The sequence below is a fragment of the Clostridium sp. YIM B02551 genome (assembly GCF_022324735.1).
Lineage (GTDB): Bacteria > Bacillota > Clostridia > Clostridiales > Clostridiaceae > Clostridium_T > Clostridium_T paridis.
Genome location: NZ_JAKGTF010000020.1, coordinates 1 through 48432, shown reverse-complemented (window position 1 = coordinate 48432; position 48432 = coordinate 1). Strand labels below are relative to the sequence as shown.

The following is a 48432-nucleotide window of genomic DNA, read 5'->3' as shown; positions in this document are numbered from 1 at the left end:
AATCAATTAATGAAATGAGGGTATTCTTTGTAGGCTCTTTTTTTAAAATGTCCTTGACATAGGGTCCATTTTAGAGTTAACTAGACTTCTTTTATTGGATAAACATCAAATTTTTTTAATTTAAAAATTAAAGTATAAAAATAATCGCCAAATGAGGAAGTACAACCGTAATCAATTAATACCATTTTATTACCAATAATGCCCCATGAATCAGTATGGTATAGATCTTCTTCAAAGAGAAAAAACTTGGTTTTCAATTCGTATAGTGGAGTGTTTATCCAATTAAGCCCATCTAACTTGGAAACATCTATTGAATTTTGCCGACGAAATTTTGTAAGTGGAATAGCTCTTTTCATTATAAGATATCTAGGAGAGTAATATAAAATAGGACATAATATGGTTTTAGTTAAAGAAGATGCTTTTGAGAATACATAATACTCAACAGCATTTTGGTAAAATCCATCTTCTCCTTTAGATACCTTAAGAACGGTATCTTCATCTATGGCAAAGACTTTACGTGCAATACCTTCTCCTAAAAACTCAAAATTATCTTTTATATCTTTTCTTGACATGTTTTCTAAATCATTAATTAGCTTTTCCAATTTTTTAACCTCGTAAAAGTCAATCTAGTCTATATTACTCATAATTTTTAATATTTGACACACTATAAGGATATATTTATATCAATAAAAATGGTGGTGAATTTTATGAGCTATATTAATTTAAATGAAGTAAATAAAATTTCAGAGGAGGAACTAAAAGAAATATTTAAAGAACATTATAATAAAGGGCTTTATAGAGTTATGAAATCGATAGGTATAGATAAGATATTTCATAAAGCAAAAGGAACTCTAGTTTATGATGAAAATGGTAAGGGATATTTGGACTTCATAGCAGGCTTCGGATCATTAAATATAGGACATAATGATGAAAGAATTCTAAATACTATAATTGAACATTCTAATACTCCGAATTTTATTGAACAAAGTGTAAATATCTACGACGGAATTCTAGCAAATAATATCAATTATCTTACTAAAGGAGAATTAGGAAATTGTCATTTCACAAACTCAGGAACAGAGGCTGTTGAAGAAGCTATAAAATTATCAATGATGAAAAATAAGAAAGGTAAGATAATTTATTTCAAGAATGCCTACCATGGTAAAACTTTAGGTTCGATAGCAGCCATGGGAAATAAACTAAAGAAAAATTATAATTATGTAAAGGGAACTTTTTTAGAAGCTCCATTTGGAGATATTAAGAAAGTTAAGAGTTTAGTAGATTCATATGATGTAACATCAATATTAATAGAGCCAATACAAGCTGAAGCAGGAATCATATTGCCACCAGAAGGATTTTTAGAAGAACTAAGAGAGCTTTGCAACAAGGAAGATATATTGTTAATCTTTGATGAAATTCAAACCGGAATAGGAAGATGTGGAAGTATGTTTATGTATGAACAAGTGGGAGTAGTACCAGATGTACTATTGCTTGCAAAATCATTAAGTGGAGGATACATACCAATTGGATGCATTGCTATGAAAAAGAAAATATGGGATTCAGTTTATGGTAGTGCAAAAAATTCAACTCTTCTAGAAACTACTTTTGGAGGAAATAGTATGGCGTGTATAAGTGCCCTCAAAACATTGGAGATTATAAGAGATGATAAGTTAAGTGAGAATGCAAAAGAAATAGGTGCGTATACTATCTTAAAATTAAGAGAACTTATGATGGAATATCATCAAATATCAGCAGTAAGAGGGCAAGGTTTATTAATAGGGGTTGAATTTGAGTTTTTAAAGAAGCTTAAAAGTAAAACAACTATGGAATTTTTTGTGGGAAAAATAATTGGAAGATTACTTAAGGAGCATGCTATATTAATTTCTATTGCAAGCAATAATCCAGCTGTCTTAAAAGTGGAGCCACCTTTAACAATTACTAAAGATGAAATAGATTATTTCATAAATGCCTTGAGAGAAACATTAAGTGATGATAAGTTATTTAGTACAATTCATGCAATTTTGGAGTAATTAAGATAGAGTTTTTTCTTAATTCTATGGTATGTCCTTATGTTGTTAATATATTAACAATATAAGGACATATTCGAGATGTTAGTATTATAATTAAATGGAAGATTTGAAGAGTTCAAAATTCAAAAAGTAAAAATTGTAATTGAGAGAATATTTGAAGATATAATGTATTGGAACGTTTAGTTTAAAATATATAAACTAAACGTTTTTCCATTATTTACAATTTACATCCTTGTCAAGTTTGTAGAAAAAATATCGAGAATATGAGTATTGCTGTATAAGGGAGGAAAATATATGCTGAAAAATATCAAAGTAATTAACAGTATTATCTTAATGGTTATTTTATCTACAGTCGTATCATTAGCTATAGCAATAGTTGGATACAGTAATATGAAAACAATCAATAGGAATTCCACACAAATGTATGAGGGAGCATTAGTGAGGATAGTAAAAACAGAGGAAATTAGACAAGCATTTGCTAAAATTAGGCTAAATGTTAATAGAATATCTATTGCAGATTTTAACAATGATGATGTTGCTGCAGTTGATACTGATTATGATGCCATTAACAAAATGGTAGTGGAATATGAAAAGTTTTCTTTAAGTACCATAGAGAAAAACAACTTAGAAGAATTTAAAAAAGATTATACTCAATATTATGCTCAGGTTAAAGAGCTTGAAAAAGGGAATAAGCTTTATGGAATTGATTTAGAGAAGTTCAATCAATTAGGAAATGAGATACAACTTTTCCTTGATAACTTAGTTAAATATAGTTCTAATATGGCAAATACCTTAAATACTGATAATTCTAATTTATATGCAAGAAGTACAGTAATTTTCTTTGCAACCTTTGTAATTGGCTTTATTTTGATGATAGGTGTTTCTTATCAAATAATTAAGGTAATTAGAAAGTCTATGAAGGAAATAATACAGGAATTAGATAAGGTTGCACAAGGTGATTTTAGTATAAAAATTGATTCTGATATGAATAATGAATTTGGCATGATGAAGGCATCACTTAGTAAGACAATTTTAAATACTTCGCAAATGCTTGAAACTGTAAAGAACTCAACTAATGTTGTAAATATACAAGCTGGTAATTTGCTAGAGGCATCTGATGAAATGGCATCTTCAGCAGAAGAAATAAATGCAGCGGTTCAAGAGGTAGCTACGGCTGCTAATGACCAATCTAGTGATTTAATGAAAGTTAAAGATTCTTTAGACAATTTCGCAGACTCATTAAATGAAATGATTTCATCAATTAATGAAGTTAATACCAATATCCTTAATATAAGTACAATGTCTGAAGAAAGTAATTCAAAGTTAAAATTTCTATCTGATTCAATTGGTACAGTAAATACTTCCTTTGATACAGTAAGAAATAAAGTAGTTGAGCTAGATGATCGAATTGGACAAGTAAGTGAAATTACAAACATGATTAATTCTATTGCGGAGCAAACTGATTTATTAGCATTAAATGCTGCAATTGAATCTGCGCGTGCAGGAGAGGTGGGAAAAGGCTTCTCAGTAGTTGCTGAAGAAATAAGAAAACTAGCGGAACAATCTAAAGAATCAGCAAAAAGCATAAGTGGGTTAATTTCTAGCATTAATAGTGAAGCGCAGGTAGCAGTTAAATCTACTGATTTAGGTAAAGACAACTTAGTAAAACAATCAGCGCTTATAGAAGAATCAATAAAATCCTTTGCTTTAATTTTTAAAGCAATTAATACCATATTGCCTAGAGTTGAAAACATTAAAAGTTCTATTGATAGTATTAATATTGAAAAAGATAATATTATCTCAAAGACATTAAATGTTTCAGGAATATCAGAAGAAAATGCAGCTTCAGCAGAGGAAATAGCAGCTTCTGTAGAGCAAATACATGCATCCTTTAGTGAAGTAGCATCTTCAGCTCAGACTTTATCAGAGTTAACAAACTCTATGATGAATGAAGTAAGTAGATTTAAATTGTAATTTAATCAAAGTTTGCAATTTAATTAAGGTATTTAATTGTTTGAATTATTTGAGTAGTAAAAATTATGATTAAAACGGAGGATGATTATGAAGAAATTTAAAATTTTAAATATTGTGATTGTAATAGTATTTGCGGTTACACTTTTTACTGGTTGTGGAACTAAAAATACAACAAAAACTAAAAACCCAATTACTTTAAATATAATTGATATATCTGGAAGTATGCAGTTAGTTGGTGATGCTATTGATCAATTTAAAGCAGCTAACCCAGGTTTAATAGGAGAAGTTGTTGTAAAAAAATCAACAGCATTAGAGGCACCATCTTTATTAAAGGCTCAGCTTTTAGCTGAAGATATGCAGACAGATTTAATTTTTACTGGTATTGATGGACTTGCATCATGTATTGATAGAGATGTTATAGAACAGCTTATGCCGAAATATGGTAACAATTTTCCTAATTTAGAAAGCAATTATCAAAGTGGAGCAAAAGCTGCATATGACTTAGTAAAAGGATATGGAATACCATATGTTTATTCTCCTAGTGGACCTATGTTCACTTATAATCCGGATGCTGTTTCCAATGTGCCAAAAACACCAGAAGAGTTAATCGCGTATGCAAAAGCAAATCCAGGAAAATTTACATATGCAAGACCGGCTAGTTCAGGGCCAGGAAGAAATTTTCTTCAAGGCCTACCATATATATTAGGAGACTCAAATCCTAAGGATCCAAAGACTTGGGATAAAACTTGGGCATTTTTAAGTGAGCTAAATAAATACATAGATTATTATCCATCTAAAACGGGTACTACTTTTGCAGAATTAAAAAGTGGAAAAAGATCAATTGTATCAAGTCAGCTTGGCTGGGATATGAATCAAAGAATTACTGATGGAATTCCGAAAAGTTATCAAGGCTTTATGTTAAATAATACGACTTTAGTTGGAGATACTCAATATATGGTTCTTCCAAAAGGATTAAGTGATGAACAAAAGGAAGTTACATTAAAGCTTATGCAATGGTTAATGACACCAAAGATGCAAGCTATAACATATGATAGTGGATATTTTTATCCAGGTCCTTCTATAAAAGATGTTCCACTTTCTATGGCTCCTCAAGCAAGTCAAGATAAAATAAAACCAGCTATTAGAGAATCATATGAAGATTACATAAAAACCCTTCCAAGTACGACTCAATTAGATACTACTAAATTTAATGAAGCGCTTGCAATGTGGGATAAGTTGTTTGGAACAAAAGTAAAAAGATAAAATTAAGAACGCTTTATTTACCATGTACTGTAAATGAAGCGTTCTTTTAAGATAGAATAAATTTTACTTTATGGTTTAAACTATATATGAAAATAAACCTTGAGGAGGAGATTGTAATGAATCAAAATAGAAGCATAGGCTGTATAGTTACTGAATGCAAATTTCACAGTGAAGAGGAGCAATTTTGTTCATTAGACAAGATTCAAATTGTAAAACACAATAATAAAGCAAATAATATTCAACAAACAGATTGTGGAAGTTTTAAAGTAAAATAATATATTGAAAAAGTGCAGCTTATTAGGAGTAAGCTGCACTTTCTATTTTATTAAGATAGAGATTTTAAATCATTTATAAAGTCCTTAACAGCCTGCTCTTTTGTGGCCCAAGATGTTACAAGTCTAATTGAAGAAAAGTTATCATCTACTTTAGACCATACTATAAAAGAATAGTTTTCTTTAAGCTTTTCAATAACTGAGTTAGGGAATATAGGAAATATTTGATTTGATGGTGAAGCAATCAAATACTTATAGCCAATAGAATCTATTCCTTCTTTTAATAAATCAGCCATTTTATTAGCATGGCTTGCTAATTCAAAGTATAAATCATCTTTAAATAACTCGAGGAATTGTATTCCTAAGACTTTGCCTTTAGCAAGCATTGCCCCTTTCTGTTTAATATGAAACCTAAAATCCTCCTTTAAAGAGTCATTACATATAACTAATGCTTCTCCTAAAAGTGCTCCATTTTTTGTGCCGCCAATGTAAAAAGCATCTGTTAATCTAGCTAAATCAAATAAACTTAAATCATTATCTGTTGAACATAAAGCTGAGCCAAGTCTAGCGCCATCTAAAAACAAAATTAGTTTCTTCTCTTTACAAAAATTACTCAAGTCTTCAAGTTCTGTTTTAGAATATATGGTACCTATTTCTGTTGAATTTGATATATAAACAAGTTTAGGTTTTACCATATGTTCGTCCGTATGTTCATCTAAGGCTAATTGAATGTCGCAAGGCCTTAGCTTCCCATCAGGTACAATTACAGAAATTGCCTTATGACCAGTAGCTTCAATTGCACCAGTTTCATGTACAAGGATGTGGCCAGTATTTGCTGCTATTGCTGCTTCATGAGGTTTTAGAAATGCAGAAATAGCGGTTAAGTTAGTTTGAGTACCACCTACAAAAAAGTGGATATCTATATTATCATTTTGAATCTTACTCTTTAAAATTTCTATGGCTTTTAGCGAATATTTATCCTCACCATAACCATCTGTTTGTTCAAGATTAGATTCTAAAAGAGTATTTAATAGTCTTGGATGAGCTCCTTCGCTATAATCATTTTTAAAACTATACATTTATTTGCCCCCTTATTATGTGATTAAGAAAATTTCTTATAACAACTATAAATAACATTTTAGACTATTTTTTAGTAAATTCAAGTAATTTTCAGTTAAACATAATGTAGAGTACCAATTTTACAAATGAAGATTTAGATAGAAGTACAGGTATATACACTTCAACTTATATGTTAAACAAAGATAATAATGATTTTTCAGAATATGTTAAGCTTTCTAGAACTAAGGATACAGATTTAAAGGTTTTTAAAGATCAAGCAATAAAGATAAATTTAAGATAGAAGATAAAAAATAGTAGCATTATAAAAATAGAATGCTACTATTTTTACGTTTATTACTCAAGTCTATAGACAACACTAATCAGGTAATTTATAGTAATATTTATAAAGAACTACAAAATTTTAGAAGTAATTAGGCAGAAAGTTGAATAGAAAGGGTGTAAGTTAATGTCTCATATTTCGAATAAAAATGCCTATAAAAGGCTAGAGGAAAGGCTTAATAGATTTCCTCAGGGGGCACCACCATCTCAAACACTATATAAAATACTTAGTATGCTTTTTACAGAAAAAGAAGCAGAATTAGTTGCAATGCTACCTATTAAACCTTTTACAGTTAAAACAGCAAGTTACATTTGGAAAATGAATGAAGTTCAGACTGAAAATATTCTTCAAAAATTAGCTTCAAAAGCTATTATTTTAGATATTGATTACGATGGAAAAAAAGAGTATTGTCTTCCTCCTCCAATGTTAGGTTTTTTTGAATTTTCACTTATGAGAACTAGAGGTGATATTGATCAGAAGACTTTATCAGAGCTTTACTATCAGTATTTAAATGTAGAAGAGGATTTTATTAAAGATTTATTCCTTGGAACAGAAACAAAGTTTGGTAAAGCATTTGTACAGGAAGGAGTTCTCTCCAGGGAAAATGAACTTGAAATAATGGATTACGATAGAGCAAGTAATGTGATAAAAAATGCAAGATTCATTACAGTAAGTATGTGCTTTTGTAGGCATAAAATGCAGCACTTAGGAAAAGAGTGTGATGCTCCAATGGAAACTTGTATAACCCTTGGAAATCCAGCTTATTCATTGAGTAAAAATGGTTATGGAAGAGCTATAGATGCTGCAGAAGGACTTGACATATTAAATATGGCATACGAGCATAATTTAGTCCAATGTGGTGAAAATGTGAGAGAGGGCTCCTTATTTATGTGTAATTGTTGTGGTTGCTGCTGTGAGGGTATGTTAGCTGTTAAAAAGTTCGGTTATGCAAATCCAATTCAAACAACAGCCTTTTTGCCTAAAGTTGATGACGAAAGTTGTGTAGGTTGTGGAAAGTGTTCAAAGGTTTGCCCTATTGAAGCGATAAAGGTAGATTCTATATCTAAGAAGGCAAAAGTGGATGAAAATATATGCCTTGGCTGCGGAGTTTGTGTAAGAAACTGTCCTAAAAAGAGTATTAGTTTAAAAAGTAGAGAAAAAAAGATAATAACACCAGTAAATACAACTCATAGAATAGTATTACAAGCTATTGAAAAAGGTCAGCTTCAAGAGCTTCTTTTTGATAATAAAGCATTAGCAAGTCATAGAGCGATGGCAGCAGTTTTTTCTTCTATCTTAAAACTTCCACCAATTAATAGAGCTATGGCGAGTAAACAATTAAAATCAGTATATTTAGATAAATTATTAAGCAATCAAAAATAGGAGAATAGTTATGGATAAATGTGTTATTCATTATTTTTCAGGAACTGGTAACACGCATAATATGATTATGTTATTAGCTGATGAGTTAGGTAGAAACGGATATGAAGTTCATATAATTAATATTGAAAAAGAAAATGATAGGAAATTAGATAATTATAAATTGCATATATTTTGTTATCCTATATATGGATTCGGAACTCCTGAAATAATGCTTAGATACATTTCAAAAGTAAGAACACCTAGTAATAGCAATGCAGCAATTGTATGTACATCGGCGGGATTCGAAGGACAATCTTTATGCCATGTAAAAAGAGTTTTAGCTAAAAAAGGTTTCAAAGTAATATTAACTGATATGGTTACTTATGATTATAATTGGACTCAAATATTCAATCCTAAAACAAAAGAAAAGCAAAAAGAGATATTTAGAGAAGCTGAAATAGAGTCACGGAAAATTGCAAAAAAGCTTATAAATAATGTAACAGGATTTAAGAACAGAAATATCATTATATTAGCTATCTCATGGATTATATTTATTATATTTAATAAGCTTGGACGTAAATTTTTAGGTAAAACATATATTGCTGATGATTCGTGCATTAACTGCTCAAAATGTAAAAATATTTGTCCAGCAGAAGTTATTGAAATATATAAAGGTAAACCAAAATGGAATTGGAAATGTGAGAGTTGTCAAAGATGTATTAATATGTGTCCTAAGAAATCAATTCAATTATCAATTATAAAATTAACTATATATGCTTTTTTTCAATTAATTCCACTTTTTATAATTTTTAATATGGATAAAAAATACGATTTACCATGGATATTAAATATATTTCTTTTCTGTGCCATGTTTGGAATAAATAGCATTCTAGCAAATTTGCTAATAAATATTATGGAAAGGTTCAGCATGACTAGAAAAATCCTTCAGATAAGTTATACAAAAAGTTATAGAAGAAATGTTGCGAAAGATTTTTATATAAGATAATATAAATAAATTGACTGATTAAAAAAGTGCACTAGACATTATGTCTAGTGCACTTTTTTATTTAATATTACTTATAAACCTAATTGTTAAAATTTCAGAAAATCCATAAGGAACTTATTATAAAATTTTATGCTCTGTTTTATAAAGTATGTTTCAAGAATTTTATATATTGGTAATGAAAGTTAAAGTTACCTCTAAAGTTTATAAAAGAATATGACGAAATATTATCTATAGATAATAATTATCAATTAAGAATAATTTCAATTGAAGGAGGATAGGAAAAAGTAAATGTATAAATATTAGAAATAATTAAAAAGGAGAGCACAGGATGATAGTTAAAAAGAAAATAGATAGTATATATAAAAAAATTGCAATATTTACAGTTGCATTGGCAGTAACATTTAGTAATCTTGGTATAATTGCGTTTGCAGATGTTACTACCAACTTTAATGGTGAATTAACGAATGAAAATACGTTTAATAGACCAATGTTTACAAGTGATCAAAATGGTACATATACTGCACAGTTAACTGCAGCTGATGTGGTTGGAGTAATGCCAGATAACTTTGCATATTTCACACGTAATATAATTCCCTCAGTTACTGGGAATTATACAATAGCAGTCGATGGTAATAATACACACCTTACTGATCTTCAAAATGATACTTTTATGATAATTTATAAGGATTCATTTAATCCTAGCAGTCCTACTCAAAATGTTCTTTATGCTAATGATGACATAAATAACAGTTATGCATCTCAAGTTATAAATGTACCTTTAGAAGCTGGAAGAACATATGTAATGGTTGTATCAAGCTATTCTCCTAGTGTAACTGGCCCTGTAGCATTTACAGTAACAGGAGCGGGAAGTGTAACTGTAGAAGCAAATCAATATTCAAGTGATGTCCCAGCTGTTACCACATATTCACTAAATTATTCAGCGGGAAATCACGGAAGTATATCAGGTGCAATTACACAGACTGTTAATTCTGGAGATAATGGACAAACGGTTACTGCAGTTCCTGACCCAGGATATCATTTTGTAAAATGGAGTGATGATAATACAAGTGCTACCAGAACAGATTTGAATGTATCTGGAAACATAAATGTAATAGCACAATTTGCAATTAATGTGTATACGGTAACCTTTAAAAACTTTGATGGAAGCAATCTAACAACTTCAAATATTTCTTATGGAAACCCAATTACAGTGCCTACAGCACCAACAAGGACAGGCTACACCTTTGGAGGTTGGTATAAGGATAATGAATTTATAAATCCTTGGAACTTTGAAACAGATATGGTAAAAGCAGATACTACATTATATTCTAAGTGGATTATAAATTCATATACTGTAACCTTTAAGAATTATGATGGAACAACGATAGATACTCAATCAGTAAATTATGGGGGAAGTGCAGATGCTCCAAGTTCCCCGACGAGACAAGGATATAATTTTGCAGGCTGGGATATTAATTTCACTAATGTAACACAAAATTTAATAGTAACAGCAACATATACAGCAATACCTCCAACACCAACCTATACAGTTGAGTATAAAAATTATGATGGAAGCACCATAAACACTGATGTTGTTGAAGGTGGATCTGGACTTACTGAACCTACAGTTCCAACAAGAACAGGATATACCTTTGGAGGTTGGTATAAGGATAATGAATTTATAACGCCTTGGAATTTTGAAAGTGATAAGATAGCAGGAAACACTGTATTATATTCAAAATGGTCTATAAATAAATATACAGTAACCTTTAAGGACCATGATGAAACTATAATTAGTACACAGACAGTAAATTATGGAGGAAGTGCAGTAGCTCCATTATCACCATCAAGAGAAGGATACACTTTCACAGGATGGGACATGAGCTTCTCAAATGTTACAGGAAACTTAATAGTAACAGCAACCTATACAGTTATTCCTCCAAAACCAATTTATATAGTAAGCTATAAGAATTATGATGGAAGTGTACTAAATACTGAAAGTGTTGTAAGTGGAAACAAGATCACAGAACCTACAGCACCAACAACAGTAGGATATACTTTTGGTGGCTGGTATAAGGATTCTTCATTTGAAAGCAGTTGGAAATTTGACACTGATACAGTAACAGGTGATACAACATTATATTCTAAATGGACAATTAATTCATACACAGTAACCTTTAAGAACTATGATGGAACAACAATTAAAACTCAATCAGTTAACTATGGAAGCAGTGCAGTTGCACCTACATCGCCAAATAGAGCTGGATATACTTTCACAGGTTGGGATAAGACCTTCAATAATATAATTGAAAATATTATAGTAACCGCAACTTATAAATTAGATGAAGGCAAAGTAATTCCACTAGAGCCAAAGACTACAGATGGAAGTAGTACTGAGGCAACTACACCAATAACATTCGTAGAAAATGAAAAAAATACTATCACTTTAGATACCCAAAATTCTAAGATATCAGTTCCAGCAGATGCTATAGATTTAACTGGATTAAATCCAGATTATCTTAAAGTGTTAGAAAAGGTAGTATCTAATACGGAGCAAGCGAACTTAATTAAAGTTATGCCAACAGGATTAAGTATTGTAGGAAAAATATTAGATTTTAGAATTCAATTATTTGATTCGAATAATCTCTTATTAAGAGATATTCATAACTTTAAAGATAATAAAACAGTTAGAATAAGTATTAAAGTTTCTAAAGATATGCTGCAAGGGTTAGATACAAATAATATGTCAATGTATTATTATGATGAAACTAATCAAAAGTGGGTTGAATTAGGCGGAAACTATGATGAATCTACAGGCTTGTTTAGTTTTGATACACCTCACTTTACTAAGTTTGCTATAATGGCATCCAAGGTAAATTCAACTTCTGGTACAATACCTAAAACTGGATCAGTAGTTGATACTAATTTATTGATAGGAATAGGTATATTGCTATTAGCGCTTGGAAGTAGAGTATTTATTACTGGAAGGAAAAAAATAAAGAAAAGTTAAATAGAAAGAAGAGGCAATGCCTCTTCTTTTTGTTAGAAAGCCCAGTTTCCATTTTTGAATATTTGAATTTTTTCTCCTGCATTTGTTATACCAACGATATCTAAGTCTTTAGTTCCAACCATAAAATCTACGTGAGCTAAAGAATCATTTGCACCTTTTTTTATTAGGTCTTCTTTTGATAATCCATCAGAATCTTTAAGACAGAATGGATATGCTTTACCTATAGCAAGATGGCAAGAAGCATTTTCATCATATAGTGTATTAAAGAATATTACACCAGAATTTGATATCGGAGAATCATATGGTACTAGAGCAACTTCCCCTAAGTAATGAGAGCCTTCATCTGTTTCTATTAAGTGCTTTAATGTTTCATATCCTTCCTTAGCTTCAAAATCAACAATTCTACCATCCTTAAAGGTTAGTGAGAAGTTATTAATTAAGTTTCCACTATAGTTTAATGGCATTGAGGAAACGACTTTACCATTTATTCCAGTCTTTAATGGAAGAGTAAAGACTTCTTCTGTAGGCATGTTTGCAACAAAGCTTCTTCCATCAGACATTTTATCTGCACCACCACACCATAAATGATCTTTAGGAAGTTCAATTTTTAAATCCGTTCCTAAAGAATTAGTATAGTGAAGTAGCTTAAAATTCTTTTCATTGAGATAATTCATCTTTTCATCTAGATTAGCTAAATGTTCGTCCCAAGCTTTATCAGGGTCCTCTTTATCTATGCGTACAATTTTAAAAATTTGTTCCCATAGTTTAGAAACAGCTTCTTCTTCAGATACATTTGAAAAAACTTTTTTAGCCCATGCTGTAGTTGGAATAGAGACAATGCTCCAAGGGCACTTGTTGCTCATAAGTAAGTCAGAATATTCCCTTAATGCAATTTGTCTTGCTTTTAAAGAAGCTGAAATTTTATTTGCATCTATTCCTTTTAAGTTTTCAGGATCAGAAGCAGAAATACTTAGGAATGCAGCACCTTTTTTTGCATAGGATAGATAAGAATCAACTATCCAATTTGGTATATCCTCTAGTGTTTCTATTGAGGCATAAGTATAGTTTATTCTTGCGAATTTTTCATCATTCCAATGAATTATTACTTGCTTTGCACCTAATTTATACGCTTCTTCAGCTATTTGTCTTGCAAAGAAAGCACATTCAATTGGAGAATTGATTACTAAGTACTGATCTTTCTTAATATTTACTCCGGTCTTTACAGCTAACAAAGCATATTTCTTTAATAAATTTTCCATGTTTATACTCCTTAAATGTAAAATATATTTTTCTATATGGTTATATTATAATCTATATGTGTTAAAATTAATAATACTAAGGTGAAGTTTTCCAAGAAAAATAGTATAATTATAATGAAAAAGTGTTTATATAATATGGAGGAAGTTATGGAAAGAGTATTACTTATAGATTCTAATTCAATCATGAATAGAGCTTTTTATGCACTACCACCACTAACTAATAGTGAAGGGCTACATACTAATGCAATTTATGGATTTGCAAATATGATTTTTAAGATAGAAGATGAAATTCAGCCTGATTACATAATAGCGACTTTTGATAGAAAAGCGCCTACATTTAGACATGAAGAATACACAGAATATAAAGCAGGTAGAAAAAGAATGCCAGATGAATTAGCAGAACAATTCCCAGTTGTGAAGGACATGTTGGCTCTTCTTGGCATACCTGTTTTTGAATTAGATGGTTTTGAAGCAGATGACCTGCTTGGAACTATTTCAAAACTAGGAGAAGAAAGTGATAAGGAAGTTTACATTTTGACAGGAGATAGAGATGCACTGCAACTAGCTTCTGATTCAACAAAGATAATTATCACTAAAAAGGGTGTCTCAGAAAAAGAAATATATGACTATAAAAAAATGCTGGAGGATTTTGGAGTAACTCCAACTCAATTTATTGATGTAAAAGGATTAATGGGAGATAAATCAGATAACATTCCAGGGGTTCCAGGTATAGGTGAAAAGACTGCTTATAAATTGATTCAAACCTATGGAACTTTAGAAAATGTTTTAGATAATATAGAAGAAATTAGTGGTAAGAAGATTAAAGAAAACCTAGAAAATCATAGAGAAGATGCAGTGTTTAGCAAGAGACTTGCCACAATTATGAGAAATGTTCCAGTTGAATTCACTTGGGAAGATAAAAAACATAAAGAGCATATTAATAATGTTGAAGTAAGAAATTTATTCCTAAAACTTGGAATGAAATCTTTATTGGGAAGATTTGAACTTGCTGAAGAAAAAGAGGAAGCTGAAAAATTTCCAGTTAAAATTATAGATAGTTTAAAAGGCTTTAAGGAACTTGTTTCAAGTATCAATAAAGAAGTATATATAGTATCTCAACTTGTAAATGAAGAATTATATTCAAAAATTAATATAGAGAAATTATTCATAAGTGCAGAACTTGGAGATTATGAAGTAAAAGCATTAGATATTGAAAAAGAAAATAGAGATGATTATATTAAACTACTTAAGGAAATATTTGAGAATGATAATGTAATTAAATACTCATATGGAATAAAGAATACACTAACGGTCTTAAGAAAGTTTAATATACAACCTAAAGCAATAGAATTTGACGTGGAATTAGCAGCATATATAATAGATTCCTCAAAAGGAAAGTATCCATTAGAAGTTTTAATTGGGGAATATTTAGGTAAGGAACTAAAAGGCTCACAAGAAGAAATAAAAGCTGATGGAGTTCATTATCTTAAAGAACTTTCTAATATATTTAAAAATAGGTTAAAGGCTGATGATATGGAGGAACTTTACTATAAGGTAGAGCTTCCATTAGCGGATGTTCTATCAGCTATGGAATGTGAGGGCTTTAAAGTAAATAAAAATATGTTAGAAGAGCTTTCAGTCACATTTAAAAAGGAAATAGAAGAGACAGGAGCTAAGATATATGAATTAGCTGGTGAAGAATTTAATATAAATTCTCCTAAGCAGTTAGGTAAGATATTATTTGAAAAGTTAGATTTACCACCGGTTAAAAAGACTAAAACAGGCTACTCAACTAATGCTGAGGTATTAGAGAAGCTTGTAGATAAACATCCTATAATTAAGGAAATCACTTATTTTAGACAAATATCTAAAATATATTCAACATATATCGAGGGGTTGAAGAATGTTATAGATTCAGATGGACATATACATTCAAGTTTTAACCAAACAGTTACAACAACTGGTAGATTAAGTTCTACAGAGCCAAATCTTCAGAATATACCTATAAAGTATGAAATGGGTAGAGCAATAAGAAAAGTATTCATACCAAATAATGAAGATGATTTAATTCTATCTGCAGACTATTCTCAAATTGAGTTAAGAGTATTAGCTCATATGTCTGGGGATGAAAATATGATAAATGCCTTTAAAGAGGATATAGATATCCATACAAAGACTGCATCAGAAGTTTTTAAAGTACCATTAGAGGAAGTAACTTCTTTAATGAGAGGTAGAGCAAAGGCAGTTAATTTTGGAATAGTATATGGTATTTCTGATTTTTCGCTTGCACAAGATTTAGGTATTACAAAAAAAGAAGCAGGCGAATATATGAGTATATACTTTGATAGATACCCTAAAATAAAAGGATATTTAAATGGAGTGATAGAAAAAGCAAACGAAGATGGGTATGTTCATACAATATTAAATCGTAGAAGATTTATACCTGAAATAAAAGCTTCAAATAAGATATTAAAGGCTTTAGGGGAAAGATTAGCTATGAATGCACCGATTCAAGGAAGTGCTGCAGATATTATAAAAATAGCTATGATAAAAGTTTATGATAAACTTAGAGAAAAGAATTTAAAGAGTACATTAATATTACAAGTTCATGATGAACTTATATTAAACGTTAAGCCTAATGAGCTAGAGGAAGTTAAAAAACTAGTAAAAACAGAAATGGAAAATGTTTTAGAGTTAAGTGTTCCTTTAGAAGTTGACTTAAATGTTGGTCACAATTGGTATGACGCAAAATAGGAGTGAGTAAAATGTTAAAGGTCGGACTAACTGGAGGAATTGCATCAGGAAAAAGTACAGTTTCAGGATTCTTAAGAGAATCAGGATTTAAGATAATAGATGCAGATACAATAGCTAAGGATGTACTTAAAAAATATCCCGAAATATTAAAAAGAGTAAGAATAGAATTTGGGGAAGGTTTTTTTGATTGGAGAGGAGAATTTAGAAGAAAAGAATTTGGTAATCATATTTTTAGATTTCCAAGACTAAGAATAAAGTATGAAGAGATAATTCTACCATATATATTAAAAGAAATTGATTTAGCATTTCTTGAAAAAGAAAAAAAAGGTGAGAAAGTAGTTATTTTGGATGCTCCAACATTAATAGAAAATAAACTTCATGAGTCAATGGACCTAGTAATTCTAGTATGGGTAGACCATAATACTCAAATTGCAAGGCTTAAGGAAAGAGATAAGCTAAATCAAAGTGAGGCTCTTCAAAGAATAAATTCACAGATGAATTTAGACAAGAAAAAGGATTTTTCAAACATAATTGTTGATAATTCAAAAGATATAGCATCAACTGCAGTACAGGTAAAAGATTTAGTTGAAATATTAAATAGTTATAAATAATTCTATGGGAGACAATAATGAAATTAAAGAAAATATTTATAGTAGTTTTGACTCTAATAGCTATTGTATTGATTTCAAGAGAAATTATATATAATACTTTATATCCACTTAAATATAAGGATTATATTTTGAAATATTCAAAAGAAAATGGCTTGGATCCATATTTAGTGATGTCTGTAATTAATACTGAAAGTAAGTTTAACAAAGACGTTGCTTCTAAGAAACAGGCCATTGGTTTAATGCAATTGACTGAACCAACAGCTGAATGGATTGCAAAGTCAATGAATGATATTAACTTTAAAAGTGAAGATTTATTTGATCCAGAAAAAAATATAAAAATGGGTTGTTGGTATTTAAAAAACTTACAAGAGGAGTTTGGTACAACTGAATTAGTTTTGGCAGCATATAATGCAGGAAGAGGTAATGTAAGTAAATGGCTAAATAACTCCGATATATCAAAGGATGGGAAGAATCTTCATAACATTCCCTATGGTGAAACAGATAAATATATTAAAAAGGTTAAGGTGAATTATAATATATATAAACTTTTATATAAAACATAGGTTATAATCAATTAAAAGTAATATAAGTAAGTATGACAGAAGGGAAGTTATAATGACTTCCCTTTTTATATTGGTTAAAAGGATAAACTTTTTGTAACATGGAAAACTATATATTAATTCTTCAATAGCATTTGGAGGTTTATATGAAAAAGTATTTTTTAACGGTTACACTAATCATAGTTTTTATAGTCATAGGAATAAAAATAGCGCCAGTAATTAGAGATAAAACGTCTCTGTTCAAAAATGAGGTAGCTTATGTTGCAAAAGCAGATAATAAAAGCTTTTATATCTATAAATATGGAAGATGGGAAAAGGAATTTATTAAAGGGGTGAATCTTGGACTTGGAAAGCCAGGACACTTCCCAGGCGAACTAGCATTAACAAAAGAAGAGTACCTTCATTGGTTTAAGGAAATAAGTAAAATGAATTCAAATACTATAAGAGTTTATACAACTCTTAAACCTGAATTTTATGAGGCTTTATATGAATATAACAAGAAAAATTTTAAGCCTATATATGTTATGCAGGGAGTTTGGGTTAATGAAGAAGATATGGCCTCAATTGGAGATGCCTTTGATAAAAAAATATTGGATGCGGTTAAAGAAGACACTAAAAACTTAATTGATATAATTCATGGAAATGCTGAACTTAAAGAACAAAGAGGTTTTGCCAGCGGAAAGTACACACACGATGTCTCAAATTATATCTCTGCTTGGATACTTGGTATAGAGTGGGATCCAGAGTTCGTGATTAGTACAAATGAAAAGAATGCTGCAAAGAAATCTTATGATGGTAATTATATTTATACAAACAGCGCTTCACCTTTTGAAAATTGGCTTGCAGAAATTCAGGATTATGCAATTAAATATGAAACAGATAAATATAAAATGCAAAGACCTACAAGCTTTACCAATTGGGTAACTACAGATTTGTTAAGCCATCCCAATGAACCCTTACCCAAAGAGGACTTGGTTCCAGTAAATCCAATGCATATTTTAAGTAAAGAAAATTTTAAGCCGGGGCTTTTTGCATCGTATCACATTTATCCCTATTACCCTGACTCAATGAATTATCAAAAGGAATATATACAAAATAAAAGTGGAGAGGTTAATACCTACAAGGCTTATTTGGAGGATTTAATAAAGGAACATAACATTCCGGTATTAGTAGCTGAGTTCGGAATTCCAGCATCAAGAGGCAAGGCACATGAGAATATTCATACAGGCTTTAATCAAGGAGAGATTGACGAAAAATCTCAAGGAGAAATGGAAGTATCAATGCTGCAAGATATTTATAATACTGGTTATGCAGGTGGACTCATTTTTACATGGCAAGATGAATGGTTTAAGAGAACCTGGAATACCATGGATTTAGATATACCTGATAGGAGACCCTTTTGGTCAAATCCTCAAACAAATGAACAGGAGTTTGGCGTATTGGCTTTTGATCCAGGAGAAAAGCAAAGCATTTGTTATGTTGATGGAAATATTAAAGAGTGGATTAATAGTAATAATATTTCTAAAACTAATAGTGCAGAACTTTATGTAAAGTCTGATGAAAAATATATATATTTTTGGATAAAGAAAAAAGATTTACAGTTATTTAAGAATAAAATTATTATTTCAATAGATACCATAAAAAATAGTGGAAATAGTTATTATAAAGATTTTAATTTAAACTTAAATATGGGATCAGAATTCTTGATTGTTATAAATGGAAAAGATAATTCGAGAGTACTTGTAGACAGCTATTATGACTCATTTTATTATATATATTCAAAGCTTGGAATGATTGATATAAATCCAAACTTTGATACTAAAAACAGTGGAACATTTAATCCCATATATCTGTGTTTAAATAGACAACTTAAGTTACCACAGGATAAGACAGTTATTCCATTTACCAAATATGAAACAGGTAAATTATTTTACGGAAATGGAAACCCTAAAAATAAGGATTTTAATTCCTTAAGTGATTTTTACTCTAACGGAGATAATGTAGAAATAAGAATCCCTTGGCAATTATTTAATGTGATGGACCCATCTGAGAAGATGATTATGAATGACTTACATATAGAAGGTATAAAGCCTATAGAAGCACAGAATTTTCAATTGGGTTTAAGTATATTTAATGCAGATGGAACAATAGAGAGTGGAAATATAGGAACGTTTAATTGGGATAAGTGGGAAATGCCAAAATATCATGAAAGATTAAAACCATCTTACTATATTTTAAAAGATGCATTTAAAAGAATTGGAGCGAGTTAAATGTTAGTAAATGTTAGTGAAACTAAAGGAAGTATACTATTTTTTACTCATAATGAAAAAAAACTTCCTAACTGGGTTGTAGAATGCAATACCTATGGATTTGGGGTTCTCATAGAAAATATACAAGACTTTATGGAGGAAAAAGAAGAAGTTTTTTTAGATTTATTAGAAGAAAGTATTAGCTTAATAATTATTGAAGATGATCTTGAAAGAATATCCTTTGAATTATATAAAAAACTAAGGAAAGAAGATAAATTTAAAAAGATACCAATATTATTTCTTGGGGAATTTTATAATGAAGTTAAATTAGAAGCAATGGAAATAGGAGCAATAGATTATCTCAAGGAAACAATAAATTCAAAAGAACTAGTCTTAAAACTAAAGAACATTATAAGTATTTATAATGAATATGTTAATTCCTTAATATATGATTCTTTAACAGGCACGTATACAGCTACTTATGGAGAGAAATTGCTAAAAAAAGAGATAGGTATATCTAAGAAAGATAAGTCAAAGTTATCAATTTTGATAGTAGATATAGATGATTTATCCGCTATTAATAAGAACATTGGAAAATTAGCAGGAAATGAAGTTATTAAAAAAATAACAAATATACTAAAAGATAAATTAGCGCTAAGAGATTTTATATTCAGAATATCTGGAGGAAAGTTTTTAATGGTATTTCCGAATAAAACCTCATTATATGTGCTTAAGCTTGGAGAGGAAATTGCAAATGAGGTTAGTAAGTTATCTAATGAATTTAAAGGAGAAATAAGTATAACTGGCAATGTTAGAGAATTTCAAGAAGAGGAAGATATTTTAAAGATAGCACTAATTGAATTATTGAAATTTAAGAGAAAGGAAAGAGGAAAAGTATATTTAAGTGATAAGAATATTGAGATAAATTCAAAGAGTATTCTTATCATAAACGAAGACAAAGAATTTTTAAAGATAATTAAAAAAAGATATAAAAATAAAGATTTTAAGGTATACACAGCTAATGATGTGGAAACTTTACATAAAATTTTATCAGCATATTTAATAGATATTGTCATAACAGAATTTATACTCCCTGGAATGACAGGCGTTGAAATAATAAGAGAAGTTAAAAAAGCAAATGAAGATACTAAAATCATAGTATTTACATTGCAAAAAAGTGAAACATTAATTGAGAGAGCATTTAACGAAGGAGCAGATGATTTTTTAAGCAGACCTGCCTCACCAATTGAATTAGATGCAAGGATTAATAAGTTGTTACAGAAGAGGTAATATGGAAAGATTAGTTTATTATTCAATTGTATTTTTTATAGGATTTATACTTATTTTATACATTTACCTAGTTTATCAAAAAATTTTGGAAAAATATATTCATAAAAAGTCGAAAAGCTATTATAAGGATATAGTGGATTTCTTTGATGAATTTATGATTAATTTAGAGAAAAGAGAGGGTACTATTGAAGAAATTCAAAAACTAAGTAAGTTAGTAAAAAATAAGATTAAACGCAGAATTATAATTGATAGAATTGCTTTTTATAGCAATATTTACACTGGAATAATATCAAAAAGAATGAGTGAAGTATGCTATAATATAGGACTTCTAGAATATGAATTTAAAAATTTAAAAAGTAGAGATTATTTTAAAGTGGCTCATTCATGTAAAAATCTTGGAATTTTTAAAAATGAAGCTGCCACAGAACATCTATTAAAAGTCCTTAGAATAAGATCCATTGATATAAGATATAACGTATTAATGGCATTAACAAAAATAGGCGATAAAGAAGCTTTAATAGAGGCATTTAATATTTTAGGAAATAAATTTAATTTAAGTGAGAGAGCTTTAACTGAAATAATAGATAGCTTTGAAGGTGATAAGCTAGGATTATTTAATAAAATGCTGGATTTCCCTAATGTATTTGTATCTACTGTATTTATAAAAACCACAGGAGGATATATGGTACCTACATTAAATGAGAATATAGCAAGATTTATTAATAATGAAAATAAGGAAAAAAGAATAGCAGCAATAAAAGCAATTGGTAAAACTGGTGATACGAGATTTATGGATCAAATATTAAATAAGTTAAAAGATAGAAATTGGGAGGTTAGGTCTGCAGCTGCAAAAGCTCTTGGAGCTATGCGAGACGAAAGAGCACTGGATGCTTTAATTAATGCACTTTCTGATAGTGAATGGTGGGTTAGATATAATTCTGCTAATTCAATTATAAGTATAAAAGCGGGGATTAATAAACTTAGAGATATATTTATGAGTGATGATGAATTTGCAAAAGATAGTATTGTTTCAGCACTTGAAGGAAGCGGTTTGACTCAAGATATATTTGTATTCCAATATTCAAGGGAGCCAAATAAGAAAGAACTATACGATTTATTTTCAGATTATTTATCAATGAAAGAAAGTTAGGTGGAATATGAGCTGGAGTATTATTGGAAGAATTATTTACAATTTTAATAATTTTATTTTATATTATGTTTTATTAATTAATTCTATATATTTCATTCAATTAATACTATCTGCCTTTAGTTTATCGGATTATATTAAAAAGATAATATATTCTGACTATAAAAAATACAGTTCATCGGAAAATATGCTTCCTATCTCCGTGTTAGTTCCTGCATATAACGAAGAACAAACCATTGTGGACAATATTAAGTCCTTGTTATCCCTAAACTATTCTAATTTTGAAATTATAGTAATAAATGATGGTTCAAAAGATGAAACCTTAAAAAAAGTAATTGAGGCATTTGATTTAGTTATGCTAAAACAACCAATACGATATAGAGTTAAAACTCAAAACATAAAAGGAATTTACAAAAATATAGATATTCCCAACTTAGTTTTGGTTGATAAAGAAAATGGAGGGAAAGCTGATGCACTTAATGCAGGGATAAACGTATCAAAGTATCCTATTTTCGCTGCAATAGATGCTGACTCTATAATTGAAAGTGACTCTTTGATAAGAGTTACAATGCCATTTATCGAAAATAAAGCAACTATTGCAGTTGGAGGAATTGTTAGAATTGCAAATGGAAGTTCTATAAGAGATGGAATTATAAAGAAAATAGATCTTCCTAAAAATAGAATAGCAATGTTTCAGATTATTGAATATTTAAGGGCATTTCTAACTGGAAGAATGGGATGGGATGCCATGGGATCTCTGCTTATAATATCTGGAGCATTTGGTGCATTTAGCAAGGCAGAAGTTATAGAAGTAGGGGGGTATAGTGTAGGAACTATAGGAGAAGATATGGAACTTGTAATGAAATTACATGAATATATGCTTGCCAACAAGAGGGAATATAAGGTAAAATTTATACCAGATCCTGTATGTTGGACACAAGCACCAGAAAGGATAAAAGATTTGAAAAGTCAGAGGGTAAGGTGGCAAATAGGACTTATGGACAGCTTGTTTAGGCACAAGAGAGTTTTATTAAATCCTAAATATGGCTCAATAGGGCTTATTGCAGCTCCATATTTTTGGATTTTTGAAATGACAGGTCCATTAATTGAGGTCATTGGTTATTTCTTAATTCCTCTTTCCTTTATTTTTGGATTTTTAGACTTAAGGTTTTTTATTCTTTTTCTTACTTCATCAATACTTTATGGAATCATTTTGTCAATAGGAGCAATTTTGCTTGAAGAATACACATTTAATAAATATCCAAGTTTAAGGCAATTGCTTCGTTTAAGTTTTTTTGGAGTTTTAGAGAATTTTGGATATAGGCAGCTTACAGTATTATTTAGATTAGAAGGAATTTTAAAATTTAGAAAGAAAAGAAATAGTTGGGGGAAGATTAAGAGAAAAGCTTTTTCTTAATTAGTGAGGGTATATGAAGAAACATAAAATTATAAAAATTATATTAATTATCATGATAATTATATTTTCTGTGACTTTTGTTATTGTTAAGCCATATATTTTTAAGTTGAATTTAAATATATCTTGGAAAACAGAAGAAAAGTCAAAAGAAGAAGTTTTAAGTTATAACTTTTTAAAAGATAAAATGTATAAGGAAGGATACGGAGTATATACCAATTATATTGATGAGCCTGATCAAGGAGATATAACCAAAGGGCATACAGTTTTATCTGAATCACAAGGGTTATGGATGATTTATTTAGTTAACTCAGGAGAAAAAGATCAATTTGATAATAATTATGACATAGTTAAAAATAAAATGAGATTGAAAAATGGTTTGCTTGCATGGAGATACAATAATAGTGAAACGAATAAAAGTTCGTCTACTATTGATGATTTAAGGATAGTAAAAAGCTTGCTTTATGCATATGATAGATGGGGGGACTTTAAATATAAGTATCTTGCAATTAGTATAGCACAAGATACATTGAAGAAGGTGTCAAAGAATGGATATATATATGATTCTAATGATGGTACATCATCAAGTAATTTAGTTGTTTTGTGCTATTTAGATCTTAAAACTATGGAATTATTGGAGAAATCCAATTCTAAATGGAAGAAGATTTATGAGAAGTCTTTAGATATTTTGAAGGATGGACAACCTGTTAGAGGAGTACCTTTATTTAAGAAAAGTTACTTGCCTAAAGAAAATAAGTATTCAGATGAAAAGGAAGTAGAGCTAGTATACTCACTAATTTCATTAAAAAACCTGCAATCAGCTGGTGTTGATATTTCAAAAGAGCTTGATTGGCTATGGAAAGAATTCAGTAAAGAAAATAAATTATATATAAAATATGATTTTAACGGGAATAGAACAAGTGATTATGAGTCCACTTCATTATATTCAATTTGTGGGGAAATATTTGAAAATGCAAATAGACAAACTGAGGCTAATGCAATAAAGAAAAGAATGTTAGAATTCCAAGTTAAAAATAAAGATAGCGAAATCTACGGTTCTTTTGGAAATGAACAAACTAAAGCAGTATATTCCTATGACAATTTAAATGCACTAATTTTTTTAGCTAAAAAGAATGCAGATTTATAGTATCACAATTGACAAAAGCTTATAAAAAAATTATTATATATAAGTAACAGTGTATAAGCAGGTGTGCTGGAACTGGCAGACAGGCACGTTTGAGGGGCGTGTGTTCTACGAACGTACGGGTTCAAGTCCCGTCACCTGCACCATAAAATATCAGTAATCAAACACATGATGTGCTAATAAGAGCACTTCATGTGTTTAATTTTTTTATAAAAATTTGAGGTGAGTCATGGCTCTATTTCCACAAATAAAGAGGTGTAGTTAATTAATATTTACAGACAATAGTAATGATTAATTGTATGACTATGTATTAAGGAGGAACTAAAATGGCTCGAAGAAGTAATAAAATATTAGTACCTGAAGCAAAGGAAGGGATACATAAGGTTAAAGTAGAAGCAGCAAAAGAGGTGGGAGTGGATTTAAATAAAGAATATAGTGGAGATATAACAACTAAGGAAGCTGGAAAAATAGGAGGACCATTAGGTGGGCAGATGGTTAAAAAAATGATTGAAGATTTTGAGAAAAAACTATAAAAATATATTTTAAGTAGGGACAATATTTTTTAATACTGCCCCTATTAGGTATAAAGAAAATTCAATCTAAAATTTGAGATATTCCCATTGCAATCATTAATATACCAGCTAGAACAGTAGCAATTCTTTTATCAATTTTAAATTTACTTAATATCTTTATTGCATAATTACCAGAGAAAAATATAAGAAAACTTACTAAGAAGAAAGCTAAACCTACTGCAAGAGGATGATAACCAGCTAAACCAACTCCTACCGAACCACCAATGTCGTCAAGTGCTAAAGCAAGTCCAATAGAAATAGATTCTTTATAGCTTAATGTTTTTACTTGCTCAGTAATATCTTTCTTTTTTAGGAATGGTTCAAGCATAATTTTGATACCAGTTCCTGAGATTAGAAGCATGCTAAGGAATGAGGCTACATTATCGCTTAAGAAATTAGAGATCAAGCTACCAGAAAGAGAGGAAGTAAACGCAACAGTAAATGCCATTAATGATATAAGAAAATTTTTCTTGAGCTGAACCTTAATCCCTCCAATGCTATAGGCAATTCTTATTCCAATATTATCAAAACTATTAATAAGGGCTATTAATAGTAAATAAAGAGTAGTTTGCAGCATAGTCTTCACCACCTTATATTTAAGTACCGACTTATTATATATAGTTATAAAATTTAATGGTGGTAAGTTATTCTTGAATATATGATATGTAAAATATACAGAATTGTGTTATATTTTAGAAAAAAGAATTTTATTTGGTCTGTTTTTGAAGTATTATAAAAGAAATAAATATTTAGAAAGGAGAGGAATAGAATGGAGACAGATAAAAAAACTACAATAACTGTTGAAACTACAATTAATGAACAAGTAGAAAAAGTATGGAAGTATTGGACAGAGCCAGAACATATAAAAAAATGGAATAGTGCTACGGAAGATTGGCATACTCCTTTTGCGGAAAATGATTTGAGAGCAGGGGGAAAATTCCTTTCTAGAATGGAAGCAAAAGACGGAAGTTTTGGATTTGATTTTGGTGGAGTATATGATGAAGTAAAATTAAACGAATTAATATCTTATACAATGGGAGATGGTAGAAAAGTAAGGATATCATTTGCTAACAAATCAAATAAGACCATAGTTATGGAAAACTTTGAAGCTGAAGACACTAATTCAATTGAACTCCAACAAAGAGGATGGCAGTCTATCTTAGATAACTTTAAAAAGTATGTAGAAGAAAATAATAACACTCAGTAAAAATCATAAAGGAAAGCTCTGATTGTAGAATACAACAAAAGGAGCTTTCCTTTAATTTATTTTTCATAATCTTCATTTTGTTTCATTACATTATATATAAGTTTTTATTTCTCTAGATTGAGTAATATTTTTGATTTCTTTACTATAATTTTTATCATTGAGCTGAGTATTATTAAGTATATCATTAGCCACATTTAAATTAATATTATTCATATTAATAAATTCTTTTATAACCTTGGTACTAGAATTAAGCTCATTCTTAAGTAAATTTTCAGTGCTATCTTGTACCATTGAAATAGCCTCCTTAATAAAAATCATTTCTTTATTAGTATATCATAATTTATAAAAATAATTCTGGTAAGGTTTTCTTCTAACGAAAAACCTTCTTATTTAAGAATAAGAAGGTCTTCAATGAATTTTATTTTAATTTATTTATATAAGCCAAATCCAGTTATAATTAATTTATCCCAATCAGTTCCTTCATCATGGCACCAATTATATTCGATACTAAGTTCTTTTAACCAAGCATTGAGACCGCTACTTTTCTTACTTACATTTGGTGATTGTCTACCAAACTTTTCTTTTATCATCTCTAGCAATTGAGCCTGTTCTTCTTTTCCTAAATCTTTTTCCATCATTGATTCTATAACTTCGCGACATTCGAAATAACACTTATGATCTTCAGCATATATTTCATTAGCTAATAATTGTCTTTTATTGTTTAAGGTTTCAACTACCTGATGTATTTCTTCTACATTTGATAAGTACTTCTTAGCTGTGTTCATGGCAGCAATATCACTATCTATTCTATTTATTGCTCTTTCTAATTTTTCATTTTTCATTTTATAATCTCACTTTACTTTTTTTATTTGTCATTACTTTGCGACAATAAATAATTATATCATTAAAGTATCCATCATACAAAAGTTTAAGAGATAAATTTTAAGTAATGAACATAATATTATTAAAAGCCATACTTAGTAAGATAGTACGGCTTTATTATTTATTTAAGATTAGTCCATTTTTTATAAGCACATAATCTTTTGAGTATTAATTCTTTCTCTTCTTCATTATAAGAAGGATTTACAGCAGTAATAATTTTAAGTAGCTCATATCTATCTAATTTAAAAGGGTTTAATGTTGATTCTTCTATACTGGATTCATATTTACAGTCTATAGGTTTATCAAATAATAAATTGAACCAATAATTATCCTTTGCAAAGGCTAATTTATAGTAACAGTCCTCATATTTACTTAAAACTTCTTTATTTACATTATGCTTAGTGGTTAAATCTATAACATTTAAAGTATTATTTTTGGCATTTAGAAATTTGTTATTATAGATAGTTATATCATTAAGTTTTTCTTCAAATTCTATTTTATACATATGCCAGAATGATTTTTTAGTTATTGTATAATTTAATGATTCATTTATACTATTACAATTATTATTTTTAAGATAAAAGTAAGCCATTGAACTAACTAATTCCTTTAATTTAATAAGTTTATCATTATCAATATCTAGTGCAACTAGATTTGAACTTAAGCTATCAATAAGATTTTTTAGGAATAATTTATTGTTTAATTCATTATGATTTTCATCAAAAAACTTAATTAGTTTATAATAATTTAAGCCCTCTAAGGGACCCGTTTTAATATAAGTCAAAACTGATTTTACTGTATTTATTTTTTCTTTTCCAAGTTCATATATTATCTCCAGTGTATTCATAAAGCACATATCGAACATAAGAATTTCAAGCTGAACACCAATATCTTGGTATATCAGATTAATTGCTTTGCAAAGATCATATATTCCCATCATATAAGGCCTATCTTGACTTAAGTCAGGCATAGCAGCTATAAATCCACCGCCATGATCAGATAAGACTAGTGCATAGTGATTTGAAGGATAATTCTCTATACCCCATTTTATAAATTCATATAAGTTATTGGGATCTGCCATACAGATATTTCCTAAGTCTGCTAATAATTTTGAATTAGGATTTTGAATGTAATACCTTTTTACTCCAGTCCAGTATTCATTAATATTATCTACTAAGGCTTCAGGTTTAAGAATACTTAATAACTCCGAGCTTTCTCTAGAAATTTGCATTACTACGTTAACATTTTTTGTAGAGCCTATTTTTTCTGCTGATATTTTTGATTTTAACATTATAGAAGATAAGTCGTTATTTCCATTTGCATATATAAGAATTGTCCAATCTTTTGTTTCTATCTTGTTCATCATAAACACCACTTTTGGGTTTTTATTTCATTATATGAATATTAAATTAATAAGTAACTAAAAGAGCTAAATTAGGGTAAAATATAAGTGAAATAATTTATGTACAAATATAAGAAAAAGGAGAATTTTTATGAATAGATCTAAAAGATCCTTTATTGCATTATGTATAAGTACTATACTAACTTTTACATTAATTTCAATGTTTGGTTGTTCAAATTCAAATAAAACTGCTAATAATAATCAAAATAATAACACAAGTCAAAATTCAACAAATGATGAAAAAGAGGATGAAGGAAATACAGCAAATAATAATACTAATAATTCAGAGCAACAAGGGAATAATACTCAAAATTCATTACTTGAAAGTATAAAAAACTTAGCTAAACAAGGAAAAATAATAAACAGTGATTTTAAGGCTAAGACTACAAATCTTCAAGATGTAGAAAAAGCTTGGGGAAAAGCAGATAAATCAGAGTGGGTTTCTGCAGCAAAAGGTATGTATACCACATATTCAAAGCGTAATGTTGTCTTTGGCTCTAATAAAGGAGATCAAGTATTTGAAGTTAGATCCTATGATAAAAAATTAAATGGAGTTACACTTCAAATGGTAAAAAAATATTTTGGAAATCCTGCCTATAATGTCAAATCAAATGGAGAAGAGATATTAGGTTATGTAGCGAGTACGGATTTTAAAATTTTATTTGTGTTTTCAGGTACCTCAGGCAGCAATGATACTAAATTAGATCATTACTCAGTTTTATATCCTAAGGGTACAGTTAATAATATGGCAGATGATCCTGGTAGAGAGTGGTAAAAGAAAAGTTTAAGAGAAGCTTTTATAAGCTTCTCTTATTTTTATTTTAAGGTTTTTGTGATAACATATTTGATGTTAGAAAAAGCAATGTGGAGGTAATTAAATGAATATACAGATATTCGGAGTAAAGAAATGTTTTGATACACAAAAGGCAGAAAGATATTTTAAAGAGAGAAAAATAAAATACCAGTTTATAGATTTAAATCAAAAGGCTATAAGTAAAAGAGAGTTAGAAACAATTAAGGCAGCGGTAGGACTTGATAAGCTTATAAATGAAAAGGCAAAGGAATATAAAACTTTAAATTTAGATAAGATTAGAGGCGAAGGAGTAAGAGAAGAGCTACTATTAAATAATCCTAAATTATATAAAACTCCAATAGTTAGAAATGGTAAAAATGCAACAGTAGGATTCGAATCTAGCATATGGAAAGAGTGGGAATAGCTCAATAAAAAAGGGAAAATATAAACTCCAGAATTAAATTGATAATATTAGTGATGTGATATATAATATTAATAAGTAATCATTATCTATTGATAATTGGAGGATAAACATATGAAATGGTATAAAAATATGAGAATAAAACAAAAATTAGTTCTTTCTTTCTCGATATTAACTTTTTTTATTGTGGTAGTTGGTGGATTTGGTGTTTATGGACTTAAAAGTATTAACTCAAATGTAGATACTCTTTATAATGATAATTTTATTACACTAAAGAATATTGAAAAAATCAACTCCAATATATTAATTTCAAGATTAGATATAATTAATTTAGTGGAAAGCAGAGATTCTAATAATGTTGATAAGACAGTAAATAGTATTAGTCAAATTAGAACTGAAGATAATAGTATTTTAGCTGACTATGAAAAGACAAATCTTTCAGAAAACGAAAAGACACTGTTATCAAATCTAAAAGATGGATTAAATAAATATAGAGTAGCTGTTGATGACACAATTAACTTAGTGAAAGATAAAAAATATGATGAAGCAATGGAATTAAGCAAGAATACAGCATCCATTAGAGCAGATATAACCTCTTCTGTTGATAAGTTAATAGTAGAAATAAATAATCAAGCTGCTACAAATAAAGATAAAAGTAATGGGATTTCTAAGACAACTCTATATATTATGTTAATACTAGCAGTTGTTGCAACTTTAGCAGGAATAGTGATGGCATTTGCTATATCTCAATCTATTGCTAAAAGTATAAAGAAGGTGTTAAATCTTGCAAAGTCTCTAGAAGCAGGTGATTTATCCCATAAAATAGAGGTGGATTCCAATGATGAATTAGGAGTATTATCAGAAGCATTAAATAATGCAACAGAAAATGTAAGAACATTGGTATCTCAAATCTCAGATAGTGCCTATAGTATAAGTTCTAGTAGTGAAGAATTATCTGCAACTTCAGAAGAGGTTTCTTCAAGGATGGAAATAGTAAATGAATCTACTGAACAAATTGCTAAGGGATCCCAAGACTTAAGTGCAACAACTGAAGAAGTTAGTGCTTCTACACAAGAGATTAATTCAACAACAAATGAACTTGAACATAAAGCAAATGATTCTTATAAGTCTGTGGTTGAAATTAAAAAAAGGGCAGTAGATTTAAAAGCTAAAGCTACAAAGAACATAGAAGCAAATGAGATAATATATAGAGAAAAAAGTCAGCATATTATAAATGCAATAAAAGAAGGTAAGATTGTAGATGAAGTTAGAATTATGGCTGATTCTATTGGTGAAATTGCATCACAAACTAATTTATTAGCATTAAATGCGGCTATTGAAGCAGCAAGAGCTGGGGAGCAGGGGAAAGGCTTTGCAGTTGTTGCTGATGAAATAAGAAAGCTTGCTGAACAATCGGCTGAAGCTGTAGCACAAATACAAAACATGGTAGTGCAAGTTAGAAATGCATTTGCTAATCTTTCTTCAGGTGGTCAGGATATTTTAGAGTATTTAGCTAATGATGTTAGTCCAAGCTTTGAATTATTATTGAATACTGGAATTCAATATGAAAAGGATGCTGAATTCGTAAATGGTATAATTGAAGATATTGCAAAATCTTCAAAACAAATCAATGAAGTAGTTGGACAAGTTGCTGATGCCATTGAAAATGTTACTGCAACTGCTGAAGAATCAGCTGCTGGTTCAGATGAGATTTTAAGAAGTATTAGTGAAATTACAGTATCAATAAATGATGTTTCTAAGGCATCACAAAGTCAAGCTGAGCTTGCTATGAATCTTAATGAAATGGTTAAGAAATTTAAAATTTAATAATACATAATTAAAGGAGCAATATGAAATGCTCCTTTTTTATATGAAAAGATGTATAATAATAATTAATAAAATTCTAATATGAAAGTAGGCCTTATAATGAATAATATAGAAGAATATTTAGATTTTGTTCCAGGAGTAGTTTCTGAAAAAGATAAAACAGATAGGGATTTATGGTTTGTTTTTAATAATGATAGGGTTTTAATCTATAAAGAAAATGATAAAGTTAAAATACCAACCTATGATAAAATTAGTTTTTTGGGAATAAAAGAAGAGTTCTACATAGGAAGCTTAAAGGGAACTGAATGTTACGCATGTGAAATTACAGAGGAAAAGTTAGATAATAGTCCTTTTTTTGAGTTTATTGATATAAGATCATTAGGAATAATTTTAGGTGAGAGATTTTTTCTATTACTAGGAAGAGGAAAACAAATAATAAATTGGGATAAAAACAATAGATTTTGTGGAAAATGCGGAAGTAAAATTCGTAGATTAGAAAAAGAACGAGCTAAAAAGTGTGATGACTGTGGAACAACATATTATCCTCAATTGTCTCCAGCAATAATTGTATCAGTTATAAAAGGAGATGAGATTTTACTTGCTCATAACTTGAACTTTAAAGAAGGTTTGTTTAGTGTAATTGCTGGATTTGTTGAGGCAGGTGAAACCTTTGAAGAAAGTGTAAAAAGAGAAGTTATGGAGGAAGTGGGAATTAAGGTTAAGAATATTAAATACTTTGGAAACCAACCATGGCCATTCCCCAATTCTGTAATGATAGGATTTACAGCTGAATATGAAAACGGGGAAATAAAGGTTGATGGCACTGAAATCGGAGAAGCTAAATGGTTTAAAAAAGATAAGCTTCCTGATATACCAAATAATCTATCAATTGCAAGGAAGCTAATTGATGAATTTTTACGTTCATAGCTATATTAGAAAGGTTAAGCCTAATTAAACTCTTGTTTTCTTAAGTAATTTCAATTATTTAAATTTGATTTTGTGGTTATTATGTTTTATAATCATATCAGAAAAACAAAGAATTACTTCTGAGGTATTTGTCAGGCTCTTATTTTGAACCTACAGTTTATTTACGGGAGTTCAAATACCTAGATGCAAGATTGTCCCATAAGTCCAAGTGGCAAGGACACATATGCATCAGTGAGGACACCCACCTATCGAGAGATAGGTGTCAAAAGAAGGGCAACGGTATTTTGGAAGTTCGATATAGTTTTTAAGAGGGTAATACCCTCTTTTTTTATTTTTAATGAAAGTGTATAATTCATATAGCAGGTGATAAAATGAAGGAAGATGTTTTAATACAGAAATATGTAGAAAGAGCTTATAATGCATTAGAAGATAATAAATTAGTTAAAGCGTTAGATTTATTTAGTATGGCTAATGAATTATCTAATGAAGAAGATGTAGATATAATTATTGAAATAGCTTTAATTTATGACTTATTAGGAAAATCAGATATTGCCAAGGAATTTTATAATAAGGCCTTAAGGATAGATGAAAATGAGGAAAGAGCTTATTATGGATTAGCAGTTATATATGATGAAGATGAACTCTATGATGAGGCAATTAGATTATATAAGAAAGCAATATATATAAGTCCTAACTATCATAAAGCATATTTTTTTCTTGCAAATGTTTATGACATATGTGGGGAAGAGGAGTTAGCAATTATAACTTATGAAAAACTTCTTTCATTAAATCCGATGGATTTTTGGGCAAATACTAATGTAGGATCAATATATGAAGCACTAGGCAAAAATGATTTAGCATATAAGAGATTTTCTAAAGCTCTTGAAATAAAGCCGAATAATTATTTAGCATTATTTAATATGGGTGTTATTGCCTTTAAATTTAATATGCTTAATAAAGCTATAGGTTTTTATAATCGTTCAATAAAAATGAATCCTATTTACGCTTATAGTTACTTAAATCTTGCAGTAATTTATAAATATAAAGATACAGAAAAAGGAATAGAGGTTCTAACAAAAGGAATTGAAAATTGTGAGGAAGTACATTTCTTGTATTATAATAGAAGTTGCTTCTATACTTTAATAGGCGAAAATCACAAAGCTTATAATGATCTAATAGAAGCACTTAAGATATATCCAGACTTCTTAAAATATATATTAGAGGATGAAGAACTTGAAGAGATAACTAATATGAATTGCTTTAAAGAATTTGTAGAAAATGAAATAAATGATAAATAGCCGAATTTATAAAAATAAGCAGAAGCTGTATTAATAGCTTCTGCTTATCTATTTTGAATTAGTAATATAGATAGTTATTTTTGTGTTTGATTCTTTAGAAGGTCTCTAATTTCTTGAAGAAGCAGAACCTCATCTGATGGTTTCTCAGATTTTGATTCCTCATCCTGTTGTTTTAATTTTTTTATAGATTTTACAAATAGGAATATTGAAAAAGAAATTATAAGAAAATCAATTACATTTTGGATGAAATTACCGTAGTTAAGTGTAACTCCTGGAAAACTTCCATTAGCCTCTTTAATTACAAATTTTAAATATGTAAAATTAATACCTCCAGTTAGGCCACCAACAATTGGCATAATAATATCATTTACCAAAGAAGTTACAATTTTACCGAATGCACCACCAACTACAACACCGATTGCTAACTCCAATACCTTTCCTTTTATTGCAAATTCTTTAAATTCTTTTAATATAATAATCACCCCCTTTTGAAATAATTAGCAGAAAAGCAAGTAAAAACAGAGGATTTGTATAATATATTAAGTAAATTTTAATTAACTAATAAAAAAATTACAATTTATAACTTTTTTATTCACATTTTACATTAGATTAGGTAAAATTTAGATGTAGGAGGATTAAATATGTATAACAAAGAGATAGAGAAAATTGTCTATATAGATAGAGTTATATTAGAAAAAATATCGCTTATATGTATATATGCAACTTTTATTATTGCAATTTTGAATATAATTATTCCGAATTTAACAAGAAATATAATTGGATTAATATATATTGTAGTTAGTTTTTCAATAATGATGTTAACTTATTCAACTTCAAATATTATAAAGAGTCAGTACTTTAAGTTTTTTTCTATTACTTTTTTTATATCAGCAATAGCTAATATTATTAAATTAGTTCCAACAGAGATTATTGAAAATAGTTTTGAAGGAAATATGCAGTTTATATATTTCTTCTCAGATATTTTAATTGCTTTATTGTTAACCTATACACCATACTTTGTTAGAAATAGCCATATGAAATATATTAAGATTAGATATATTTCATTAATAGTAATAACATTAATAGCTTGCTTTACGCTATCAATAACAATATCAAATAGACATCTATTTAATATTATCGGGAATTGTTTAGCTATAACTGTATTTATATATGCAGTCATCTCTTTTAACGACTTCAGCATAAAGAAGGGGATGAACATAAACTATTTTAAGATATATTCATATATAATCTTAGTAGCATTCATTATTAATACAATACAGATGGTATTGTTTAAAGAAATGATATTAAATCCTGCATATGATTTAATTAAATTAGCATCTCAAATAATATTTTATGGGTGCATATTTCAAAAACTCTTAAATAACTCTTATGATATTCTTTTTAATGATCTGTTTGAAAGAAATAATGAGTTGAATTTATTAAATAAGGTTATACTATCCAAAAATCTTGAACTGGAGTCTTCAAAAAATAGAGTATTTAAGCGTGAGGACATGTTTAAAAATTTATTTAAAAATTTGCCTATACCAATGTTAATGTTAAACTTGTCAAACGGTAGAATAATATACGCAAATTCTGCCTTTCTGGATTATTTTGAGGCGAAAAATTTAAAAAGAGTAATAAATAAGAAGCTTACTGACCTAGTAAGTTTTAATGAAGCGATATTTAGTAAAAATGGGACAAGTGTAGATTTTTCAAATATATACGAAGCAACACTAGGAAAAGGTGACTTAAAATATTATTTAGTATTTCAATTCATACAGCTATCAGAAGACGATAGCCAGTGTTTAGTACAAATTAAGGATAGAACAGAAGTGGTGAAAATAGAAGAGATAAAAAGAAATCTAGAACAAAAGAAAATAGAGGATAAAATAAGAGGAGACTTTCTATCTAATATTAGTCATGATATTAAAACTCCAATAAATGTAATATATTCAGCAACTCAATTAGAGAAGTTATTAATTGAAAAAAATAATATTGATGAAGTGAAAAAGTATAATCAATTATCTAGAGATAATTGTTTATCGCTTATAAGACTTACAAATAATTTAATTGATAGTTCAAAATTAACTTCTCATTATTTAAAACCAAATATGCAGTTAGGAAATATTGTTGAGGTAATAGAAGACCAAACAATGAATTTAGTAGAATATGCTAGAGCAAAGGATGTACATTTAATTTTTGATACCTTAGAAGAAGAAATATATATTTATATGGATAGTGAGTTTGTGGAAAGGATTATACTAAATTTAATTTCTAATGCATTGAAGTTTTCAAATAGAGGAGGAGCCATTTTGGTAAGCATTTCTCTAATTGATGAAGAAGTGAAAATAAGAGTGGTGGACAATGGTATAGGAATGGAAGAAGAATTTATGAATAAAGCGTGCAATAGATATGAAAGAGGTAAAAATGAATATGGCAAAGTAGGAAATGGAATAGGTTTGTATGTGGTTAAAAATCTTACTGAACTTCAGGGTGGAAAAATAACAATAGAATCTAAGTTAAATGTTGGGACAACAGTAACTTTGACTTTTAAGAAAGGGAATTAAATAACAATGATTGACTTAGACGTATGTAAAATTAAGAAAAATATAGGAATAAGAATCTTTATTCCATTGTTGATAGCTCTGCTTGTTTTGTATATATTCACCAATAATTATAGCTTATTTCATATATTAATAGAATTTATATGTACTGCACTCGGTTTATCCATGGCATTGATTTCATTTGCCAGAAGTAGTAATGAAAAGTCTGTTTTTAAATATATTGGATATGGGTTCCCTCTTATGTGTTCATTAGACTTTCTGCATGTTATGTTTGTTAATTCTTCAATCTCAGAAGAAAACGCATTCATAAGCACCATATTCATTTGGGTAAGCAATAACTTTTTAGATTATAGTTTAATTATTTTATCTATATTGTTTATAAAATATAAGGTAAATAATAAATCTATCTTTGTGTCTTATGGATTTCTCCTTATTATAATTACACTTTCGGGAATATTAGTTGAACTAGGTGTAATAATGAATAAAGATGTAACTCAATATATTATTAACTGTTGGTTGTTACTATATGGGTTACTTTTGATTACAATAATTTTAATAGCTAAAAATCGTGAAATTATAGGTAGAAAAGAACAGATATACCTATATTTAATTTTGTTCTTTGAAATTTCATATGAATTCGTGGCAATGTTACATTTTAAGTTTGATCTAGATACACTAGTTTTGGCGCATATACTAAAGTATATTTTCTATTATACTTTATATGACGCTATAGGTAGATTTGTATTTTATAAAACTTATAATGGAATATATAAAGAACTAAGAGAGGTAGAAAAAATACAGGTAGTTTTGAATAGGACCTTACAAGAACGAATGAAAATATTGAGTGAAGTTAAGAGTATTTTGGTTAGAAGTGAAAATAAATATGTATCCTTAATTGAATCAATTTCTGATGGTATAATAATATTCAACGAGGATAGAGTTTCATATTCCAATGAATCCATTGGATATTACATTAATGGATACAATGTAAATATAGAAGGAAGGCATTTAAAAGATATTTTAGACATATTAGAAATAGAATTAACTGATTTTTCTATAAGTGGGTATATTCAAAATTCTATTAAGAAAGAAATATTTGGCAAAGTAAGAGATTTGGAGGTTTATGTTTTCAAATCAGAAGCTGAAGCTAAAATATTGTTTATTAAGGATGTAACTGAAAATAATAAAAACTTTAAGTTAAAAGAGGAGTTAGAAAAAAATTTAGCGGAGGAAAAATTAAAAAATCAATTTTTTTCAAATATATCACATGAATTAAGAACTCCTATTAATTTAATATACTCTTCTTTACAGGTTAAAGGATTATATATAGTTGATAACAATTATGAAGCGCTTGAAAGGAATAGTGGAGTAATTAAACAAAATTGTCTGAGATTAATTAGGACTATTAATAATTTTATAGATACTAATAGAATATCTGAGGAGTATTTGGTTCCTACGTATGGAGTATATAACATAGTAGAACTAGTGGAAAATGTAGCACAAGCTTCTGTTAGATATTTAAGAAAAGTAAAAATGACTTTAGTTTTTGATGCTGAAGAAGAAGAAATTTTTGCATCTTGTGACGGAGAATTTATTGAAAGAGCAGTTTTGAATTTACTTTCAAATTCCATTAAGTACGGAAAGGAAAATGGATATATTTATATAAATATTAGTAATAAAGAAGATAAGTTATACATTAGTGTTAAAAATGATGGGCCAGCTATATCTCAGGACATTAAACCATACCTCTTTGACAAGTTTACAAGAATAAATAAATCACTTAATAGAGATAAAGAAGGTAGTGGGTTAGGTTTATATTTATGTAAGAGTTTAATAGAGCTGCAAGGTGGCGAGCTTATCTTAAATACTGAAAAGGATTTTGGAAATGAATTCTTAATTACTTTACCATATGATGAAACTATATTAGAGAGTGAAAACAATTCTTTTATAATAGGTAACGTAGATGAAAAAATAGATATAGAATTTTCGGATATTTATATTTAAATTTTATGGGAAGTCAAGTTGACTTCCCATAACTTACTCTTTATGAATATTGTGATTAATTCTAAAATTTTATTTTAAGTTTTCTACTATTTTAATTAGTTCTTCTGAATATCTTAGAGGCCCTCTTGAACAATCTTTATAATGGTTCTTATCTCCATACTGTAATGTATGAACAGAAGAACCCTGCCCATTACCATACTTTTCACTAGTCAATTGAAAATACAATTTATGGTATTTAAATGGTTGAAATCCATCTCCGTTTATTGATAATTTTTGCTCATTAGAATAAATAAATTCCATCCCTAATCCATCTTTTTGGATGTTTTCCATTATTGTATCATCTATAATATCTTGTGAAGTAGATAATTTACTATGAAATCTGCTATTTGTTAAATCAACTATTTTCTTAAACTCAGAATTAGTTTTATTTAATTCTTTTGGAGTGTTTTTATTATAGATAATAATTTTATCTGGTATAGATAAAGCATTCTCTATATTTTTACCTATTTGTTCTCCATTAATCTTATCTGATTGTGTGCACCCAACAAAAGACATACAAAGCATAAAAAACATAATCAGAGAAGTAAATTTTAATTTCATTATCATACTCACTCCATATTTTAAAATTTAAATGAGATTCATATTAAAAGGTTTTAAATTATATTTTCTTTTTAAGTTGTTTAAGGGTAACTTGATTATAAATTTACAGCCTTTATTAAGTTCACTTTCTAGAGTTATAGTGCCATTATGTTTAGTTATAATAGTTTTTGTAATTGCTAGTCCTAAGCCAGTACCTGTATTTTCAGAGGTTCTGGACTTATCACCACGTGTAAAAGGGTCAAACATACTTTGAGCTTCATCCTTAGGAATTCCAACCCCATTATCTTCAATAATTATATTTAAATAATTATCTTTTTCAAAACAGGATATTTTTAATAAAGTTCCATTAGGATTATATTTAGTACTATTTATTACGATATTTCCCAAAGCTCTATCTATATTTTTTCTATCAAAAAGCAACGGGATTTCCTTTTCAGGAATATCAAAATCATATTCAAAGCCATTCTCTTCAAGTATCGGTATATATGAAGCTATAAATTCTCTTAAGAATTCACAAATATCTTCTTTCTCTTTTGAGAGAGTAAAGTTCCAAGAGTCTAACTTAGAATAATCAAATAGGTCAAGAATTAAATTGTTTGATCTTTCAGAGTTTCTCTTAATAACAGATAGATATTTTATAACATCTTCTTTTGGTAAATCAGGATTTTGTATTAAATAATCAGAGTAGCCAAGTACTGATGCAAGCGGAGTTTTTAAGTCATGAGATATATCTAGAATTAATCTTTTTCTTGATTCCTCTGACTTTTCTCTAAGATTTGTTTCTTCTTCAATTTTTGAAGCCATAATGTTAAAAGCATCACCAAGATTTTTAAATTCGTTCTTACTGGTTAAGTTAATTCTAGTGCTATAATTTCCAGTAGCCAGCTTTTTAGCTCCATGGGTTAATATCTTTAATGGTGTCAAAAAGTAGGATGAAGTTATCCTTGAATAAAGATAAAAAACTAGAAGGAAAAACAACATAAAAATACCAAAGGAAATAAGAATAAATTGCTTAACTGTAAGTCTTTTAGGGGCTATTTCTAACTCTGTATATTTTTTAGAAGGAATACCAATTACCATCAAAAAGTCATTTTTATGATTATAAGCTGTTCTATATACATATGGAAAGTTTTTCTTTCTAACATCCAAAACAAAATTTGATTCTTTCTCACTATAATTTATTAACGTGCTTATATCTGCAATTGAAATTTTGTCTTTGTCAAAGGGAGCTGCAACTTGCCCCTGCTTATTAACTATTTTACCATTTTTATCAATGATAACCATATAGCCATCCATATCCAAAATAGGACTAGAATCGATTTTAGTGTAATCATCTTGCATAAAATTTTTAGGAGAGGTAGGATCTGATAAATCTACCTTAAAATAAACCATTCCAATGATTGCACTTATAAATAAAGATAATATAAGCACAAAGAACATAAGAAAAAATGATATGACATAATTTTTCATAAGGAGATTTGCTAGGGTTTTTCTTCTCCTTAGCTTTAGAAACTTCAAGATTACTCAATCCTTTCCATTTTATATCCTATTCCTCTAATAGTTTTAAGATAAGTTGGTTTTTTTGAATCCTCTTCAATTTTTTCACGAATATGACTCATATGAACCATTATTGTATTATCATCTCCATAATAGGTATCATCCCAAACCAGTTCGTATATTTTCTTTTTAGTATATACTTTTCCTGGATTTTCAATGAGAAGCTCAAGAATTTTAAATTCTTTAGCATTTAATTCTAATAGAGTGTCACCTTTAAATATCTGGCAACTTTCTTTATCAAGTGTTAAATAGCCAAGTTTTATAATATTTTGTTTTTTACCTGGAGAATATTTATAATATCTTCTTAACTGAGCATGTATTCTTGCTTTAAGTTCAACAGGACTAAAAGGCTTGACCATGTAATCATCTGCACCGAGTCCAAGTCCTAGTATTTTATCTGTATCATCACCGCGAGCCGTTAAGAAAATTACTGGAATTTCACTATCTTGTCTTATATGTTTAAGAACCTCGAAACCATCAAAGTAAGGCATCATAACATCTAGAATAGCTAAATCTATAGAATTATTTTCAAAAATTTCAATGGCTTTTCTGCCATCCTCAGCAAAAAAAACTTCAAAATCTTCTGTTGAGAGATGTAAACTTATCAAATCTCTAATGTCTTTATCATCTTCAGCTAATAATATATTCATACTAAAACCACCTTTATAATCTATAGTTCTTAAGAAATTATAACACATAAATGAAGAATAGTAACATAACTGGGAACATATATTATTTTATGAAGAGAGGTGATATTATGAAAAATCCTTTTAAGGTTAAGGGTAATTTTAAGATAAGCACATTTTTAATTCAAGTTTTTATGCCTCTAATTGGAGGGGCGTTGGTAGGGTACTTAAATAGAAACACAATGGGGCAATATATAGAATTAACAAAACCATTTTTTGCTCCACCAGGAATAGTTTTTCCAATAGTATGGGCTATATTATACTTATTAATGGGAGTTGCAGCCTACAGAATTTATATGCTTGGAATGAGTGGAGAAGATGTATCCTCAGCAATGTTTTTTTACTATATCCAATTAATATTTAATTACTTATGGGTGTTTATATTTTTTAGTTTTAGATTATATGGACTAGCATTTATAGAGTTAGCTATTTTATTTGTTTTAGTTTTAATAACATTTATTAAGTTTTTTAGAAAGGATAAGCTTGCAGGAATATTACTAATTCCATATTTATTATGGCTAATATTTGCAGGGGTTTTAAACTTTTATATTTGGTTATTAAATGAAGCTTAGCAACAAGCAAATATTAATGTCCTTTGAAAAAAATTCGAAAATATAGTATAATAGTAATGCTTATTTAGGGGCTCCTATTTATAGATAACTAACATTAAGTTTATCTAGAGGAGTCTTATTAATTTGGATTGGAGAAATATATGGGAAAAGCTCTTTTTGTCATGGAAAAGCCTTCTGTGGCTATGGATTATTACAACATTTTGAAAATTGAAGGAAGAAGGCAGGATGGCTATATAGAAGGAGATAAGGCTATTTTTACATGGTGCGTAGGACATATGGTTACTATGAGTTATCCAGAAAAATATGATGAAAAATTAAAATTTTGGAACCTTGAACAATTACCTTTTTTACCTAAAGAGTATTTGTATGAAGTAATTCCATCTGTTTCAAAGCAATTTGAAATAGTTAAAGGTCTATTAAATAGAGAAGATGTTGATAAAGTATACGTTTGTACTGACTCCGGACGTGAGGGAGAATACATATATAGATTGGTAGATCATATGGCGGGGAACCCTAAAAAAGAAAAGTTTAGAGTATGGATAGATTCTCAAACTGAAGAAGAAATAAAAAGAGGAATAAAAGAGGCTAAGCCTCTAGAATATTATGATTCATTAGGTTCATCTGCTTATCTTAGGGCAAAGGAAGACTATTTACTAGGAATAAATTTTTCAAGATTACTAACACTTATTTACGCGAGAAACTTAGGAACAGTATTAAAAGAGGATAGGGTTGTAATAGCAGTTGGCAGAGTTATGACTTGTGTACTTGCGATGGTAGTGGATAAGGAAAGAGAAATAAGAGAATTTGTTAAAACTCCGTTTTTTAAGGTAAATAGTAATTTTTTATTAAATGATGCAGAGTTAAATTTAGAATGGAAGGTTTATGAAGGATCTACCTATTTTAACTCACCACTTCTATATAACGAAACTGGATTTAAGGATAGAAAAACTGCTGAGGAGCTTATAAATAGATTAAAATCCTTTAATGAGGGCGAAATAGTAGAAGTAAAGAAAACAAAGGAAACTAAAAATCCTCCTTTGCTATTCAATCTAGCAGAGCTTCAAAATGAATGTACTAAGAAGTTTAAAATAAGTCCAGATGAAACTTTGGGAATCGCTCAAAAGTTATATGAAAAGAAGATGCTAACGTATCCAAGAACAGATGCAAGAGTATTATCTAAAGCAGTAGCAAAGGATATAGGTAAAAACCTATCAGCATTATATAAGAATCATCCGGAACCTTGGTGTAAAGAGTACCTTAAAAAGATATCAGAGAATAAGTGGTCACAAAATCTAGTAAAAAGTAAATATGTAGATGATTCTAAAATTACAGATCACTATGCAATTATTCCAACTGGGGAATATAATGCATCGGGATTAACCTCCTTAGAGCAAGAGGTTTATGAGCTAGTTATAAGAAGATTTTTAAGTATTTTCTTTCCACCAGCAAAATATAATAAAACCAATTTAACTGTTGAAGTGGATAGAGAAAGATTTAACTTTACAAAGAAGATTTTAGTTGAGAAAGGGTATCTAGAAATCCTAGGAAAAGAATCTCAGGAGGAGAAAGAACTTGATATAACTCAATTAAGAAAGGGAAAGAAACTTCCACTTAAAGATTTAAATTTAAAAGAAGGAGAAACAACGCCTCCTAAAAGATATACTACAGGATCGATAATAATAGCTATGGAAAATGCAGGAAAGCTTATAGAAGATGATGAACTTAGAGAGCAAATAAAAGGAAGTGGAATAGGTACATCGGCAACTAGAGCAGAGATAATTAAAAAGTTGATTAGGATAGAATATTTAACTTCAAATAATAAAACTCAAATTCTAACTCCAACTAAAAAAGGAGAAATGATATATGAGGTTATAAAAGCGTCTATTCCATCACTATTAAATCCAACCTTAACAGCTTCTTGGGAAAAAGGACTAGGCATGGTTTACTCAAAAGAAATAGCATCTGATGAATTTATGGAAAAGCTTGAAAAGTACACTGAAAATAATATATCAAAGGTAATACAATATAGAAACAATATTCTATATAAAATAAATACTAATCTTTTGAGAGTAAAAAAGTGTTATGAAAATAATTAGCAGGAGTCAGTAGACTCCTGTTTTTTTATAAAATCTCAATGTAAAATATTTGAAAAGTATTGTTATTTTATGTATAATTAAGAAAATATTATATAAGTGGGTTACGTAATATGTATTTATGAGGTTATTGTAGCATAGGATTTATAAATAGCTAATAATAAAATTGAAAGTAGGAGTAAAAATGAAAAAGAAAAGCTGGTTAATGTATCTTATCTACGCCCTAATATTTGCATGTTATATTTTATTTTCAAGCAAGTTGTTTATATCATTAGATAAAGAAAGTAAGGTAACCTTCAATGTAATTCCAATATTAATTTGGTCAAGTGTACTATTTATAGGATTAGGAGTATTACTTGGAGTTGAAAGATTTTTATTAGAGATAAGGAAAGAAGGAAAGTTAAGAGTTAATTTACCTAAAATTATCTTCTTAGGATTGCCATCACTTTATTTTTCACTTGGGTTATTTTTAGCATATAGTCCAATTAATTTTTTTAAACAAACCTTCACATATCCAATATTACGTCTTTTATTAATTAAAAGTGACTTTTTAGCAATTTTTCAGATTATTTTCGGATATGTATTAATAACTAGCTTAGTGAAAGTAAAGAGTGAACAAGAATATATGAAACTTTAATAGTGAGGTGTAAGTTTTGAAATATAGTTTAAAAGTCATAGTTACTTTTATTAGTTCATTACTATGTACATATCTTATAGTTGGATATGTTAAAAGTACAGTTTTTGCAGCAATTCACTGGGTAGAAGGGGTGACAATTTGGGACAAGCTTAGAGAATATTATGTTAGAACCTTTAATCAAAATATTATTCCTTCAATTATTTTAGCAGTGCTATTAACAACTTTTATTATGCGTATTAGAAGAAAAAAACTTATAAATAGATAACTACTAGGAGAATTACAAAGATGATAGATTTAAATACAACGAATTATAAAATAGAAAAAGGAACTGAAAATGATATAGATGAGCTAGAACATCTCTATGATGATTTAAATGATTATTTAGAAAGCGGCATAAATTATCCTGGATGGATTAAGGGAATATATCCAATTAGAGAAACTGCTGCAGATGGAATTAAAGCAGGAACTTTATTTGTACTGAGAGTAAATAATAAGATTGCAGGTTCTGTAATACTTAGCCATGAGCCAGAAGAGGCATATTCAGATGTAACATGGGGAATCGAAGCTGATTATAAAGATATTATTGTTATACATACTTTCGTTGTTCATCCAAAGTATATGAAAAATGGTGTAGGCAAAAAGCTAATGGATTTTGCTAAAAGTTATAGTATAGAAGAGAAAATGAAATCTATTAGATTGGATGTTTCAATTCATAATAAACCTGCTATTGCTTTATATGAAAAGTGTGGTTATAAATATGTTGGAACAGTAGATTTAGGGTTAAACATACCGCATCTAATTTGGTTTAAATTGTATGAGATAATTTTATAAAAATAGAGGAAATAGAAGTTTAACTACTTCTATTTTTATTTTGAAAAAATATTGTTAAATATTTGAAAAAACGATTACATTTATGTATAATTGAGTTAAGATTTTTTATGTAAAATGCGGGAGGCAATTTTTATGATATTATCAGGAAGAGAAATAAAAGCCAAGCTAGGCAACGAAATTAAAATAGAACCTTTCAATGAAAAACAGCTAAATCCTAATAGCTATAATCTTAAGTTACATAATGAACTTCTTATATATGAAGAAGTATCATTAGATATGAAAAAAGAAAATAAGTGTAAAAGCCTTATAATTCCTAAGAAAGGATTAGTATTAGAGCCTAATAAGCTATACTTAGGAAGAACAAAGGAATATACAGAAACTGATAAATATGTTCCAATGCTTGAAGGAAGATCTTCTGTAGGTAGACTAGGTCTTTTTGTTCATGTTACTGCAGGTTTTGGTGATGTTGGGTTTAAGGGGTATTGGACATTAGAAATTCATTGCATTCAACCTATAAGAATATATCCAGATGTAGATATATGCCAAATATATTACCATGCAATAGAAGGGGAATATGACCATTATTCAAGTGGTAAATACCAAGACAATGAAGGAATACAACCAAGCTTGTTATATAAGGATTTTGAGAAATAAGTTAAACAAAACAAGGATTTTAGAGCTGTCCTAGTTAATAGGATAGCTTTTTTATTTTATAAATAAATGGAACCAAAGCTAAATCTTTAGCATCTTATTTATGAAATGTGAAAAACAAGGGGGTAAACATGAAGTTAAGTTTAATAGGAAAGACGGAAGAAATTGATTCTATATTTCACAAAGTAAATAATGCTATAGCTGGAGATAAAGAGAGTTTTTGTGATCTGATTAGATTTTATAAAAAAGACATGAATGCAGTAGCTATGTGTATTCTAAAAGATGAGGATGATGTGGCTGATGCTATGTCTGAAGCTATACTTAAAGCTTATAAGAATATGAATACACTTAAAAATCCAATGGTTTTTAAAAGTTGGCTGCTTAAAATTTTAGTGAATGAGTGTAACTCCATATTAAGAAAGAGTTCAAAGGTTATCGTTGTAGATAAAAATGATTTTGAACTGATAGAATTTAATGATAAGTATGAAAATCTAGATATTAAAACAGCCTTAGATAACTTATCACATAAACATAAGGTAATTATTGAACTTTATTATTATCAAGATATGACAGTGGATGAAATAGCAAATGTTTTAGAGATATCAGCCGGTACTGTTAAATCAAGATTATCAAGAGCTAGGCAAAATCTTTATGGTATGCTTAAGGAGGTTTAATAATGGATAATTTAGATAAACTTATAAAAGAAAATAAGTCAAATGATGAAATAAGCGAAAAAGTAAATAAAAGGGTTGAAGCAACTTTAGACATGATAATGAAAGAAGGTATTAAAGAGGAATTTCAAATTGAGTCTAATAATAAAAAAAGATTTAACTTTAGAAGGCTAGCTTTAATAGCTGGGCTTGCACTAATAATATCAGTATCACTAGGAGCAAAGTATAATGTTTATGCAAAGGTGTTAGACTTACTTAAGTCTTTTGAGGAAAAAGGAGAAACCCCTGAGAAGATTGATCTATATTCAAAAATCTTAGACAAAAAAGTATATGATAGTGGATATTCTGTTAGTATTGAAAATATAATATCAGATTCTCATACCATTAGAATATTTTATAACATAAATTCGGATAAAACAGGAGATCAAAAGCCAGGCATTTGGGGAAATGAAATGAAAATAGATGATAAAGATCTTGTTAGTTACGGGGGAATATCCTCAGAAGAATATTTGGTTCAAGATGATAATAAGAATTGGTCTGGAAATATGTTAGTTATGAGAGTCGGAAAAGAGCTTCCCAAGACCTTCAATTTTAAATGGAATATCTATAATATATCAAATAGTGAAGGAAAATGGAATTTTGATATTAATGTTAATAGTGAAGAGTTAGCAAAAGATACTAAGACTATCGATGTTAATAAAGGAGATAAATTAGATATAGGAGATTTTAATATAAAAAATATTACATTGTCACCTATTGAGCTGGATATTAGTTCTAAAGAAGATATTAATGATAAGGAAAATCCAAATGCTTATATTAATTATATTGTTCTTGATGAAAATAATAAGCTACTATCATCATCAAGTAATTATGGCATGAATAGATGGATAAATGGAGATAATCTCTCTGAAGTTTATTATGGATATAAATTAAATGGCAAGATACCTAGTAAAATAAAAATTATTCCTTATGAGATATCAAATGATTCTTATAATACTATGATCGGAAAAAGTTATACTATTGGAAGTAAAGATGTTTCACTTTATAAAGGTGAGAGTGGTTCATTAAATATTGAGTCAATTGAGGATAAGGGAGATTATGTAGAGGTTGCAGTAAATATTGAAGGATATTTAAGAGGGGACTTATTAGATAGGCTACTTTTAGTAAAGAACGACGGTAATAATTCTAAGGTTAGTAATATGAATCCTGAAAGTAGGAAGATAGTAAACCAAAACATAAATAATGAGAAATTTGTATTAAAGTTTAATAAGTATTTTGGTAAAGATAAGAACTATCATATATCCTTCAATGTAGGAAATGATGATAAATATTTAGATAATATATACAAAATTTACGAAGATAAAGTAATAGAAGTTGACTTAAGTAAATAGAAAGTTAAAAGCCAGTAATGCCTATTGTGTAAAATGTACCCGTTGTAAAGGACAGTTTAAAAAAAGACTATATAGCAGACTTAAGAAGATGATTTCTGTATT

At 28.7% G+C, this 48432-nt stretch carries 43 protein-coding genes, 1 tRNA gene and 1 other RNA gene; 34 read left to right on the top strand and 11 right to left on the bottom strand.

Annotated features, from left to right (window positions below):
* Positions 1-80: 80 nt before the first annotated feature.
* The gene (locus tag L1S47_RS19070) at positions 81-602 is read right to left on the bottom strand and encodes a hypothetical protein (protein ID WP_238886347.1); all 522 of its coding nucleotides are present in this window, start codon (positions 600-602) and stop codon (positions 81-83) included.
* 105 nt (positions 603-707) lie between these two features.
* On the opposite strand from L1S47_RS19070, the gene L1S47_RS19065 reads away from it, so the two are divergent.
* The 4 genes from L1S47_RS19065 to L1S47_RS19050 all read left to right on the top strand — a co-directional run bounded on the left by L1S47_RS19065 (position 708) and on the right by L1S47_RS19050 (position 5542).
* Positions 708-2030 carry an aspartate aminotransferase family protein gene (locus L1S47_RS19065; protein ID WP_238886345.1) on the top strand — a complete coding sequence of 441 codons (1323 nt, stop codon included), beginning with the start codon at positions 708-710 and terminating at the stop codon, positions 2028-2030.
* Between the two features lie 294 nt (positions 2031-2324).
* Positions 2325-4004 carry a methyl-accepting chemotaxis protein gene (locus L1S47_RS19060; protein WP_238886343.1) on the top strand — a complete coding sequence of 560 codons (1680 nt, stop codon included), beginning with the start codon at positions 2325-2327 and terminating at the stop codon, positions 4002-4004.
* Positions 4005-4091: 87 nt separating this feature from the next.
* Positions 4092-5267: an ABC transporter substrate-binding protein gene (locus tag L1S47_RS19055; RefSeq protein WP_238886341.1), complete on the top strand. Its 1176-nt coding sequence runs from the start codon at positions 4092-4094 to the stop codon at positions 5265-5267.
* Between the two features lie 116 nt (positions 5268-5383).
* Positions 5384-5542: a DUF1540 domain-containing protein gene (locus L1S47_RS19050; RefSeq protein ID WP_202765707.1), complete on the top strand. Its 159-nt coding sequence runs from the start codon at positions 5384-5386 to the stop codon at positions 5540-5542.
* Positions 5543-5592: 50 nt separating this feature from the next.
* Here L1S47_RS19050 and L1S47_RS19045 read toward each other — a convergent pair whose 3' ends face one another.
* On the bottom strand, positions 5593-6618 hold the full coding sequence (locus tag L1S47_RS19045; RefSeq protein ID WP_238886339.1) for a low specificity L-threonine aldolase: 1026 nt from the start codon (positions 6616-6618) through the stop codon (positions 5593-5595).
* Positions 6619-7064: 446 nt separating this feature from the next.
* Between L1S47_RS19045 and L1S47_RS19040 the strand changes: the two genes are divergently transcribed.
* The 3 genes from L1S47_RS19040 (at position 7065) to L1S47_RS19030 (ending at position 12316) form a co-directional block, all read left to right on the top strand.
* Positions 7065-8321 (top strand): 4Fe-4S dicluster domain-containing protein, encoded by a 1257-nt coding sequence (locus L1S47_RS19040; protein ID WP_202765704.1) that lies wholly within the window; start codon positions 7065-7067, stop codon positions 8319-8321.
* A gap of 10 nt (positions 8322-8331) precedes the next feature.
* Positions 8332-9306: an EFR1 family ferrodoxin gene (locus L1S47_RS19035; RefSeq protein WP_238886336.1), complete on the top strand. Its 975-nt coding sequence runs from the start codon at positions 8332-8334 to the stop codon at positions 9304-9306.
* A 328-nt stretch (positions 9307-9634) separates the two neighbouring features.
* Complete coding sequence (locus L1S47_RS19030) at positions 9635-12316, top strand: InlB B-repeat-containing protein (RefSeq protein WP_238886334.1); 2682 nt, start codon at positions 9635-9637, stop codon at positions 12314-12316.
* A 32-nt stretch (positions 12317-12348) separates the two neighbouring features.
* Here L1S47_RS19030 and L1S47_RS19025 read toward each other — a convergent pair whose 3' ends face one another.
* On the bottom strand, positions 12349-13575 hold the full coding sequence (locus L1S47_RS19025; protein WP_238886321.1) for an aminopeptidase: 1227 nt from the start codon (positions 13573-13575) through the stop codon (positions 12349-12351).
* A gap of 147 nt (positions 13576-13722) precedes the next feature.
* Here L1S47_RS19025 and polA point away from each other — a divergent pair, with 147 nt between their 5' ends.
* From polA to L1S47_RS18975, 10 genes are all read left to right on the top strand, one after another.
* Positions 13723-16329, top strand: coding sequence for a DNA polymerase I (gene polA / locus L1S47_RS19020; RefSeq protein WP_238886319.1), 2607 nt, complete (start codon positions 13723-13725; stop codon positions 16327-16329).
* 11 nt (positions 16330-16340) lie between these two features.
* Positions 16341-16940, top strand: a complete 600-nt coding sequence (gene coaE / locus L1S47_RS19015) for a dephospho-CoA kinase (protein WP_238886317.1) — start codon at positions 16341-16343, stop codon at positions 16938-16940.
* Between the two features lie 17 nt (positions 16941-16957).
* Positions 16958-17503, top strand: coding sequence for a lytic transglycosylase domain-containing protein (locus L1S47_RS19010; protein ID WP_238886314.1), 546 nt, complete (start codon positions 16958-16960; stop codon positions 17501-17503).
* 143 nt (positions 17504-17646) lie between these two features.
* Complete coding sequence (locus L1S47_RS19005; protein ID WP_238886312.1) at positions 17647-19770, top strand: family 2 glycosyl transferase; 2124 nt, start codon at positions 17647-17649, stop codon at positions 19768-19770.
* The gene (locus tag L1S47_RS19000; RefSeq protein ID WP_238886310.1) at positions 19771-21039 is read left to right on the top strand and encodes a response regulator; all 1269 of its coding nucleotides are present in this window, start codon (positions 19771-19773) and stop codon (positions 21037-21039) included.
* 1 nt (position 21040) lies between these two features.
* Positions 21041-22189 (top strand): HEAT repeat domain-containing protein, encoded by a 1149-nt coding sequence (locus L1S47_RS18995; protein WP_238886308.1) that lies wholly within the window; start codon positions 21041-21043, stop codon positions 22187-22189.
* 7 nt (positions 22190-22196) lie between these two features.
* Positions 22197-23603 (top strand): glycosyltransferase, encoded by a 1407-nt coding sequence (locus L1S47_RS18990; protein WP_238886306.1) that lies wholly within the window; start codon positions 22197-22199, stop codon positions 23601-23603.
* 13 nt (positions 23604-23616) lie between these two features.
* Positions 23617-24747, top strand: coding sequence for a glycosyl hydrolase family 8 (locus L1S47_RS18985; RefSeq protein WP_238886293.1), 1131 nt, complete (start codon positions 23617-23619; stop codon positions 24745-24747).
* A 57-nt stretch (positions 24748-24804) separates the two neighbouring features.
* A tRNA-Leu gene (locus L1S47_RS18980) sits at positions 24805-24890 on the top strand.
* Between the two features lie 180 nt (positions 24891-25070).
* Complete coding sequence (locus L1S47_RS18975) at positions 25071-25277, top strand: alpha/beta-type small acid-soluble spore protein (RefSeq protein WP_238886291.1); 207 nt, start codon at positions 25071-25073, stop codon at positions 25275-25277.
* 61 nt (positions 25278-25338) lie between these two features.
* Here the strand turns inward: L1S47_RS18975 and L1S47_RS18970 are convergent, their stop codons facing one another.
* On the bottom strand, positions 25339-25893 hold the full coding sequence (locus L1S47_RS18970) for a manganese efflux pump (protein ID WP_238886284.1): 555 nt from the start codon (positions 25891-25893) through the stop codon (positions 25339-25341).
* 192 nt (positions 25894-26085) lie between these two features.
* Here L1S47_RS18970 and L1S47_RS18965 point away from each other — a divergent pair, with 192 nt between their 5' ends.
* Positions 26086-26523 (top strand): SRPBCC family protein, encoded by a 438-nt coding sequence (locus L1S47_RS18965; RefSeq protein ID WP_238886282.1) that lies wholly within the window; start codon positions 26086-26088, stop codon positions 26521-26523.
* A gap of 90 nt (positions 26524-26613) precedes the next feature.
* On the opposite strand, the gene L1S47_RS18960 is transcribed toward L1S47_RS18965, so the two are convergent.
* From L1S47_RS18960 to L1S47_RS18950, 3 genes are all read right to left on the bottom strand, one after another.
* Positions 26614-26814 (bottom strand): hypothetical protein, encoded by a 201-nt coding sequence (locus tag L1S47_RS18960; protein ID WP_238886280.1) that lies wholly within the window; start codon positions 26812-26814, stop codon positions 26614-26616.
* 137 nt (positions 26815-26951) lie between these two features.
* Positions 26952-27365 carry a hypothetical protein gene (locus L1S47_RS18955; RefSeq protein WP_238886278.1) on the bottom strand — a complete coding sequence of 138 codons (414 nt, stop codon included), beginning with the start codon at positions 27363-27365 and terminating at the stop codon, positions 26952-26954.
* Positions 27366-27526: 161 nt separating this feature from the next.
* On the bottom strand, positions 27527-28771 hold the full coding sequence (locus L1S47_RS18950) for a clostripain-related cysteine peptidase (RefSeq protein ID WP_238886275.1): 1245 nt from the start codon (positions 28769-28771) through the stop codon (positions 27527-27529).
* 127 nt (positions 28772-28898) lie between these two features.
* Here L1S47_RS18950 and L1S47_RS18945 point away from each other — a divergent pair, with 127 nt between their 5' ends.
* The 6 genes from L1S47_RS18945 (at position 28899) to L1S47_RS18920 (ending at position 34073) form a co-directional block, all read left to right on the top strand.
* On the top strand, positions 28899-29582 hold the full coding sequence (locus tag L1S47_RS18945; protein ID WP_238886265.1) for a YjgB family protein: 684 nt from the start codon (positions 28899-28901) through the stop codon (positions 29580-29582).
* Between the two features lie 103 nt (positions 29583-29685).
* Positions 29686-30024: an arsenate reductase family protein gene (locus tag L1S47_RS18940; RefSeq protein WP_238886263.1), complete on the top strand. Its 339-nt coding sequence runs from the start codon at positions 29686-29688 to the stop codon at positions 30022-30024.
* 111 nt (positions 30025-30135) lie between these two features.
* Positions 30136-31848, top strand: coding sequence for a methyl-accepting chemotaxis protein (locus L1S47_RS18935; protein ID WP_238886261.1), 1713 nt, complete (start codon positions 30136-30138; stop codon positions 31846-31848).
* Between the two features lie 99 nt (positions 31849-31947).
* Complete coding sequence (nudC, locus tag L1S47_RS18930; protein WP_238886259.1) at positions 31948-32775, top strand: NAD(+) diphosphatase; 828 nt, start codon at positions 31948-31950, stop codon at positions 32773-32775.
* A gap of 113 nt (positions 32776-32888) precedes the next feature.
* A non-coding RNA gene (gene ssrS, locus L1S47_RS18925) (6S RNA) lies at positions 32889-33070 on the top strand.
* A 76-nt stretch (positions 33071-33146) separates the two neighbouring features.
* Positions 33147-34073: a lipopolysaccharide assembly protein LapB gene (locus tag L1S47_RS18920; protein ID WP_238886257.1), complete on the top strand. Its 927-nt coding sequence runs from the start codon at positions 33147-33149 to the stop codon at positions 34071-34073.
* A gap of 74 nt (positions 34074-34147) precedes the next feature.
* Here the strand turns inward: L1S47_RS18920 and mscL are convergent, their stop codons facing one another.
* Positions 34148-34546, bottom strand: a complete 399-nt coding sequence (mscL, locus tag L1S47_RS18915) for a large-conductance mechanosensitive channel protein MscL (protein ID WP_238886349.1) — start codon at positions 34544-34546, stop codon at positions 34148-34150.
* A gap of 168 nt (positions 34547-34714) precedes the next feature.
* Here mscL and L1S47_RS18910 point away from each other — a divergent pair, with 168 nt between their 5' ends.
* Positions 34715-36640: an ATP-binding protein gene (locus tag L1S47_RS18910; protein WP_238886254.1), complete on the top strand. Its 1926-nt coding sequence runs from the start codon at positions 34715-34717 to the stop codon at positions 36638-36640.
* Positions 36641-36646: 6 nt separating this feature from the next.
* The gene (locus tag L1S47_RS18905; protein ID WP_238886252.1) at positions 36647-38641 is read left to right on the top strand and encodes an ATP-binding protein; all 1995 of its coding nucleotides are present in this window, start codon (positions 36647-36649) and stop codon (positions 38639-38641) included.
* A 69-nt stretch (positions 38642-38710) separates the two neighbouring features.
* Here L1S47_RS18905 and L1S47_RS18900 read toward each other — a convergent pair whose 3' ends face one another.
* Genes L1S47_RS18900 through L1S47_RS18890 form a run of 3 tightly spaced genes read right to left on the bottom strand, consistent with a single transcriptional unit; the run spans position 38711 to position 41448 of the window.
* On the bottom strand, positions 38711-39241 hold the full coding sequence (locus L1S47_RS18900) for a hypothetical protein (RefSeq protein WP_238886250.1): 531 nt from the start codon (positions 39239-39241) through the stop codon (positions 38711-38713).
* A gap of 27 nt (positions 39242-39268) precedes the next feature.
* Entirely contained in the window at positions 39269-40711 is a 1443-nt protein-coding gene (locus L1S47_RS18895; RefSeq protein WP_238886248.1) for a HAMP domain-containing sensor histidine kinase, read from the bottom strand.
* 50 nt (positions 40712-40761) lie between these two features.
* Complete coding sequence (locus L1S47_RS18890) at positions 40762-41448, bottom strand: response regulator transcription factor (RefSeq protein ID WP_202766591.1); 687 nt, start codon at positions 41446-41448, stop codon at positions 40762-40764.
* A gap of 107 nt (positions 41449-41555) precedes the next feature.
* Between L1S47_RS18890 and L1S47_RS18885 the strand changes: the two genes are divergently transcribed.
* From L1S47_RS18885 to L1S47_RS18850, 8 genes are all read left to right on the top strand, one after another.
* Positions 41556-42056: a TspO/MBR family protein gene (locus L1S47_RS18885; RefSeq protein ID WP_238886246.1), complete on the top strand. Its 501-nt coding sequence runs from the start codon at positions 41556-41558 to the stop codon at positions 42054-42056.
* 140 nt (positions 42057-42196) lie between these two features.
* A complete protein-coding gene (locus L1S47_RS18880; protein WP_238886225.1) occupies positions 42197-44152 on the top strand; it encodes a DNA topoisomerase in 1956 nt (651 codons plus the stop codon).
* A 181-nt stretch (positions 44153-44333) separates the two neighbouring features.
* Positions 44334-44786, top strand: coding sequence for a hypothetical protein (locus L1S47_RS18875; protein WP_238886223.1), 453 nt, complete (start codon positions 44334-44336; stop codon positions 44784-44786).
* 16 nt (positions 44787-44802) lie between these two features.
* Positions 44803-45051, top strand: coding sequence for a hypothetical protein (locus tag L1S47_RS18870; protein WP_238886221.1), 249 nt, complete (start codon positions 44803-44805; stop codon positions 45049-45051).
* A gap of 20 nt (positions 45052-45071) precedes the next feature.
* Positions 45072-45617, top strand: coding sequence for a GNAT family N-acetyltransferase (locus L1S47_RS18865; protein ID WP_238886219.1), 546 nt, complete (start codon positions 45072-45074; stop codon positions 45615-45617).
* A 132-nt stretch (positions 45618-45749) separates the two neighbouring features.
* Entirely contained in the window at positions 45750-46271 is a 522-nt protein-coding gene (dcd, locus tag L1S47_RS18860; RefSeq protein ID WP_202766584.1) for a dCTP deaminase, read from the top strand.
* 128 nt (positions 46272-46399) lie between these two features.
* Positions 46400-46942, top strand: coding sequence for an RNA polymerase sigma factor (locus L1S47_RS18855; protein WP_238886216.1), 543 nt, complete (start codon positions 46400-46402; stop codon positions 46940-46942).
* Positions 46943-46944: 2 nt separating this feature from the next.
* Positions 46945-48330, top strand: a complete 1386-nt coding sequence (locus L1S47_RS18850) for a DUF4179 domain-containing protein (RefSeq protein WP_238886214.1) — start codon at positions 46945-46947, stop codon at positions 48328-48330.
* Positions 48331-48432: the final 102 nt, after the last annotated feature.

Excerpts from the sequence above, each read along its gene's own strand:
- L1S47_RS19065 (WP_238886345.1), top strand. The coding sequence starts at position 708 with ATGAGCTATATTAATTTAAATGAAGTAAATAAAATTTCAGAGGAGGAA.
- L1S47_RS19060 (WP_238886343.1), top strand. The coding sequence starts at position 2,325 with ATGCTGAAAAATATCAAAGTAATTAACAGTATTATCTTAATGGTTATT.
- L1S47_RS19055 (WP_238886341.1), top strand. The coding sequence starts at position 4,092 with ATGAAGAAATTTAAAATTTTAAATATTGTGATTGTAATAGTATTTGCG.
- L1S47_RS19050 (WP_202765707.1), top strand. The coding sequence starts at position 5,384 with ATGAATCAAAATAGAAGCATAGGCTGTATAGTTACTGAATGCAAATTT.
- L1S47_RS19045 (WP_238886339.1), bottom strand. The coding sequence starts at position 6,618 with ATGTATAGTTTTAAAAATGATTATAGCGAAGGAGCTCATCCAAGACTA.
- L1S47_RS19040 (WP_202765704.1), top strand. The coding sequence starts at position 7,065 with ATGTCTCATATTTCGAATAAAAATGCCTATAAAAGGCTAGAGGAAAGG.
- L1S47_RS19035 (WP_238886336.1), top strand. The coding sequence starts at position 8,332 with ATGGATAAATGTGTTATTCATTATTTTTCAGGAACTGGTAACACGCAT.
- L1S47_RS19030 (WP_238886334.1), top strand. The coding sequence starts at position 9,635 with ATGATAGTTAAAAAGAAAATAGATAGTATATATAAAAAAATTGCAATA.
- L1S47_RS19025 (WP_238886321.1), bottom strand. The coding sequence starts at position 13,575 with ATGGAAAATTTATTAAAGAAATATGCTTTGTTAGCTGTAAAGACCGGA.
- polA (WP_238886319.1), top strand. The coding sequence starts at position 13,723 with ATGGAAAGAGTATTACTTATAGATTCTAATTCAATCATGAATAGAGCT.
- coaE (WP_238886317.1), top strand. The coding sequence starts at position 16,341 with ATGTTAAAGGTCGGACTAACTGGAGGAATTGCATCAGGAAAAAGTACA.
- L1S47_RS19010 (WP_238886314.1), top strand. The coding sequence starts at position 16,958 with ATGAAATTAAAGAAAATATTTATAGTAGTTTTGACTCTAATAGCTATT.
- L1S47_RS19005 (WP_238886312.1), top strand. The coding sequence starts at position 17,647 with ATGAAAAAGTATTTTTTAACGGTTACACTAATCATAGTTTTTATAGTC.
- L1S47_RS19000 (WP_238886310.1), top strand. The coding sequence starts at position 19,771 with ATGTTAGTAAATGTTAGTGAAACTAAAGGAAGTATACTATTTTTTACT.
- L1S47_RS18995 (WP_238886308.1), top strand. The coding sequence starts at position 21,041 with ATGGAAAGATTAGTTTATTATTCAATTGTATTTTTTATAGGATTTATA.
- L1S47_RS18990 (WP_238886306.1), top strand. The coding sequence starts at position 22,197 with ATGAGCTGGAGTATTATTGGAAGAATTATTTACAATTTTAATAATTTT.
- L1S47_RS18985 (WP_238886293.1), top strand. The coding sequence starts at position 23,617 with ATGAAGAAACATAAAATTATAAAAATTATATTAATTATCATGATAATT.
- L1S47_RS18975 (WP_238886291.1), top strand. The coding sequence starts at position 25,071 with ATGGCTCGAAGAAGTAATAAAATATTAGTACCTGAAGCAAAGGAAGGG.
- L1S47_RS18970 (WP_238886284.1), bottom strand. The coding sequence starts at position 25,893 with ATGCTGCAAACTACTCTTTATTTACTATTAATAGCCCTTATTAATAGT.
- L1S47_RS18965 (WP_238886282.1), top strand. The coding sequence starts at position 26,086 with ATGGAGACAGATAAAAAAACTACAATAACTGTTGAAACTACAATTAAT.
- L1S47_RS18960 (WP_238886280.1), bottom strand. The coding sequence starts at position 26,814 with ATGGTACAAGATAGCACTGAAAATTTACTTAAGAATGAGCTTAATTCT.
- L1S47_RS18955 (WP_238886278.1), bottom strand. The coding sequence starts at position 27,365 with ATGAAAAATGAAAAATTAGAAAGAGCAATAAATAGAATAGATAGTGAT.
- L1S47_RS18950 (WP_238886275.1), bottom strand. The coding sequence starts at position 28,771 with ATGATGAACAAGATAGAAACAAAAGATTGGACAATTCTTATATATGCA.
- L1S47_RS18945 (WP_238886265.1), top strand. The coding sequence starts at position 28,899 with ATGAATAGATCTAAAAGATCCTTTATTGCATTATGTATAAGTACTATA.
- L1S47_RS18940 (WP_238886263.1), top strand. The coding sequence starts at position 29,686 with ATGAATATACAGATATTCGGAGTAAAGAAATGTTTTGATACACAAAAG.
- L1S47_RS18935 (WP_238886261.1), top strand. The coding sequence starts at position 30,136 with ATGAAATGGTATAAAAATATGAGAATAAAACAAAAATTAGTTCTTTCT.
- nudC (WP_238886259.1), top strand. The coding sequence starts at position 31,948 with ATGAATAATATAGAAGAATATTTAGATTTTGTTCCAGGAGTAGTTTCT.
- L1S47_RS18920 (WP_238886257.1), top strand. The coding sequence starts at position 33,147 with ATGAAGGAAGATGTTTTAATACAGAAATATGTAGAAAGAGCTTATAAT.
- L1S47_RS18910 (WP_238886254.1), top strand. The coding sequence starts at position 34,715 with ATGTATAACAAAGAGATAGAGAAAATTGTCTATATAGATAGAGTTATA.
- L1S47_RS18905 (WP_238886252.1), top strand. The coding sequence starts at position 36,647 with ATGATTGACTTAGACGTATGTAAAATTAAGAAAAATATAGGAATAAGA.
- L1S47_RS18900 (WP_238886250.1), bottom strand. The coding sequence starts at position 39,241 with ATGAAATTAAAATTTACTTCTCTGATTATGTTTTTTATGCTTTGTATG.
- L1S47_RS18895 (WP_238886248.1), bottom strand. The coding sequence starts at position 40,711 with ATGAAAAATTATGTCATATCATTTTTTCTTATGTTCTTTGTGCTTATA.
- L1S47_RS18890 (WP_202766591.1), bottom strand. The coding sequence starts at position 41,448 with ATGAATATATTATTAGCTGAAGATGATAAAGACATTAGAGATTTGATA.
- L1S47_RS18885 (WP_238886246.1), top strand. The coding sequence starts at position 41,556 with ATGAAAAATCCTTTTAAGGTTAAGGGTAATTTTAAGATAAGCACATTT.
- L1S47_RS18880 (WP_238886225.1), top strand. The coding sequence starts at position 42,197 with ATGGGAAAAGCTCTTTTTGTCATGGAAAAGCCTTCTGTGGCTATGGAT.
- L1S47_RS18875 (WP_238886223.1), top strand. The coding sequence starts at position 44,334 with ATGAAAAAGAAAAGCTGGTTAATGTATCTTATCTACGCCCTAATATTT.
- L1S47_RS18865 (WP_238886219.1), top strand. The coding sequence starts at position 45,072 with ATGATAGATTTAAATACAACGAATTATAAAATAGAAAAAGGAACTGAA.
- dcd (WP_202766584.1), top strand. The coding sequence starts at position 45,750 with ATGATATTATCAGGAAGAGAAATAAAAGCCAAGCTAGGCAACGAAATT.
- L1S47_RS18855 (WP_238886216.1), top strand. The coding sequence starts at position 46,400 with ATGAAGTTAAGTTTAATAGGAAAGACGGAAGAAATTGATTCTATATTT.
- L1S47_RS18850 (WP_238886214.1), top strand. The coding sequence starts at position 46,945 with ATGGATAATTTAGATAAACTTATAAAAGAAAATAAGTCAAATGATGAA.